A 57,671-nucleotide genomic window follows, 5' to 3' on the forward strand; every position below is an offset into this window, starting at 1 on the left:
TGACATTGTAACATATGGGTAAGCCGTATGCCTTAATAGGGCACGTACGGTTTGATAAGGGGGAAGCCTTGAAAGAGGTTTCCCTACTTTATTGTGGATAACTCTCTGGTCTATGAAGACTGGGTGTATAGGACTAAAAAGGTTAGATTGATGGATTGGCCGTTTATAAGTTGTAGTTTAAGTAAATTAAAAGAATAGCAGGTGGATAGATTGGGGAAGAAGTTAAATCCTATCAGTCTATCAATCTACTCATATAATACATAAGGATGTGACGAATCATGAAGAAGTTTTACCTGTTGTTCCTCGTTACACTCGTTGCTGGTATTCTAACTGCCTGTACGGAAGCAGCATCTGACTTATCAGCTGAAAAGGCAAGTTCCGAACAACAAGACGATAAAAAAGAAGAGAAGAAAGACGATGAAGAAACGAAGAAAGAAGAAAAGGCCAGGGATGATGAAGAAACACTGAAAGAAGAAAAAGCTGAAGAAGAGAAGTCTGAAGAACAGGATACACCGGCCCAGCCTTTCAAAGCTTTAGAACCTTCGAAAGATGCGAAGCCCTTAAACGAAACATTGACGGAAGAAGAGTTGGCTAAAATGCCTGCTGCCCAGGCACAGGGAGGCGACCGGACGAGAAACACGCCTGCAGGGCAAACGTTAATTAAAGGAAACGTTGATAAAACCGACGGCCCTTTGAAAAATAATCGTATCGTTGCCTTTTATGGCCACCCGCAATCAACGAACATGGGGATTCTTGGTGAAATGGAGCCCGATGCGTTAATGGCAAAACTAAAGGAACAAACACAGGAATATTCTAATGTTGACCCTACCCGTCCGGCGATTCCGATGATTGAGCTAATCGCTACTGTCGCCCAGCGCAACCCCGGGGGAAACGGCAAGTACTATCACGTTACGTCTGAAAAAGATATTCAGAAATATGCCGATCTTGCAAAAGAAAACAATGCGCTACTAATGCTTGATGTTCAACTTGGCCAGGACACACCGCTCCATCAGGTGAAGTTACTAGAAAAATGGCTGAAACTGCCGTATGTTCACCTGGCGATCGATCCTGAGTTTCATGTTACAGACGGTCAGACACCAGGGCTAGACCTTGGACAGGTGGATGGAAAAGAAGTTCAAGAAGCAGTAGAATACGTGTCCGATCTTGTTGAGGAGAACAATTTGCCTCCTAAAATCGTTGTTGTCCACCAGTTTATGGATAAGATGATTACCAATAAAAAGGCGATAAAGCCTGCTGATAACGTCCAGGTCGTCCTAAACTTTGATGGACACGGGCCTTCTGCTTCCAAAATGTCACTGTACGGCAAGTTCGTCCGTAACGAATCCGTTCAATATGGAGGCTTCAAAGTATTTTACAAGAAAGAAAAACCAGTTTTGACCCCGGAAGAAATCCTGAAGCTTGATCCGAATCCAGCGATTATCAACTACCAATAAGAAGAGGGGTAAAAGTACAAAGTGATAGATTAAACGGCGTGTAAAGTAACACGCCGTTTTTTTTTGGTGATTTATTTCCAAATAATGCTAAAATAAATTTAAGTCTATTTACATTTTAAAGAAGGGGAGAAAATAGATTGTGTATAACATTGCTCTTTTGTTAGTTTTTATTTTTTTGTTGCTCTATCTATTTCATACAGTGATGAGAAAATGGCTAAAAGTTGATAAGAAAAAATTATTTTCATATAACCATGTTAATGAAAAACACAAAAAAGTCGATTGGACTATTCGGATTACCTTTTTAATCGTTTTACTGTTTGGATTTTTTCTTGCATTGATAAACATCTCTAATGGAAGGGCATGGATTTGGGAACCATCCTTTGTGCTTTTTATTTATATCATTGTATCTGAGACAGCTCGGGCTATCATGGAGTGGAAATATGCCACAAACCGAAAAGCTTATATTCTTACCGTAAGTCAATTAGGTTTCACAGTTATAATAATACTCTCAGTATTTTTCACTAACTTTTTTGGTTTGTTAAGATATTAAAGTTGTTAATCTTGTGTTGGGCGTCATTAGTGGCATTGAAATGTGCTTTTAACTAAAAAATTAAGGGGACAAGAAACTATGAGATCATTCAATTTAGTATACTTATTTATCGTTTCACTGTTCTCTTGTCTTTTTGTCTTGTTTCCTTTTATTCTAGAAAAAGTTTATTCCTTTCAAATTATTAGGTTTATGGTCTCAGTTTATTTAATTACATTAATCGCTAGTTATATTCAAAAATTATTAAAGATAAGAATTTCAAGGTAGTTGCAGTATAATTGGAGTTTTGTTTCTTCTTTTATTTAGCAATTTGGTCCACATCCCATTACGCCATTTTCTTGGCCGTTTCCCATTTTGCACATCTAAAAAAGAACCCTTTGATTTAACAAGAGGTTAACTCATTTGTATCAGTAAGGAATCATTGCAGAAAAAATCAAGATAAAACCCACGCTCTTATAAAGCGTGGGTTTTATCTTTAGGGGGTTGAAGGAGGTTTGTTGTCTGCATTTTCACTTTAACATAGCCAGAGGGCTGCATAGTAAATATGAGAAACTTTAGACAATCTTTTTAATTTGTAATATTAAGAGGTAGATGGAGGTGATTCTAGTAAATTAGTCTCTATTTTAGTTTTGAATTAAAAACATCTTGAGTATTTGGTATAATTGACAGAAAATACAGAATTTATATATAATCTCCGGGAATGAACAAATTCACCTGTTGGAGGTGCACATTAATGTCATCGGTTAGCCATGATTCGAAGTCTATTAAAAATGACGTATCTTTGCGAGAAGTCTGGAAGGCAAGAAAGAGGATCTCAGCATATATCGAAAAAACGCCTCTTTTACATTCCCCGCTTCTCTCTCAAAAAGGTGCTGCGATCCATCTGAAAATGGAGAATCTCCAGCCGATAGGCGCCTTTAAAATTAGAGGAGCCGCAAATAAGATCCTCAGTTTGTCCCAGGAGGAGAAGGAACGGGGCGTGACGACATTTTCTACCGGAAACCATGGAATGGCAGTTGCATATATCGCCAAACAGCTTGGCATCAGAGCGATTGTTTGCATTTCAAACCGCGTACCAAAAGTAAAAGTGGATAAGATTCGTGAGATGGGAGCGGAAGTGAAGATTATCGGCGAGAATCAGGATGACGCCGAGTCCCATTGTTACTTTCTCGAAAATACGGAAGGGATTACTGTCATCAAGCCATTTGATGATCCCTATGTTATTGCGGGCCAGGGGACGATAGGGCTCGAGCTGCTGGAGCAGTTTCCTGATATAGACTCAGTTGTCGTGCCTCTTTCAGGGGGAGGGCTGTTATCAGGGATCGGTGCTGTTTTAAAACAAACAGATCCTTCTATAAAAGTTATCGGAGTGTCGATGGAAAGGTCAGCAGTGATGCATGAGAGCATTAAAGCGGAGAGGCCAGTAGTCATAAAAGAAGAAAGTACACTTGCAGACAGCCTATTGGGCGGAATCGGCCTTGAAAATGAGTACACATTCCAGATGGTAAAACGATACATGGATGAAATCGTCCTTTTAACAGAGGAAGAAATAGCAGATGGAATGGGGTTTATGTTTCAAAACCATCGAATCGGCGTTGAGGGAGCTGCAGCAACAGCGGTCGCAGCCGTGCTGCACGATAAAATCAAGTCGCCTGTAAAGCAAACAGCTGCCATTATTAGCGGGAGTAACGTCGATCCATTAAGCCTGCATGCTGTAATCAATGATTACCTCAACAGAAACTGATAGGAGGAAGAACCATGGGAATGAGCGCAGCGAAAGTTATCAACCTCCCAACGATGCAGGAAGCTAAAATTCTTGCTGGAAAAGAAGAACTTGCAGAAAAAAAGGTGGAATGGGTTTCGGTTATCGAAACACCAGTAGAAAATTTTGTCCGGAAAAATGAGTTTGTCCTGAGTACCGGGATAGGATGCGGCCATAATGAGGAAATACTGCTTGAATTTGTAAAAGAAGTGTATGAATCGGGAGCGTCGATCCTTGCATTAGCAACCGGAAGGCACATCTATGATATTCCTAACAGCGTGGTCCAGTTTGCGGAGAAAAAGAATTTTGTAGTTGTCGAGCTTCCATGGGAGGTCCGTTTTGCTGAAGTGATACAGAACTGTATGGATTGTCTCAACCAGAATCAACAGGAGGAGTTAAAACGATCTGAAGAGTTACAGCAGCAGCTTCTTCAACTGGTTTTGCTGGGCGGAGATTGTTCAGATATTGCAAGGTTTGTCCAAAAAGAAATCGGCCTTCCTGTGCTTGTCGCTGATCAAAAGGGGAAAATCAAAGGGAAAGCGAAATGTTCACAAGAATTGCTGGATAAGTGGGACAAGTATTTTCAAAAGAGTTTCAGTGAACCGAGTAAAAGTGACGATCAACAGCTCCATCCACTTCAAAAAAAGGTCGAAGAAGTCGTGATCGAGAATACCCGGGCATTAAAAGTGAAGATCCAATCCAGCGATACCAACCAGGGGTGGCTTATCGTTTTTCTATCAAAGGAAAAAAAGGAACTGAAAGACTTTGAGATAAATATTCTTGAACATGCTGTAACTGCTGCGGCCCTCGCTTTCTTAAAAGATAATGCGATTGAAGAAACAGAAATGAGATTGAAAGATGACTTCATCTGGAGCATCGCGAACGGTGAGATTCCTTCGAAAGAGCGTATGCTGTCACGAGGAAAAATGCTCGGCTTTAATCTCTCCCTTCCTTACGTTTGTGTTATAGGGCAGCTTGAAAATTTAAAGGAGCTTTTCAAGAAAACCAAAAAAGAATTCTCCTCCTATGTTCACTGGTTTGAAAGCATGATCTACTATGTAGAGGAAGAGATCGTATATGCCGGTGAGATGGTAGAAAGGCGTATTTTAACAACAGTGGAGCAGGACCAGGTCGTAATCTTTTTAGAAGCGGAACATGAGAAAAGTTCGCAAACCGTCAACCAGTTTCTCGATTTGGTGGAAAGAAGGTTGAAAAAGCTTCTGCCTGGTGTGATGCTCTCATGGGGTATCGGCCAGGACCATGACGGTGTTTTTGTGTTTCATAAAAGCTATGAAAAGGCTAAGGTGGCCCTTGATCTTGGGAGAAGGCAAAAGGGAGCAGGGTATCGCGTCAACTATGAAGACACGAAGGTGAATCGGCTGCTGCAGAGATTATCGGAGGACACAGAGGTTCAGGAAGTGACCATGACTACGATCACCCCTCTCCTGGCATACGATGAAAAGCGGCAAATGGACTTGATCGGCACATTCTCCGCATATCATCGCAATAATGGAAACGTAAGCCAGACAGCAAGACAGCTAAACCTGCATCGCCAATCATTGTTATACAGGCTGCGAAAAATAGAGTCACTTACTGATCTTTCACTAGTAGACCCTGATGATGTCTTTTTGTTAGACCTCAGTATTAAAATATGGTCGATGGGAATGCAGCCTGCAGCCTATGAAACTACCTATCATTAATAACAGACAGAAGTAAACTCGAGCAGATTTCACCTCCCGAATAAAAGGCCCGTATCTATCGGGAGGCCTTCCATTCCATACATAACTATACTTCAAGCCTGAAAACCTGCCGATGGGCAGGTTTTTTAGTACAGACTTTTTAGTTAAATTGTCTAATTTAAGAAAATCAACTTCATACAGTTTTGCCATTGTTTCGTTTTTAGGGAATCCACTATGATAAATGTATGAATAAATTGAATATTTAAAATTAATGGAAAATGTAAGAGGGGAGGGATTTCCCAATGGTCTCTTTTGAACTAAGGGAATTCCAGGAAAGAATTCAACGCACGAAGCGGCGGATGATTGAACAGGGGATCGATGTTCTGCTTATCACCGATCCTGCCAACATGAACTATATTTCCGGTTATGATGGTTGGTCCTTTTATGTAGACCAGATGGTTGTGTTGATCATTGATGAAGAACAGCCTCTCTGGATCGGAAGGAAGATGGATGCCAACGGAGCAAAAGCGACGACATGGCTTTACCATGAAAACATCATTCCTTATTCCGATGACTATGTTCATTCTTCCACGAAGCATCCGATGGATTTTGTGGCAGAGATTTTGGTCCAAATCGGGCAAGGAAACCGAACGATCGGGGTTGAGATGGGAGCTTACTATTTCACAGCACTTGCGTATGAGCGCCTCAAACAGGGGCTTCCGAACGCAAAATGGAAAGATGCAACACTGTTAATCAATCATGTGCGAATCATCAAATCTCCTCAAGAGATCGAATATATCAGGAAAGCCGCAAAAATAGTAGAAAAAGCGATGAAAAAAGGCATAGAAGCAATCGCAGAAGGGGTCCGGGAGTGCGATGTAGTTGCTGAAATCTACCAGAAGCTGATCAGCGGAACACCGGAGTTTGGCGGGGATTACCCGGCGATCGTCCCGATGCTTCCGTCAGGGGAAAATACCTCGACTCCACACCTGACCTGGACAGACAAAAAGTACAGAAACAAAGACATGGTTATCATCGAGCTCGCTGGGTGCTACAAACGCTACCACGCTCCGCTTGCAAGGACAGTATCGATCGGTCCGCCATCTGAACAAATGAAAGACCTGTCGAAAGTCGTAGTCGAAGGCCTGAACAATGCCCTCGATTTTGTAAAACCAGGTGTGACATGTGAAGAGGTAGAGGAAGTTTGGAGAAATACGATTTCGAAGTACGGCATCATCAAGGATTCCAGAATCGGCTATTCGATGGGGCTAAATTATCCGCCGGATTGGGGCGAGCATACTGCAAGTATTAGAAACGGCGATAAAACAGTCTTGAAGCCGAACATGACCTTCCACATGATCCCGGGAATCTGGTACGACGATCATGGAGTTGAAATCAGTGAATCCTTCCTTGTTACGGATAAAGGATGCGAAGTGCTGGCAGATTTCCCTAGAGAGCTGATTACGACACAGAATCTGATGGTGGTTGGGAACATGGAAACCGGAACAATCCCACATGGAGAAATTTCATGATCATTTATACAAAGGATGAGATTTACCGGCACATCCAGCTGAACCATGAAACGATCCAGGTCATCGATGATGCGTTTACGAGTCTAGAAACGAAAAATGTCGCGATGCCGCCGATCATGCGGGTGGATGTGCCGGAACATAACGGGGAGGTAGACGTGAAGTCAGCCTACGTGGAAGGCATAGAAATGTTCGCGATCAAGGTTTCCTCCGGATTCTTTAACAACTACAAGCTGGGTCTGCCAAGCGGAAACGGTCTGATGATGCTGATAAACAGTGTGACGGGCCAACCGGAATCCCTGTTGCTCGATAACGGTTACTTGACCGACATTCGCACAGCCGCTGCAGGAGCGGTAGCCGCGAACTACCTTGCCAGCGAGAATGCAAGGACAGCCGGGGTGATCGGAGCAGGTTCCCAGGCCCGCTATCAACTCAAGGCGCTGAAGCTCATGAGAGACATTGAACAGGTAACGGTTTACGGACCAACTGAAAAAAGAGTAAGAGAGTTTGCAGAAGAGATGGAAAAAGACCTGGGGATGAAGGTGACCATTGCTTCTTCCCCTGAACAGGTCGTAACGGAAAGCGATGTTGTCATCACGACAACCCCCTCGAAAAAGCCTGTTATCAAGGCGGAGTGGCTTCATCCGGGGCTTCACATCACGGCGATGGGATCGGACGCAGAAGAGAAACAGGAGCTGGAAGCAGGTATCCTTGAGAAGGCTGACCTTTTCGTTTGCGATGTAAGAGAGCAGAGCAAGCGCCTTGGGGAGCTTCATCATGCTTCAGACAGCGACGCGATGTTTGCGAAAGCGGTCGAGCTCGGTGAGATCACATCGGGAAAACGGCAAGGAAGAACGCATGATGACCAGATCACGGTCTGCGATCTAACAGGGACCGGGGTGCAGGATACGGCCATTGCCGTTCATGCGTATAACATTTTAAAAAATTATAAAGCTGGTTCCAGTATTGGCAAAAGGAACCAACTAACTCAACTAACATAAGGAGCTGTTGATATGAACAACAATACACGTTTAGGAACAAAATCGGTATGGGACGGAGAAAAAGATTATCTAGTACACGGTGCGACTCAGGTGCCCGTCGTTCACAGCGTTTCATTTGGCTATGACGATATGGACGAGTGGTATGAAGTGGCTGTCGGGAACAAGAAAGGACACATTTATGGAAGAAACACAAACCCGACTGTTCAGGCGTTCGAAGACAAAGTGAAATCACTTGAAGGTGCAGAGGCAGCAACCAGTTTTTCAACAGGAATGGCAGCGATCAGCAATACGCTTGCGACATTTCTAGTACCGGGTGATCGAATCGTCTCGATCAAGGACACTTACGGCGGAACAAATAAAATCTTTACAGAGTTTTTGCCAAGGCTGAATATCGATGTCGAGCTCTGTGACACCGGTGACCATGAAGCGATCGAAGCAGAGGTAGCGAAGGGCTGTAAAATCCTTTATCTTGAAAGCCCGACTAACCCGACAGTGAAGATCACAGACATCGAACGGATGGCAAAAGCGGGCCACGCAGCAGGAGCGCTTGTCGTAGTCGATAACACGTTCGCAACACCGATGAACCAGAATCCGATCGCACTCGGAGCAGACCTCGTCATCCACAGCGCAACAAAGTTTCTCGGAGGGCATGCGGACGCACTCGGTGGTGTCGTTTGCGGAAAAGAAGAGATTGTGGAAAAGATCTACCACTATCGGGAAATCAACGGTGCTACACTGGATCCGATGGCAGCTTACTTGTTGCTAAGAGGAATGAAAACATTGCATCTTCGTGTAAGGCAGCAGTGTGAAAACGCGATGAAGGTAGCCCGGTATCTGCAAAAACAGGACCTTGTCGAGGCGGTTTACTACCCGGGGCTTGAAACACATCCAGGTCATGACATCGCAAAGAAACAGATGAAAGACTTCGGCGGCATGCTGAGTTTTGCGGTAAAGGGCGGCGTAGAAACGGTTCGAGATCTTCTTCCCAAGCTAAAATATGCAAACAGAGCAGCAAATCTTGGCGCAGTTGAAACGACTGTTGGGCCATCAAGAACGACGAGCCATGTGGAATGTACACCAGAAGAACGGGCGGCTATGGGCATTCCTGAGGGACTGATCCGTTATTCCGCAGGTATCGAGGACATCGAGGACTTGATCGCTGATCTTGAACAGGCGTTTAAAGCTGTGGAGGCAGGCGCGGTAGTATAGCGTTCAGCCCATATGGGAGTGAAAAGCGTGATTACTGAAAAGCTGGATTTAGCAGTGAGGGCAAAAGGACTGTATGAAAAGCTTGTTACCTGGAGAAGAACGATCCACGCAAACCCTGAACTGAGTTTTAAGGAAGTGGAGACTTCCCGGTTCGTAATCGAAAACCTTAAGGAAATCGGTGTCGATTCTATTCAAACCGGTGTTGGAAAAACTGGTGTTGTAGGAACGATCTCATCAGGAAACGGTCCTACGGTTGCGCTTCGGGCAGATATGGACGCCCTTCCGATAAAGGAAGCACCTTCTCATAGTTTTCGGTCAAACAATGACGGCATCATGCACGCTTGCGGACATGATGCCCATACTGCGATGCTGCTCGGAGCGGCATCCCTTCTTGTTGAAGATAAGCAAAACAACCTTCTTAACGGCACGGTAAAGCTGATCTTTCAACCGGCTGAGGAAGATACTGATGAAGAAGGAAAAACAGGGGCTCCGAGGATGATGGAAGATGGGGTGCTTGATGGAGTAGATGCAGCTGTTGCGCTCCATGTCTGTCCGTGGCAATCCCCTGGCACCATCCAGGTTAATGATCACTACAGCATGGCGAATATCGATGTGTTCGAAGGGAAAGTTTATGGAACCGGCGGGCATGGGGGATACCCACATCTCGGGACAGACCCGATCTGGATGCTCTCCTCCGTACTTCCGGTACTATACGGAATCGTAAACCGGAGACTTTCATCGCTTGAAACGGCTGTGATGAGTATTTGTAAAGTCAATGCCGGAACTGCAAGCAACGTGATTCCTGAGGAAGCTTCTATCACAGGGACGCTCCGGTCTTATACACCGGAAGCAAGGGAACAGCTGGTCTCTGAGGTGGAATCAGCCTTTAGAATGGTGGAGGCTCTTGGAGGAAGATATGAGTTTGTACTCGAAAGAGGCGAACCGGCGTTGAACAACGACCCTGTGATCAACAGGGAGATTGTGGAGGCGGCATCCCAACTCTACAGGGATATAAAAATCGAGCATGGTCCATTTGGTCTTGGCGGAGAGGACTTTGGATTTATCACAAAAGAGATTCCGGGAGCGATGTTTTTTCTTGGATGTGCTTTGCCGGATGGCATCAGCAGAGATCTACACACGCCGATCTTTGATATTGATGAAACATGCTTGCCGATAGGAACAGCAATTTTAACAGAAACAGCTCACAGGCTGTTAAAACAAGATTAACGGAGGTGGAGTAATGAGTCATCGATTAGCCTTCATCGGTTTTGGAGGAGTCGGCCAGGGATTGGCAGACATTTTAATAAAGCAGGAAGACACACTGAGTCAACAATACGGTTTCGAAACAAAAGTCGTCGCGATCACTGACATGATGAAAGGATCGGTCTATCAACCAGATGGACTCGACTTAAAAAAAGCTGTTGAGGTTGTCAGGTCTACAGGTTCACTCGACGATTATCCTGAAGAGCCGGGACTGATAAGGGACCTTGATAGCATGGAAACTATAAAGAAAACGAATGCCGACACGATTATCGAGGTGACGTTCACAGATGTGAAAACAGGACAACCGGCGATCGATCATTGTAAAGCGGCTTTTAAAAGCAAAAAGAATGTAGTGACAACGAATAAAGGGCCTGTGGCACTCGCTTACGAGGAGTTAAACGAACTGGCCGAGCAAAACGGGGTATATTTTGGGTTTGAAGGAACGGTAATGAGCGGCACACCTGCACTTCGAATGCCGTTAACAACACTTGCCGGGAATGAAATCTACGAAATTTGCGGGATTCTTAACGGCACTTCCAATTATATTTTAACGAAAATGGAAGAAGGACTTCCGTTTGAAGATGCCTTAAAGGAAGCACAAGCGAAGGGATATGCTGAAGCTGACCCGACAAATGACATCGAGGGATATGATGTGAGGTATAAAACCGTCATCCTGTCCCAGCATGTATTAAACGTACCGGTTGCCATTGAAGACGTAGCGTGCAAAGGAATCAGCGATATTACGCTTGAAGACATCGAAGAAGCAAAGAACAACGGAAAGCGGTGGAAACTGCTCGCACGATTGAAAAACGACGGTGGAAAAGTTACCGCAACAGTGGGTCCGGAAAAGCTACCTCTGGATGATCCGCTCGCATCGATCACAGGCGCGACAAATGCGGTGACCTATTATTGTAACCTCGCGGGGCCGATTACATTATCTGGAGCGGGAGCAGGCATAACAGAAACCGGATATGCCCTGTTGATCGACCTGATTCATTTTCAAGGAAAAAAGGAAGCGGTTACATCATAAGCAGAAAGGTGGAACAATAATGACAACAAAAACTGCGGTGCAAAAGATGTATCTTGCAGGCAATTGGGTCGAGGCGGAAAAAACGGCCGGGGTGTATGACCCGAAGGATAATTCCATCATCGCCGAGGTGCCTGCTGCAACTGCATCCTATATGATAAAAGCGATTGAGGAAGCAAAAGAAGGCGCTAAAACTGCTGCTGCGATGCCAGTGCATCAGAGGATGAAGATTATAAACAGGGCAGCGGATTATATAGAGGAAAACAGAGAGAAGTACGCTGTTACCATCGCCCGTGAAGGAAGCAAAACGATCACAGAGGCAAGAGGGGAGACCCAGCGATGCATCGAAACGTTGCGGCTTTCGGCTGAGGAAGCAAGAAGGATCAACGGTGAAACGATTCCTTTTGACCAGAGAGAAGGAAGTGAAGATCGCCTCGGTTACTATTATCGTTTTCCTATCGGCATCATCGGTGCGATCACTCCTTTCAATGATCCGTTGAACCTTGTTGCCCATAAAATCGGACCGGCGATCGCATCAGGAAACGCGATCATCGTAAAACCTGCAACCGTTACCCCATTAAGTGCCCTATTACTTGCCGAAGCATTTGATGTTGCGGGCCTGCCAGAAAAAGTTCTAACCGTCATTACTGGAAGCGGCAGAGAGATCGGGGATGTTCTTGTAACTCATCCTGATGTTAGAATGATTTCTTTCACAGGAGGGCTGGAAACCGGTGAGGAAATCACCCACAAGGCCGGCTTAAAGAAGATCAGCATGGAACTTGGCTCAAATTCGCCGGTTCTCGTTTTGAACGATGCGGACATGGAACATGCTGTCGAATCGACTGTATCCGGTGCTTTTTCTGCAGCTGGACAGAATTGTATCGGGGTACAGCGAGTTTATATCGAAGAAGATAGCTATGAGACTTTCACCTCCATGTTTGTGGAACAGACGAAACAGATCAAGATGGGTGACAAGCTCCTTGATTTAACGGACATGGGACCGATGATTACCGAAAAGGAAGCAAAAAGAGTCGAGGAGTGGGTGAACGAAGCGGTTGAAAAAGGCGCAACGCTTTTAGCAGGGGGCCACCGGAACGGAGCCTATTTCGAGCCGACTGTGTTAACAGACGTACCGGATGACTGCACAATCGCGAGGCAAGAGGTGTTCGGTCCAGTCGTTCTATTATACTCTGTTGCGGATCTTGAAGAAGCGATCACAAAAGCAAACGACGCTGACTATGGCCTGCATGCTGGGATATTTACCAGTGATATCGAGGTGGCCTTTGAAGCGATTACCCGTTTGAACGTAGGCGGCCTCATGATCAATGACAGCAGTGATTACCGAATCGATGGCATGCCGTTTGGCGGAGTGAAAGGATCAGGTCTTGGAAGAGAAGGAGTAAAGTTTTCGATTCAAGAAATGACAGAACCAAAGGTAGTCAGCTTTAAACTAAAACATCGGAAAATCGTTTAAGGAGCTGGGGATGACTCAAAGGAAAGTTTCCAGATCCTTCCTAATGAGTATCCCCGCCTTACAATTTGCCGTAGAAAAGGGGAGAGTTTATGAATTCGAACCACCGTAACCCTGTCTTCTGGGTTTCTGCAATCGTGATCACGTTAATTGTTATCTGGGGAGCTGCAGCCCCACAGGGATTTGCCAAAATAGCAGGATCGGTTTATAACTTTACGACAAATGAATTTGGCTGGTTTTATTTACTTTCTGTTATCTTTTTTGTTCTGTTTTGTCTTTACCTTGCCATCGGAAAATACGGAAAAGTTAAATTAGGAAAAGAAGGGGACAAACCGGAGTATTCCTATTTTACCTGGGTCGGGATGCTGTTTAGCGCAGGCTTTGGCGTTGGATTGGTTTTCTGGGGAGTAGCTGAACCGATGACACACTTTGCGAATCCCCCGTTCGGGCTTGGCGTTGAAGGCGGGACGGAAGAAGCTGCCAGGACTGCGATGCGTTATTCCTTCTTCCACTGGGGCATCCACCAGTGGTCAGTCTTTACCGTTGTTGGCCTTGCGATGTCCTACTTCCAGTACAAGAAAGAGCGGAGAAGCCTGATCAGCGAAACAATACTCTCGGAAGGAAAAAGTAAAAGTAAAAAGAAAGCAGGAATAAAGAAAACGATCAATATTCTTGCTGTTATTGCAACCGTGATGGGGGTTGCGACATCTCTCGGAATGGGCATTTTGCAAATCAACGGCGGATTAAACTACATGTATGACATTCCGCAGAATGCCGGGATACAGCTTGCGATTACCGGTGCACTGCTCGTCCTTTATCTGTGGTCCTCTACTTCAGGTCTGAACAAAGGGATTAAAATCCTGAGTAACCTGAACCTTGGTTTAGCTCTTGTTCTTATGCTATTCGTTTTATTCCTTGGACCAACAGTCTTTATCCTGGAGAGCTTTACACTGGCAATCGGAGACTATATCCAGCACTTTATGGAAATGAGCTTTTATATGACGCCATATAAAGGCGGAACCTGGGTAAAAGATTGGACAGTCTTTTACTGGGCGTGGGTTATCGCATGGTCACCGTTCATCGGAGCTTTTGTTGCCAGAATTTCGAGAGGCCGTACGATTCGTGAGATGGTATTCGGCGTTCTGATCGTTCCTCCGCTGATCGCGATGGTCTGGATCGCAATATTCGGAGGGGCAGCGCTTCATCTCGATCTTTTCGAGAATGCTGGAATCGCAGCTGCTGTTGGGAATGATGTTACAAGCGCATTGTTTGTCACTCTTGAAAACTTTCCTTTCACAACTATCTTGTCTGGTTTATCGATCTTCTTGATCTGTGTGTTCCTGGTGACATCTGCTGACTCTGCGACTTTCGTTTTAGGAATGATGACATCGGATGGGAAACTTAATCCATCCATGTTTTCGAAGGTTGTCTGGGGTGTCCTGATCGCTGCAATCTCGGCTGTACTGATCATTAGCAGCGGATTACAGGGCTTGCAAACAGCTTCCTTGATTGCTGCACTGCCGTTTACGATTATCCTGATATTGATGTGCTTCTCACTTTTTAACTCACTAAGAAAAGATCGAAAAGCAGCTGAGCAAGAAACTGAAAAGGCGATTGCTGCTATTATCCAAAAGGAAGCAGCGGCAAGTAAGAGCGAAGAATAAGACTTTAACTGAATGTTAGCTCCTCTCGGAAACAGATGAAAGAAATTTCATCTGTTTTCTTGTGTTTCCTCGAGTGCCAGTACTTACGTTAATTCTCTGTATAACGAGGGTAAGCAATAATGAAGGCAGCAAATTTCTTCAAAGGCTTTTCTCTCTTATGGAAGGACCTTGCTTCTTGTAAACGAAATCCGACCTCGTAAAGGAGTTCTTCAATGGAGAATTGGATCACTGATATCATTGAACAATACGGATATATCGGCATATTTCTCTTGATCGCTGCAGAAAATATCTTCCCTCCGATTCCATCTGAAATCATACTAACGTTCGGCGGTTTCATGACTATCTCCACAAATTTAACAGTCTTTGGGGCTGTGACCTCTTCCACGATCGGCTCAGTGGTTGGAGCCGTTATTCTCTACTTTATAGGCACCCGTCTAGATATGGATAAAATGGAAGAGATAATTGATAAATGGGGAGGGCTCTTAAGGCTTGGACGGAAAGACATCCATCGTGCAAACAAATGGTTTCAAAAGCACGGAGGTTGGACAGTGTTTTTCTGCCGTTTTATTCCTTTAATAAGGAGCTTGATCTCGATTCCGGCAGGCATGTCCCGCATGAACTTTGGACTGTTTCTACTACTGACTTCTCTCGGGACACTGATCTGGAACACGGTGCTTGTAAACCTGGGGGCGAAGGTCGGAGATTCCTGGAAAAGCATCGTCGGCTATATGGGAGTTTATTCGAATGTCGTTTATGCAGTGTTAGGGATTGGGCTCGTCATTTTTATTGTTATTTTTATTAAAAAGAGAAAGGAGTAAAGCTTAATAAAAGCAATGATGAACGCGATGCTGGTACAGTTTTTGATAACCAAATACCGATTAAGTATCTTAACCATAAGTGGCTTTTGAATTAATATAATCCCATCCTCGAGTAAAGGATTGATCGTCCCGGAATTTTATGCATGACTAGGTGTAAAGAACCGTCTTGAAAACTTTTTTTAGGCTTACAGCAAAAATTGAAAGGCATATCCTAAGCTATATGATACGCCTTCCAATTTTTCTACTATATTTCATAATTTTAATTATTTACTAAAATATTCTCTTAATGCCTGTTGTAACGTACCTAACGTTTTGACGTCTTCATCTAACTTGATCCCCAGGTGAGTTATTTTTCTTACAACTTCCTTCCGTAATCCGGTAATTACCGTCTTACATCCCATCAGTGAAGCGCCATCGATGATTTGGATCATTCGGTAAATATGATCACTACTTATTTCTGCAACTCCGGATAAGTCCATAATCAATGTTTGAATACGCTTTTCGCTTATTTCGGTTAACATTTTATCTTCGATGATTTCAGTGCGATCAGCGTCAATTGCCCCGATTAAAGGGAGTATGCATACAGTGGGAGTGATTGGAATAATTGGAACGGAAAGGTTTTCAACTAGCTCCCTCTGTGCCTTTATAAGCGAATCTTTATAAGTCGTATAACTAATAAAGAAGGAGTTCAAAAAATAGTCTACTCGGTTGTTAATTTGCTTTTCCATCTCAAAGAAGTTAAAACTCTTCACATTACTGTGCAATTCGGTATACTTTTGGAAAAAATTCCATAGTGTTCGACGTATAGCCTGTACCCACTCTAATTTAAATGAGATGGCAAGAGAATGTGTGGCCCAAGCGATCCCTTCCTGTTCCGCAAACGCTTGAAGCTCTTTATCCTTCTCGTCAATGATAAAAATAACAAGTGTGTGTGCATTATTAACAAGGTCGATATTGCCGATTCTTAAAATTTCTTCGATCTTGTCTTTAACATTCACAGCTTCTTTTAATAGCATATTTTTAAAAATCTGACTATTTTCTTCGAAGAATTCTTTGAATTGAAACGATTCTTCATATGTAAAATTTCCCAACGGTCACTCCTCCTTATTTATATTTCAGGCATCAATTTTATTATAAAACAATTCTTTTACTTATGCAGGTCATTTATAACGTTTTCCATGTTTTGGGAAAACGTTTGGCGAAACAAGCCTGATACGTTCATGGATACACAAAAGGAGAGGTAATATTGCATCTACTTAAAGTGTTGACGAGCAAGTTGCCAGGATTATTGGCGTATGAAATTAAATCTTACCCGGGTGCATCACCTAATTTATGGTATAATTTTTTCGTGGAAAAAAATGGAGGGTTAATATTGTAACGATTGAGGGGGAAAGCAGTGTCTGAACAAGAGTTGCTGAAACAGATAGAGAAAAATAGACAGAAGGTCATAGCAGTTGCAAGCCAGTATGGGTTAACAAATGAAAAAACAGTTAAATATAGCCAGGAATTAGATCTTTTAATTAACCAGTATCAACGTTTACATAAAGAGGCATATCTAACAGCCAAAAATTGAAAACTGAAATGAAGAGGTTAAAAGGAGGGGGGGTTATATAGATGTTTAGCAATTTTAATTTTGACTTAATTTATCGTGAACAAAATGAACTGACTCCTTTAGTAGTGATGATGTGTGGGGTGGCTGGTTCTGGGAAAACAACATTCTCACAACAATTAGAAAAAGAAGGCTTTGTACGTCTTTCTATTGATGAAGAAATATGGGCAACTAACGGCCGTTATGGAATTGACTTCCCGATTGAAAAAATGGAAGAATACAAGAAGGATGCTGAAAGAAAATTACGGAATCGTTTAATAAAATTGATTCACGATAAACAACATGTAGTAATCGACTTCAGTTTTTGGGATCGTGTAAGAAGGAATCAGTATAAAAAACTTATTGAGGATACTGGTGGTAAATGGAAGCTTATTTATTTAAAAGTTCATCCAGACGATTTGCGTGAACGCCTCAAGATACGTAACAAACGCTTTGATGCAAATGCGTTCCCTATTTCAGAAGAAGTTTTAACTTCTTACCTTGATGGTTTTGAAATACCAAACGGTGAAGGAGAAATTGTAATTGAAAATTAGCCCTTTTCAAAAAAACGTAATTAAGGCTCACTTCTCAAACATACAGGGGCGTTTCTGCAAGATCTCAGGAGCGCTTTTTCAATTGATTATCCCTATCCACAGAAACGCCACTTGCATAATTTCATGAATTAGTTTTTAATTGTTGGTTGTTTTCTCAACGTAATTTTTAAAATTATTTAAAATCGCCTGCCATCCCTGTTCCTGTTGCTCAATCGAATGGGTAGTTTCGGCATCAAAAGTTTCAGTGACCCCGGTTTGGTTGCCTAAATCTTTAAAAGTGATTTTAACTTTTCTTCCATCACTCATACTATAAGCAATAACCTCATGTGTTTTTACTTCATCATAGATTCCGCTAAAATCGAAACCAGCACTGCCATCTTTGGCTTCCATTCTTGTTAAGAATTTCCCGCCTGTTCTTAAATCATTCTCAGCAAACGGGGTGTGCCAGTCATCTGAAGCATTATTCCATTTTGTTATATAATCTGGCTCTGTCCAATACTTCCACACCTTTTCGATAGGCGCTCCAACCATTGTTTCTACAGTGATTTTCTTTAATCCCTGCATTTCATTTACCTCCTATCAAATTTTTGAATGATAAGTTCTTCAGAGGTGTCTTCTTATATTATAAGTGTTTTAAATGCGTTCTTCTATAATAAATAATCTGGAAAATGTTTTAGAGAATATTGTTATTGAACCCATGCTTTTAGAAAAATTTGTAAACCCTTCAACTTACTAATAAATTTAAGCTGAAAAAGAAAGTCTAATTATAGAGGTGTTATAGGTACTGCTCTGGAATGATACATAGCGATTTTGGGGGAAATATAATGAAACGAAGAACGGTTATTCTTGCCACTGTATTAATATGTTTTTTATTAATATCACCATATCAGGTGCTTGGTAATGAAAAAGGGAATTTTAGAATATACGTTGATTTATGGACAAATCAATTATTTGTAATCAAGAAAGAAAAGGTAATCCGAAAATTTAACATTGCCCCTGGGAATGAAAATTCTCCTACACCGATCGGAATCTTTGAAGTCACTGATAAATCAAAATCCTGGGGAGGTGGTTTTGGAACCCGTTGGCTCGGTTTAAACGTTCCCTGGGGGAAATTCGGCATTCACGGTACTAATAGGCCGGAATTAATCGGGCGGAACGTGAGTAGTGGATGTGTTAGAATGCGTAATAAAGATGTTGAACAGTTATATGAAATGGTTCCCGTTGGAACAAAAGTTGAAATAGCAGGTCCTATTCTAGGCGAAGGAAAAGGTGAACTAAAAAGCTTATCAGTGGGATCGAAAGGCAATCTCGTTCAACTGGTTCAACAACGATTAAAAGCGGCCGGATACTATCATGGTAACGCTGATGGTGTTTTTGGAAATGGAACAAAACAAGCTGTTAAGAAGTATCAAAAAGAAAATAATCTTCCCCAAACCGGTTCCATAACATCAGTCGAATACAGAGAGTTGGGTTTATTGGAGTAAAGTTGAACAATCAATAGCAAAGCTTTAGCAAGTAGAAAAGTTCTTAAATCTTTTTATGATTGGGAAAGGTAGACCATCCTTAATCCATATGCATATCCTTCCGCCGTTATAAATATGTACATATTGCATTCATCACAAAAAAGTTAACTATGATGACTACTGTTTGAGCTGATCGATATTATTAAATTTTGATAATTAGAAATCCTGCTGCAAAACGACCTGGTGTGTAAGTATAAAAGAAGCCGAGGTTCCCCCCGGCATGTGATTAGTAAACGTAAGAAGCTCCAATAATAATCAAAAGAATAAACAGCACAACAATCAAAGCGAAACCACCGCCGTAGCCAAAACCACCGCCGTAACCGCCACCGTAGCCCATAAACTCATCTCCTTTCATGTGTTTGTTATAGGTTATGAAATTTTCAACAATAAAGATTGGACGAGAGCTGAGGCCAGGGAAGAAAATGTGCGGACATCCAAAAGAAAACGACCACCAAAAAGGTAGTCGTTGACCAGGAGATAAATCTCATTGGTTTGTTGCTAGGGTTGATACATTCTATGAGCGCCTTCTGTTTATTGGAAAGGCTAATGATGCAGTAAGTTAGCACAAAATGGAGAGGGCTTCTCGGTTAAAGTGTAAAGTAAAGCTTTTATGAGGTGATCTCTTGAAAAGATGTTTCACTGTTTTATTAGTTATAGTTATTTTAACTACTAGTTTGATCAGTTGTTCTAATGAATCATTCGATCATAAAGGAAAGACAGGAAGCGGTGATACGCTTAGTGATCAAATTGCCGAAGAAAAAGGGATTTTATCTAAGGATGATGCTGAAGCTCTTGTCTATAACCAGCTTAATGATGAAGAAAAACAGAATTGTACAATAGATTTTTATAAAGAAGAGGGAACAAAATATTTTATAAGAGTGTATGAAACCGTAAATGGTAATGAAAAGGTTAAAAAGAAATATACAGTTGACTTTCATACAGAAGAAATACAGCAGATACAGTAATCAACAAGAATAGCAAAAAAACGTTTCCGCATCCCCTTTCTTATGGAAGTGAATGGCTGTTTTAGTTAAAAGGATATTAAAATAGTCTGGTTAAAATGGTATACTTACCATCCATTAATAACAAAGGGGATGAAGAGGCATGGAAATAATTCGGCAATGGAAACAAAGCGAGAGCGATTTTATTAGAAAAAAGTTGATTGAATATAATATGGAACAACTCCCTGATGAACTTAAAACGCCAAATGAAAACATTAGTTTCGTTATAAAAGATGATGAAAGAAAAATTGTTGGTGGAATCACAGGGAATATGTTCTGGCACCACTTACATATTGATTTTTTATGGGTCGATCAGAATGCTAGAGGGGAAGGGTATGGTAGTGAACTATTAAAAAAAATGGAGGAATTCGCAATAGAAAAAGAGTGTAGATTAATCTATCTGGATACGTTCAGTTTCCAGGCCCCTGAATTCTACAAGAAAAATGGGTATGAGGTTTTTGGTATTCTTGAGGATCATCCAAAAGGATTTAATCAATACTTTTTACAAAAAAGGCTGAAAAGATAGTTTTTAAAGTAATGGCTGCGATACTTTATAGTTGCCAACCTGCTTGATACATAGGATGGGGTCCTATCACTTGTAATGCTTAATGCTCTGATTTAAATACCTGTGCTAATATCAAAGGAACTTCCGTAAGTAGGAAGTTCCTCATTTTTTATGTCATCATAGATGCTTATTCTTATTCTAACTCCTGAAACAAGCCGACACGATTGCCATCAGGATCGTTGAAGGTACACCAGGCTGCAGGTACGTCTTCTCGAGTGTTGACTTCCTCAATCTCAATATCTAACACATTCATCAATCGTTCACGTTCGGAATGGATATCCTTGACACCAACCCGCAATGGACCATTGCCTTTAGTAGGCTCTCCTTTTGCTACCTGTAACCATGCTCCTTTTACAATCTCCCACTCAGCAAAATCCGCATGTGGAATGAAGTCAGGCCTCCGGTTAAACAGTTGTTCATACCATTTTTTTCCCTGATCATAATCTGCCACCCGAACCTGGAAAGTTACGCCTGTATGTGTTTGCATTTTAATTCCTCCTTATTTAACACTGGACACGTTCAATACTATCGAAGGGTTGAAGGCTTGTATTGTAAAAATCGGACATTTTTATGGAAGAAGGTTTTTTGCCTATCCGTTTCTTAAAATCTTTAATCAGATGTGATTGATCGTAATAATCTTCCATGACAATACATTCAGGTGATTTATACAGCCAATCAGTCAATACAGTTTGAAAGCGAATAACTTGACTGAACTTTTTCGGACTTAAACCAATACGCTCTTCAAACAGGCGGTTCATCCTTCTTTGACCTATGATTTCTAAGTTGCTGAGTTCTCCAACCGTAACAGTACCACGTCTAGATACAATTTGGTGAAGGATACTATTAAGAAGAAAATCTTGATGTGAAAAGTTTGTCCCCTTTAAGGACTGGGATAAAAGTTCATCGCAGGAATCTATCAAATCGCTTATCCCTTTAGCTCGTTGGAATTTTTCATGAAGCTTTTTCATAACGGAGGAGTTTAACTGATTTAAATCAACAGTTTTTCGTGCTGTGTCTTTTGCTCTTTCTCGGACAAAATAGCCAGAACTTCCAGGATAAAAGCGAATACCAAACGTCATTTTTCCCGGGTTGAATCGTTCAGTTGTTTTAAAATAATCCTCAAAAATCCCATAATACTTAATCGTACTGGTCTGGTTTGTTTTGTCGTACTCAAAAACAATATCTGTACATCCGTCTGGAATGATTTCATATGTATATTCTGCAACTTGTCTTTCAAAAGGGGCTGCGCTCCAATAGCAACAAATGTATGGGCGCAAAAACGTAGCAGGTTGATATTCTTTATATTTTGTATATGGACTGGGCATGATGGTTGGACGATATAGGTCGAAACGTAAAATCTGAGACACCCTCTCACTAAGCATTTCTCTAATAATATACTTTCAAGTAATGGCAGCGACTTTCCTTCTTCCCTATAGTGTTAAAGTTAGAAGACGTTAAGAGTTATGTAACTCGTTTTGTTTTCTAAGGTGTTCTTTCACAAACGGGTTGCAGATCATCTCATTGTCATGGAAGAAAGTGGAGGGATTGTTAAATGGGAGGGTATTTGTAAAAATTTAGAAAGTTTGTTATAGTCAAAAAGATTGAGTTGAAACGGGGGTTTTACTGATGATGATAATTGAACAATAATATATAGGAATAATGCCAGACAAATCAATTTGTTCTAGCAAATTCCTATTTCTTAAACAAAACCAGTAACTGAATAATAAATAATTTTCGGAGGAATAGCTATGAACAAAAAGTTGCAAGAGAAGATTTCGGATATTCAAAATAAGGTTAATTTTTCAGGCTCAGTATTCGTTGAAGAAAATGATAAAGTGATAGTCGAAAAAAGCTTTGGTTATGCAAATCGGTCTGATCAGCTGGAAAATAACCTGGGGACTCGCTTTGGGATAGCATCTGGATGCAAACTGTTTACTGCAATTGCTGTTTGCCAGCTCGTTGAAAAGGGGAAAATTTCTTTTGATTCGAAATTGGCTGATTGTCTTGATATTGAATTTAAACATTTCGATGATAAAGTGACTGTCCATCATCTACTGGCACATACTGCGGGAATCCCGGATTACTTTGATGAGGATGTAATGGATGACTTTGAGGAACTATGGGTTGCAAATCCTATGTATCATATAAGAAAGTTAGAAGATTTCTTGCCATTGTTTCAAAATGAACCTATGAAAAACCAGGTAGGCGAAACGTTTCACTACAACAATGCTGGTTACATTTTATTAGGGTTAATCGTTGAACAAACAAGTGGACTTGAATTCTCTGACTATGTCCAGGCCCATATCTTCAATAAGGCTAATATGACGGACTCCGGGTATTTTTCATTTGATATGCTACCGCCAAATACAGCATCAGGCTATATCGATAATCCTGACGGAACCTGGAAAACAAACATCTATTCATTACCTGTAAAAGGCGGTTCAGATGGTGGTGCTTTTGTAACTGCTTATGATATGGCTAAGCTGTGGAGAGCACTTATGAATTATCAGCTTTTAAATGAAACGTACACAAATAAGCTTTTATCCATTCATTCACAAGTCAGTGAGAGTAGCTTTTATGGTTATGGTGTTTGGATAAAGAAAAACACAGAAAACAATATCCTGAAATATCATGTAATGGGTTATGATCCAGGAGTCAGCTTTCATTCTGCTCACTATCCTGACTTATCGATAAATGTTGTTGTTTGTTCTAATAAGTCTGATGGGGCGTTTGATATCATGAGTGCTATTGAAGAAGAAGTGACAAAAATTCAAGCCTTATAATAGAGGGAGTTTAGAAGAACCTTACTTTCTGGGTTCTTCTTTTTTAAAGCAAGTAAAAGGTTATGAATAGATGTACCTAAATTATTGTGTGAGTTTCCGCAACAGTTCTTTTCTTTTAATAATTAATTAATAAAGAATAAAGAATAAAGAAACATTGTAAAAGTATAGACGAAGAATTGAAAAAGAAAGATGAGAAAACTTTATGGGAGGAAAATAAATTATGAGTACGGTTGTTTATATGGTGAGACACGGTGAGTCGCCAAAGGAAGGAAATGAAAGAACAAGAGGATTAACCGAAAAAGGCCATTTAGATGCTGAACGAGTAACAGACATATTGATAAATGAGGAAATTGATGCAGTTGTTTCAAGCCCATACATACGTTCAATTTCAACTGTCAAAAAGTTAGCGAAACAAATAGGGAAAGAAGTTTATGTATATGAAGATTTAAAAGAAAGGATATTTTCTCCTGAAGGCAATCGAGTAGCTGATAAGGAATTGGTTCCACTATTGGAGAAGTCATTTTTGGAATCAAATTTTGCTTTAGAGGGTGGAGAATCAAATGCTGAGTGCCAAAAAAGGGCAATAAAAGTTTTTAAAGAACTATTAGATGTTTTTAGAGATAAAAAAATAGTGATAGGAACTCACGGGGCTATTATGACGTTGATGATGGGATATTTCGATAGGAAGTATGACCTGGATTTTTTATATAGCACATCCAAACCTGATATTTATAGAATGGAATTCAATGGACAGGAATTAGTGAATGTTCGAAGGTTATGGAGTGTAAATAATGGTGTTAGCCGATAAAATTTTTTATTAGAAACTTTTGAAGACGATCTGCCTTGTAGCTCTTCTAAAGTGTTGACTATCTAAATTAATCATGTTAATTTGTATATGCAAATGAAGAAAAGGGATGATTACATGAATGAAGAAGAACAGGTATTAATTCATTGTCTTTACTTTACAGCAAGTCGGTTCGCTCGTAACATTACAAAATTAGCTGAAAAAACATTTGACTTTGGTGATGTTGCTCCTTCCTATCTTTACATGATAATGATTGTAAAGTTCCATCCTGGAATCACACAGAAGGAGTTATGCCACAAATTGTCTATTGCACCTTCCACAAGTACAAGATTTATTGATAAACTTGAAAAATTAAAACTCGTCACTAAAAAAATGGATGGGAAACAGACTCGGATAACTTTAACGGATGATGGAGAAGAAGTTTACCAGCAATTCCGGATTTCTTTAAAAGAATTGTTTTCCAGTTATTCCAAAGTCCTTGGAAAGGAATTCAGTAAAGACCTGAGTAAAACGCTTCACGAAGCTAGCAATATGTTAGAAAGAGACTTGTAATTTTTTTACCCCTTCATTTGCATATACAAATATATTAGGAGGATTAATTATGTCAGATAAGATATTACTAATTGTTGGTGCTGGTCCTGGTATTAGCTTAAAAACAGCAAGGAAATTCGGAAAAGAAGGTTTTAAAGTTGCCTTGATTTCCCGCAGTATGGAATCATTACAGAAATATGAAAACGAACTTGAAAATGATGGGATCGAAGCAAAGGGATTTCCAGGGGATGTCTCTTCAGTAGAATCCTTGAAAACAGCCATTGAAACGGTAATCAAAACTTATGGGAAAATTGATGTCCTTTTATACAATGCTGCTTCAGGAAAACCTGGCAAGCCAACAATATTAAGCGAAGATCAATTAGTAGAAGATTTTAAAGTCAGTGTAATTGGAGCTCTTACTAGCATAAAAGAAGTGGTTCCTTATATGGAAAATGGAACAATTTTGTTAACAGGCGGTGGATTAGCACTTTACCCATATGCTGATTATTCTTCATTAGCGATTGGTAAAGCAGGTCTTCGCAATTTAGCATATAGCTTGCATCAAGAGCTTAGTCCAAAGGGGATTTATGTTGGTACATTAACGATCAAAGGTTTTGTGAAAGAAGGTACATACTTCTCATCGGAGAACATTGCTGAATCCTTCTATCACATGTATGAAAACCGAAAAGATGTAGAAGTTAGTTTTGAAGAAAAGTAAAAAAATTTTACAGCATCATTTGCATATACAAATGTGAAAGGAGCTTAGTGATGAAAAAAACATTAGTTATTGTTGCTCATCCCAATTTAACTGCTTCCGTCATCAACAAGACCTGGAAGGAACGAGTGATCCAGGAAACCGATATTATTGTGCATGATTTATATGCCAAATATCCGGACGGCAATATTGATGTCGCTTATGAACAACAATTACTTCTTGAACATGATCGCATTGTTTTTCAATTCCCATTCTACTGGTACAGCAGTCCTTCTTTATTAAAGGAGTGGCAGGATGTTGTTCTAACTTACGGATGGGCATTTGGATCAGAAGGAACGAAATTGCGGGGGAAGGAGTTTATGTTAGCCATTTCAACTGGAGGACCTGAAACTGCATATCAAGCTGGCGGGTCCAATCTTTTCAGCATGAGTGAGTTAACCAAACCCTTTCAGGCAACAGCTAACTTGACCGGAATGCGGTTCTTACCCACTTTTATGAAGCAGGGAGTTCGTTACTTTACGAATGAGGAAGTTCGTGAAAGTGCAGAAGCGTTTGTACATCATCTGAAAAATAACTATTAAAAAAGTGGAAGCGAAAAAGGGGCTGACATTTTTGAGTCAGTCCCCTTTTTCTTTAGATGGAACAGCGTCATAGTGTATGGGCATTAATGTGATTACCCTAAACCTGATCCAACTTTTCCTGATCAAGCCTTTCCAACTCTTCCTCTGAAGGTCGGCTATTTTTAATAAAGATGGATATGATCAGGCCGATCAGTGATAGTAATCCAACAACTATAAATGCGATTTTTGCACCAAAGATATCTGGATTTGCGATGTCTGTCCCTGTCGCCGCATCTTCGGTTGTTGTCATCACCGTAACGAGAATCGCGGTTCCAACAGAAGCTGCGATTGACCTCATTGTATTATCCATAGCTGCTCCGTGTGGAATAAGCCGTTTTGGCAACTGGTTGAGCCCCGCCGTAGCAATTGGCATCATCACCATCGATAAGCCGAACATCCGGATGCTATACATAATCATCATAAAAGCTAGCGACGTGGATGTATCGATTCTTATAAACGCAAACGTAGACAACATTATGATCGTTAGGCCAACCATCACCAGCTTTTTCGCGCCGAATTTATCAAAAATACGACCTGTGATCGGTGACATGAATCCAGTGATCAATGCACCCGGTAAAAGTGCGATCCCAGCTTCAAAAGCAGTGAAGTCGCGCATGTTTTGCATATAAAGCGGAATTAGAGTTTCCACTCCGATTAAGCCCATGAACGTAATCATGCCAATGATAACCGCAAGCGGGAAAATGGAATAGGTGAACACTCTGAATTCCAGCATCGGGTGTTTTAGCTTTAATTGTCTTAGTATAAAGACCAGGAGGGTTACAAACCCTACTGCTAATGTCACGATAGTCATGCTATCCAACCAGCCGTTGTTTCCCGCTGAAGTGAAACCGTACAACAATCCACCGAAGCCGATCGAAGATAAGAACACCGACGGGATATCCAATTTAGGCTTCCTTAATTCCGTAACATTTTTTAAGGCAAAATGCGCAATAATAATATCGATAATAGCAATTGGTAGAATTATAAAGAATAACACTCTCCAGGAATAATTCTCTGTCACCCAACCGGATAAGGCTGGACCGATCGCCGGAGCAAACGAGATTACAAGTCCGATCAGCCCCATGGCTGACCCGCGTTTATTTACAGGGAAGATTAGTAAAAATACCGTCTGCATCAGCGGCAGCATCACACCCGCACCAGCAGATTGGATAATCCTCCCGACCAATAACATAGGAAAATTAGGAGCGACCCCTGCCACAAGTGTCCCAACAGCGAATACACTCATCGCTGTCATAAACAACTGCCTTGTTGTAAATCGTTCTAATAAAAAGGCGCTGACAGGGATCATTACCCCGTTTACGAGCATAAATACAGTTGTTAGCCACTGGCCAGTGTTTGCCGTGATCCCCATTTCTTCCATAATTGGTGGAATCGCTGTGATCATTAAGGTTTGATTCAAAATTGCAATAAACGATCCTGCAAGCAACAATGCAACGATCGTCCTTTGGTTATAATCCTGTTTCATCGGGTTTCCCTCTCATGTTCATTAAACTTAAAATCACTCATTTAGGATAAACGATTTGATAGTAATAATCTACAAATGTGATTGGTGAAATAAGGGAGTAGAACATGAGTATATAAGATTTGAAAAAAAGTGCTTGAACATGGTATAAGTGTAAAGGAAGTAAAGACATCTTTGCTTTTTATTTTTGGGGCATACCGAGGTTTGTCCTGTTGCCCTGATAATGAGAGGATTGAATTTGAAATGAAAGATAATTTTTGGCGTGAATTACCACGGCCGTTTTTTATATTGGCACCAATGGAAGATGTGACGGATGTTGTTTTTCGCCATGTCGTGAGCGAAGCAGCCAGGCCTGATGTGTTTTTCACAGAGTTTACGAACTCGGAAAGTTATTGTCATCCGGATGGGCGCCAGAGTGTGCGCGGGCGTTTGACTTATACAGAAGATGAACAACCGATCGTGGCTCATATATGGGGAGATAAGCCAGAATATTTCCGCGAGATGAGTATCGGAATGGCAAAAGAAGGTTTCCGCGGTATTGATATCAATATGGGCTGTCCTGTTGCGAATGTGGCAGGGAATGGGAAGGGCTCAGGTCTTATCCGCCGTCCGGAACTTGCAGCCGAGCTGATACAAGCTGCAAAAGCAGGCGGGTTGCCAGTAAGCGTGAAGACAAGACTTGGCTACACAGATGTAGATGAATGGCACGGCTGGCTCAAACACTTGTTGGAACAAGACATCGTTAACCTTTCTATCCATCTGCGGACAAGAAAGGAAATGAGTAAAGTGGATGCGCACTGGGAACTGATTCCGGAGATCAAGAAACTTCGTGATGAGGTGGCACCAGATACCCTGTTGACGATCAATGGGGATATTCCTGACCGTCAAACCGGCCTTGAACTCGTTCGTCAAACCGGTGTGGATGGGGTTATGATCGGACGAGGTATCTTTACAAATCCATTTGCATTCGAAAAGGAGAAGAAAGAGCATAGCGACAAGGAATTGCTCGATCTCTTAAGATTGCATCTTGACCTCTTTGATCAATATACAGAGGAATTTGAATCCCGTCCATTCAAACCACTCCGTCGCTTCTTTAAGATATATGTTCGCGGGTTTCGCGGGGCAAGTGAATTAAGAAATCAATTGATGGAAACAGAGAATACGGATGAAGTTCGTACATTGCTTGAAAAGTTTGAGTCAAAGTATGTTGATAGGCAGCTTTCGTAAACACTGGTGCTATTGGAGGCGGAAGCGGTTGGTTTCGCTCCGGGATGCCGCTTTCCGCAGGTCGGACGGTTAGCCTTTCGCGGCGTAAAGCATAAGGGAGCTGACTGGTGTGTCAGCTTCCTGATTCCATCATTATTAGAGGTCATCAGATCCGTTATTTGTGACAAATGGGCATTTTTAAAAAATTATAGGTCATCTGTTCCGTTATTCACCGCCAAAACGCCTATTTTTATTCGATTTTGAGCAAATAGCGGAACAAATGACCTCATTTTTTCTAAAAGTTGTGTTTTTATACGAATAGCGGATTATATGACCTATAATTCCTAATCCGGATGAAATGCATCACACTTCTGACTGAGTTACCATCGTTGGTTATAGATCTGATGTTCATCCTATTGTGTGTGGACAATCTGGACATGGAAGCGGTTGAGGACTGAGCACTGGTATCTTTAAATTATAAAATGACAAAGCACTCCAGGATGTTGATACAACAATATCCTGGGGTGTTTTTTATCTTTGGAAACAAACAAGCGAGCCAACTTACGAAGTGACGCTTTTATTACATCATAGCCATAAAGTGAAAATAAATGATTAAACTAGAGGGTACAAGAGTTGAAGTTAAGGAGTTGTTGTAGCAGCTCCTTTTTTGTTGAAGTAAAGAGCAGGATTGTCGAATAAAGATGAGGAATAACAATTATAGACGATTCTTCAGGGGGGAATTATGGCTAAAAGTGTTATTGGACAAAGGGTGAATGTAGAGGGAATTGAGCTATATTATGAATATATAACAAGTTCTACTGATGATATAACGATAGTGTTTGAATCTGGTTATGGTTGGGATTTGAATAACTGGAATTCAATTAGGGAGGATGTCTCGAAGTTTGGCAATATGTTTTTGTACGATAGGGACGGTATTGGCAAAAGCGAGAAAAGTAATAAACCGAAACATAGTATACAAATTATCAAGAACCTTAGGATTCTTCTCAAAAAGGCAGAAATAAAACCACCATATCTACTCGTAGGACATTCCTTCGGGGGTGTAAATGTCAGATTATATGCTAGTAAATATCCAGAAGAAGTTGCAGGGATAATTCTTTTAGACTCCGTTCATGAAGATCAAAATAAGAAGATGGTTCCGTTTTTTACTGAGAAAGTTCGAAAAGAGTATTTAGGTCAATTTGCAGTGGAGGCTACGCTAAATGAATTTGAAGAAAGTTTGGAGCAAGTAAGAGGAGTAACGCTTGGAAGCATTCCGCTTCTCGTGATCACTGGTGGGACACAGTCACATCATACTACACAATCTATGGCTCTATGGATGAATTTTCAGACTGAACTTGCCCGTCTATCCTCAAAAGGCAATCATCTTATCATCAAAGAAGCTGGACACGCTATCCATATTGATGAACCTAAAATAGTTATTAATGTTATTAAGGAAATGATAGAGAAGTTATAAATCTTTCTTCTGTTAAAGGGTGCGTTTCTCCGAGAAGGAGACCGTACCTTTCTTATTGAAGTAACAGGGCAGGTTCGTTTGACAATAAATAGATTTTATATGGGAGGAAATCAAGTGAATATCAGACTTGCTGAAGCAAAAGACATAAAACAATTAATCAAAATGAGGTGGGATAATACCATTGAATTTGATGAGAGCAAAAAAGACGAGTCCTATGAAGATTTTGAAAAGGAATGTCAAACATTTCTTGAAAATGCGCTAAGTAGTAGCCAGTGGTATATTTGGGTTGCCGAGGATAAGGAGGAAATTGCTTCACATATCTACGTAGAATTAATACAAAAAGTGCCGCGCCCTGGTAGAATAACTCAACCATTTGCATATATGACCAACGTGTACACCATTCCAGAGTACCGAAATGCAGGCGTTGGCAGTAAATTATTAAGTACAATAAACAAGTGGATCAGGGAAAACAATTATGAATTTGTTATTGTATGGCCCAGTGAAGAATCCATCCATTATTATCAGAAAAATGGTTATGTCCATTGCACGGAACCCATGGAATATTTTCCATCTTAAGTAACGGGGGCAATTGATAAAAAATGACTGTCGCGTTAACAGTTATAACGAGTGTAATTAAAGAAGGAAAGTAGGATGACAAAAATGAACCTGAAACAATTCGAACAATATATCCAAAAGCTTTTTACTGAAGAGTTATTAGAAGAATTTCATGACGATTACGGCTTTACCGATAAATCGAACGATTCAATTTCAAAAATTGGGTATTCAACAAATTTATCTATCGAAACAATTGAAAAAGCTGCCGAGAACAATGTTGACTTGATGGTCACTCACCATGATGCATGGGATTTTATTTATGGATTAAAAGAGGAATGCCTCAATAAATTAGAGGAATACAATATCAGTCACTTTTGGATACATGGTCCACTGGATTTTGTTGACTTTGGAACTAGTACTTCTCTTATGAAGGTTATGGGTATTGACCGTGTGATTAAATACTCAGCCTATGATAATGGGGAGATGCCTGGTGTAGGTGAATTTAGTAAACCTATTGATTTTAATGTTGTAGTTCAAAGGCTGAGAAATAAGTTAGAGGAACCAGTCAGGTTTTGGAAAAATAACGAAAAACAGGTGAAGAAGGTTGGAGTATTAACCGGGGCAGGACATTCTTCTACCAATATTAAAATGGCAGTTGATGAGGGTTGTGATACATATGTAACTGGAGAAGCAACTTTATACACCATTCAATATGCCAAATTCGCGGGGATCAACCTTTTAGTAGGCAGTCACACTTTCACAGAAATTTTCGGCGTGGAAAGTTTAGTAAATAAAATTCAGGGATTAGATACAGGCATTAAAATTATTGAATTAAAGGAAAAACACTTTGAGTTGAATCATTGATTTTAAATGCAAGAGTTGAAGATCCAGGAGTTGTCGGTAGTTGGGTTAACCAGGTTAACAAGTGGGAAGTAGATTGGTTCTCGTTGCTAACCTTAATGAGATGTTTAATTAAAGATGAAATATTAAGGGGTATATGAAAGTGGTTGATTTTCAATTGTTTAAAAAGTTATGTGTCGAGTCCAAACTCGGAGAAATAATTGGGGTTCCAATATCAATATCAGGTGGTCTTTTGCATAAGATGTTTGCGGTTGAAACGAATAAAGGAAAATATGCTATTAAAATCTTAAATCCCCAAATTATGAAAAGACCTGATGCAATGAATAATTATATTAATTCAGAGAGAATCGCTAATTTGGTATCAAAGAAAGTACCTGCTGCCCCAGCAAAAATAATCAATGGTGACTTTATTCTAAAAAAAGATAGTCACTTCTATATGGTCTTCGATTGGGTAGAGGGGCAAACTCTTAAACCAGCTTTCATTAGTTGTAGACATAGTGAAAAGATAGGTTCTTTACTCGCTGCTATACATAGGACAGATTTTTCGGAGATTAATATAGAAGAAGATTTAGAAAACAATGAACAGACCATCGACTGGAATTATTACTTCCATGAAGGACAAAAAAGTAATGCTGAATGGATTGAATTAATGATTGGAAATGTTGATAAACTTTATGAATGGAGTTCGTTAGCAAACAAAGCGAACAAGTTACTTTCATCAAATTTTGTTATTAGCCATAGGGATTTGGATCCAAAAAATGTTCTATGGTATCAAGATAACCCAGTATTAATTGATTGGGAGTCAGCAGGTCATGTGAATCCAATGCACGATTTAGTAGAAACAGCACTATACTGGTCTGAGGATGAGACAGGATACGTGGATAAAGAAAGGTTTTTTGCTTTTATAAATGGTTATAAAAAGATCAACGGAGAAATTAAGGCAGACTGGCCTACTGTGTTAGAAAATGGCTATTTAGGAAAACTAGGTTGGCTTGAATACAATTTAAAGCGTTCTTTGTGGATTGAATGTACGAATAAAGAAGAACAAATGATGGGTACGGCACAAGTAATAGGAACAATAAAGGAAATAAACGATTATGCTGAGAAAAGTTCAAAATTAGTAGACTGGCTTGATTCACTATAGGGTTGCGATTGTTTAAGATCAGGAGTTATTGCAGCAGCTCACATCTTATTGAGCTAAAGGACAGGTACGTGTATTAAGCCTTTTTTATTTATACAAAAAAATTAGAATTATGCACTATCTTGAATGGGGGGAAGTTAAGTATATTGAAAAAAATCATAGAAGGAATAATTTATTTTTTGATTACAGTTTTAATTTTCATCGTCTTATGGAAAGTTACAGGGAAAGTTTGGGAGGAATTTGTTCCTTTGAATTATAAAACAAATTTAATAGGATTTATTTTTGTAACTCCAATAGTTATCATACTTTCATTTAGTCTATCTAGTATGATTTTTCATTTTATAAGGAAATCCGATTAAAGTTTTTATTGTTTAACGGGGACTTTAGTTTGAAACGAAAATAAGTTAAGACCAAAAAAGGGGGCACTAAACTATCTTAGTGCTCCCTTTAATTTAATTATATCACTCTCGGTGTTGAATTTTCAGTCTTTTTTATTTTGAAATAATTGTTAGCATTAAGGTAGCAAAAAGGAGGGATTTTATGATCGGAGGTTATGCAACATCTAAGGATACATCAAGTTTCTTAGAAAAGTACAGGATTGTAAAAAAGGAAACTCCCTGGTTTTGTATCTCCCCAATTGCCATTGGTACACATTTAGGTAATATGGATCAAACGGATTCTGAACTTTATCAAACATCGATTGAGTATGGATTAAAAAACGGCATAAACTTTATAGACACAGCGATTAACTATCGAGGAATGCGTTCCGAGCGGGATATAGGCATTGTTATTTCACGCCTAATAAGTGAAGGGCTTCTATTGCGCAGCGAATTTGTAATTTCCTCCAAGGCTGGAATTATTCCCGGGGATATTGATGCAGGACTTGTACCTAAAGATTATTTACAAAAAGTACTCCTTGATCAAGGAGTTTTACAGGTATCCGATTTAAATATCGTCGAACACCACCGTCACGTTTTGGCTCCTTCTTACTATGAGTTTGCGATTGAGCAGAGCAAGACACATCTTGGTTTAGAGACAATTGATATTCATTACATACATAATCCTGAGATTTCAATGGAGGTTCTGGGAGAAGAAGATTTTTATAAAAAACTTGAACCGTTATTTTTATTTTACGAAGACCAAGTTAGAAAAGGAAATATTCGTTTTTACGGGTTTGCAACTTGGAATAGTCTTATATGTGATCCCAACGAGAAAGGTTACATTTCATTAGGAAAAGTTGTGGATGTGGTAAAGGAACTGATTGGAGAGAATCACCATTTCAAATTTATTCAATGTCCTTTTAACAGCGTTATGGATGAAGCTAAACATAAGAAAACGCAACTGGTAAATCAAAACCCTTCTTCAGTTTTAGAAGCTGCAAACCAACTGGATTTAACAGTAGTGACAAGCGCTCCTTTTAATTCAGGTAAATTAATTAGCACAGATAAAATTCCAGACACTGAAATCCAATCAATTTTAAATGAACCAGAAATCCGGTCGGTAATGGTGGGGATGAAAAATCTTAGAAATGTGATTAACAATCTTAAATTGATAAAGAAATAACCATTTTATCTTCAACTAAAGGTTGCAATAGTTAAAAATCAATCAGCTGGTATCCAACGATGCCAGTTTCTTTTTTACGATCGGTTAATACTGTATTACCAAGATTTTTGGAAGTTTGTAAAATAGGCAGGAATTGATAAATGATTTCCAGAATGTGTAAGAGTTGTAAAAATTCATTTATCGAGAGGAGTAAAAATATGAATGAAACGACATTAGAAACTGGTCTAGAAGGCATAGCTTATTGTTGTATTCCTGTGGCTGATATTTTTCAGACTGCGGAATGGTATGTGAAACATTTTGGGTTTGAGATTAAGTTCCCGCGTGAAGATTTTCGGTTAAGTCTATGGAATAACGGGCGACCTATTCTTGACTTAGTGAAGAAAGATGCTGACACAACAGCAACGTTCACACTTAATGACAAACCCCATTGGATTATTACCTTTAGAACAAAAAATATCAAAGCCTTATACGACAAGCTTAAAGCAGAAGGCGTTTCAGTGAGACCTTCTATTAGTGATGAAGGTGAATGGGGCAAGTTCTTCACGTTTACAGATCCAGACGGGAATTTCTTTGATGTGTGGGAGAATCCTGACTGTCCGATGTAATTAATTGTTACCTTAAAAAGCAGATTTCAAAGCAATCTTTTTATCTTTAAATGAAGGAGAGGTAAGTATGAGTAAATCGTTTATTGACCAAGTTCATTATATTAGAATCCCAGTGAGAGATTTAGAGCAGTCTTCGAAGTGGTATAGAGATGTTTTAGGACTACAGTTGTTAACCATTACGGATGATCCATTTGCGATTATGAAAGTAAACGAGGGATCTTTTTTACTTATCCTGGTTCCGACTGAAGATGAAACATTCGTACATTTTACAGTTGAAAATGAACCAGCCTTTAGCCTCGGCTTTACAAGCCCTGATCTATTAGGTTTTCGTCAACATCTTTTAGATAATGACGTGAAGGTTGAGGATATAAAAGAAGATAATGGACACTCCTATTTCCACTTCTTTGATCTAAATGGTAATAAACTTCAAGTACACTGGTGAAATTACATACATGATTTGATTGCGACAAGAATTAGTGTAATTAAAACACCCAAAATGCAAAGCACTTTCCGTTTTGGGTGTTTTATATTGTTTTGTGGTGGTGCTAGAGTTTCGGTTCAGAAGTTGTCGCGGGAACTCCTTTCTTAATGAACGGGTAGTTTAGTTGAATTATGAGTGAAGTAGAATTAAAATATATACAAACATATATTCGGTTTGGGGGAGTATTAATGGAAACGTCTACTCAAAGTACTTTTAACGTATCTCTGGATTTTTACAGGGAAAAATATAGGCCGGAACTAAATGACTATCATTTATCAGGAGAACAAAGCAAATATGCTTCGGTCCCTTTAACTGCATTACTGAAATGCGAAAAGGATAGTTCCAGGCACCCAGTCGTTATTCTATATAACGGTGAACCAGCAGGCTTTTTTATTTTGCATGGTTGGGAAGGGGTTAAGGCTTATAGTGACAACAAAGATGCAATTCTTTTAAGAGGTTATTCAGTTAATACTAAGTTCCAAGGAAAAGGAATTGCTAAGCAGTCGTTAATAGTTTTAGAGTCTTTTGTAAATCGAAATTTTCCAAGTAAGAATGAAATCATTTTGGCAGTTAATCATGAGAATGTAATTGCTCAACATGTTTATAAAAAGGCCGGATTTGTAGATAAAGGGGTTAGGGTAATGGGCAGGAAAGGTGAATTATTTATTTTACATAAACCCATGTAGTAATTCCTTTCAAACTCATCTTTAAGGAACGTGGCTTAGTTGAATAATAGGTCATTAAATTCATAATAAAAGGAGCTTGAAGTGTTTATTTCTAACCAATAAATGTTCTATTTTTACAGGATTTTTGTGTTTTGTATTCCAAAACCAAACTCGTTAGGTTTAAGGTGGTTTAACAATATGGAGGTTTAAGTTAATGATTATAAAAAGAATCTCTTGCAAGGTAAAAGAAGGTAACAAAGAAAAATTTTACGAACATCAAAAGCAATGGAAACCTCTTAAGCAAGTAAAAGGTTTTTTAGGTCAAATTGGGGGTTGGAGTATAAAATACCCATTAACAGCTTGTGTTTATTCTTTTTGGAAGACCCAAAAGGATTATGGTCAATTTATGGAAGAGAAACATGACCAAATCTTTGTTAATTCAGGGCAAGAAAGCACCTATGAATCAATTGATGTGAGTTTGTTCCAAGAAAAGCTAAGGGTTCCTGGGGCGGAAGATAACATTGTAAATGTTGTTAAAATAGCTAATTATATACGAGTTGCAATGTCACAAGTTAAAGAAGATAAAATTATCCACTTTGTGGATATGCAGGAAGAAGTTTGGAATACAGGAATGAAGAAATCTAAAGGGATGCTTGGAGGAACTTTCTCATTCTCTCAAAAGCAAAGCAATGACTTTCTCATATTTACAGGATGGGAGAGTGAAGACTATCATCAACATTATATGGAAGCAAACTTTCCTGAATTATTAAAAACAGCAAAACCTCTGAATGATGTATTGAAACTTAGAGGAGAACAATTCACAGTCGAAGAAGCGTGGCGAGTCTATCCAAAAGACTGCTAAACTATGGGGTAAGATTGTTAAAGATCAGTAGTTGTCGTAACTGCTCCTTTCTTCTTGAGGTTAACGGGTTAAATTGGTTAAAAAAGAACAGCTGGTACCAAACGATACCAGCTGTTCTTTTTTCGGTCAATTACATCCTGATTTTCTCAAATATTTGGAAATTATATGGTAAAATAAAAATAGAATGATTATGTTCGATCACTAAAGGAGCGGTTTATTTTAATAACTATCCATACATATTTGGGGGCACATAATGAAGGAAAATATAATGAACCACCTTAACACGTTATCAACTGAGATTGGATGCCGACCTGTGGGGACCAGGGCGAATCAGGAAGCATCCAATTATATCGAAAATGTTTTCAAAAACTCCGGATTAGAAGTAGAAATACAAGAATTTAAAGTCCCAGATTGGCAACTGATCGAGGCTTTAATCGAATTAAATGATGTACGACTTGAGGCAAAAGGGAATAACTTTTCTAAACCATGTGATGTTTCAGGAGAAATCGTTCCTTTTTGCACGATAGAAGAACTTGCCTCATCATCTGATTTAGAAGGGAAAATAGCTTTTTTATATGGGGAGTTATCAAAAGAGAATTATGTTCCAAAAGGGTTTACCATTTATAATCCAGAACACCATCAACAAACAATTCGTTTACTTGAAGGAAAAAAACCTTCAGCCATCATATTTGTAAGAATGGAAAAAGGAAGAAATTTACCTGTCATAAATGATTGGGACTTTTCCATCCCTTCACTTACTGTTTCCCCAGAGGTAGGTTTAATAATAAAAAATAGTCTTCCAATCTCCTCAGCGAAATGTGTGATCGAGAGTAAGAGAACACAGGGAAAAACAAGAAACATTATAGGAAGAGTAAAAGGTACAGGGACAGAAAAGATTATCCTTACAGCTCATTATGATACAGTGTTTGAGACTAACGGAGCGTTCGATAATGCCTCAGGAGTTGCTCTTGTCCTTTCGCTAGCCGAGGAGATTGCAAAGCGGAAAGATTGGCAAACTGGATTTGAGTTTATAGCATTCAGCTCCGAAGAGTACCTTGGTCTTGGAGACGAGCTTTATTTAAATGAACATAAAAAAAGTCTCAAGGATGCAATAGTAGCTATGAATTTTGATGGTATTGGGCAAGCACTGGGAACAAATAACATCACTCTTATGTCTGGGTCGGACGAATTAGAAGCTGATTTAAAAGCAATCAAGAGGGAGTTTCCATCGGTTCAATGGACAGCTCCGTGGTATGAAAGCAATCACTACACTTTTTTCTCAAACGGAGTTCCGAGCATCCCTTTCAGTTGCAGTGGAGTTTCTGATTTATTGCATACTAGTGATGATACCACTCAGTGGATATGTAATGACAAGTTGAACGAGGCATACTTGCTTGTTCTTGAAATAATAAAGAATTTGCAAGGAAAAACAAGTGAATGGACAAGGAGATGAAGTTTTGTATTGGATTATAGGGTTATTTGATGACGAGACAGAAGAAACCATCAAAAAAATATGGGAAGAATTAAGTGTAAATTCGATTTCTTTTTATTCGGATGAAGTTAAAGATGCAAGACCTCATATTACTTTCGGAAGTTATTATAATTTAAATAAGCATGAATACATTAAGATGATGGATGATTATTATGATGACAAACAAAGTATCAAAATAACATTTAACACATTAGGCTCTTTTTTAAACTACCAAACGTTATTCTTGGCACCTACTATAACTAATGAACTTATCACTTTTCACTCTAACCACCATAAATATTTTGAGAAGTTTAACAGTAATGCAAACGAATATTATTTACCTGACCAATGGATCCCTCATTGTACTTTAGCTAATAAAATCTCCCCTGAAAAATTGTCCGAGGCATTCAACTATTGTCTAAAAAGAAACCATACTATTCATGGCAGCATAAATGAAATTGCATTATTAGAGTCAGTTGAAAACACCACTCCAAATCTTGAAGCCCCAATAATTTTTTCTAAACCATTAAAATTGCTTTAGGACCTCCTCTTACTGGAGTAAAGGAGGAGGTTAGTGAAAGAATGTTATTTGTTTCATAAATGATATAATTATTTATATATTAAAAAAACAGAAATTTCAGATTTTACCCAACTGTTACAAAGGAGTATTTAAATGAGTGATTATAAACTGCTTATTACTTTCAAAAGTGATCTTTACAATTATTCACTGGAACAACTAAGATATATTTCTGAAGAAGGAGTTTGGTCTATTGGACAGATGTATGACCATTTAATTGTTGTTGCTCATGAGTATCTTGATAATATTGAAACATGTGCTTCCCTTAATGAGGAACAACCCCTTGGGAAAACCCAATTTGGTGAGCAATTATATAGGAACGGAGGGTTTCCACCAATTAAAATAAGATTACCAGATGAACTAAATTCTCCACCAAATAATTCAGACAGCAAGGAAGACCTAATTAGCAGGATGGTTCAGTTAATTCAAAGGTTGAGTCATTGGGAATCAAAAGTGGATTATATTAACCCAAATAATAAAGTTGAACATGGAGGGTTCGGCTGGTTGAATGCAAAGGAATGGTATGATTTGGTTGGAATGCATTTTCGTCATCATTTGCGTCAAAAAAATGAGTTAGAAAGTTACATATTATAAGTGGAAATTATATCATAAATCGTGTGCCCACCTTTAACTAACAAAGCAGATTAATTCAAGAAGGAAAGAGATAGTAGGATGATGTTTCAACATAAAGAAAATAACACCAAGTAAGCTTTGTTTATGTTTAATTTTGACAAAGTAGAAGAGAATATTAATCTGCAATTTTCAAAATAGATGTTGAAAGATTCTTAGCAATCTATGTACATTTTTTTCGATACTATCACACATTTGGGTATAATCAGACAAAATCCCACAAAGGACTTATAACCATCCTTATAGAAAATATACTTGAAACGGGAAGGTCCTTGATTAGATATAATTTAGTTAATATGGTTTTTTACCAGCTTAATCTGTACAAACGACGTCCGCACTCCCTTTGAAGTAAACGACAAGGAGAGAAGTTATGAAATTTCTGCTCACATCTGCAGGTATAAATAACAAAAGCATGCACGACACGCTGGTTGACATGCTGGACAAGCCGATCGCCGACTCCAACGCCCTGTGTATCCCCACCGCGATGTACGGACACCCCTGGGTTGGCCCTGGCGTCAAGGCCTGGCAGTTCATCAGCGGGAATTCCGAGAATCCCATGGTTGACCTGGGTTGGAAGTCCGTCGGCGTGCTGGAGCTCACAGCGCTGCCAAGCATCGACGAAGAACGCTGGGTGCAACTGGTCCAGGAGACAGACGTCTTACTGGTGTCGGGCGGCGATGCCCTCTACCTTTGCTATTGGATGCGGCAATCCGGGCTTGCAGACCTTTTGCCGTCGCTCCAAGCGGTCTATGTGGGAATGAGTGCTGGGAGCATGGTAATGGCACCTAACATCGGGGAATACTTCGTTGGCTGGACTCCACCCGGCGGTGGCGATGAAACACTGAGACTGGTCAATTTTTCAATCTTTCCGCACCTGGATCACGAGATGCTGCCAGGAAACACCATGTCTGCAGCAGAGAGATGGGCAGCGGGAATGCAGGGTCCGGCGTATGCGATTGACGATCAAACCGCCATCAAAGTAATCGACGGAGCGGTAGAAGTTATCTCCGAAGGGCATTGGAAACTGTTTTCGCCCTGAACTTTACAGCTAAACACATAAAAAACGTAGCGAGATTCTTATAATTAAAATATAATTTCACTTGAATGGTTCTTCGCTTCAACCGCATCATAAATAATCGTAAATGAGTAAACATAACACAAATTAATACACTCTAAGTAAAGAAATATTTAGACATCCGTATTCCATATAAGGGTTCGATTGTTTAAGATCTATCAGCTGGTATCAAACGATGCCAGCGTTTCTTGTTTCCCGATGAATACTTCCTGGTTGTTTTAAAGGATTTAGAAATATTATGGTAATTGAAGAATGGAATGAATATTTCGCTCTTTCGCTAAAGGTGCAGTTTAGTTCTCTCATGCCAATATTTTTATAGAGATAAATCGAAAAAAATCTTTAAAGATATTTATTTTGTCGATTTTGATTTTTCTTGTTCGTTGTATTTATACAGAGGCCGAGTATGAATGGTCTACTAAAAGGAATTTGACTTGAAAATAAGGAGGGAAACTTATGCTATTTATGCTGATTGTCAAAGCCTCACAGAATTCAGAAGGTGGAAATCTCCCAAGTCCAGAGCTCAATGAAGCCATGAGTAAGTACAATGAGGAATTAGTTAAGGCCGGTGTGCGGGTTGCAGCTAAAGGGCTTTATCCAAGTTCAAATGGGATTCGCATTTCGTTTCCGAAACCAGGGGAAAAGCCGGTGGTTACGGATGGTCCATTTACGGAAACGAAAGAGTTGATTGCCGGGTTCATTCTGATTGATGTGAAGTCAAGGGAAGAAGCCATCGAATGGGCAATGCGGATGCCGGACCCACAGGGCTTGGGGGAAGGTCAGATTGAATTGCGTCAAGTAATAGAGGATCCAATAATGTTTGCAAGAGAAGCAGCTAAATTACGCAAGAAATCAGAGAAAGAAAAACTATAGTGACAACCTGTGAAACCCATCGTACCATTGAAGGGATCTGGACAGTAGAATCGGCCAAAATCATAGCCGGTGTTGCCCGAATTGTTCAAGATGTCAGTATCGCAGAGGATTTGTCGCAAGAGGCATTAGTCATTGCACTTGAAAAATGGCCTGAGTCGGGTATACCGGAAAAACCGGGAGCCTGGCTCATGACTGTTGCCAAACGACGGGCGATAGATCTTCTGCGTCGAAACAAATTACGTGATCAAAAATATGTGGAAATAAGTCGCAACATAGAATCCAAAATGAAGTACGACTATGATTCTATTGACGAGGAGATTAATGACGATCTCCTGCGTCTTATTTTCACAACTTGTCATTCGGTGCTTTCCAGGGAATCTCGAGTCGCTCTAACTCTAAAACTGCTATGCGGATTAAAGACAGTTGAAATTGCACAAGCTTTTCTTGTGTCGGAATCAACCATTGCACAACGAATTGTCAGAGCAAAACGTACACTTTCTGCTTCAAAGGTAACTATTGAAGTTCCCGATGGACCTGAGCTTTTACGTCGGTTGTCATCCGTTCTGGAAGTGATCTATCTCATGTTTAATGAAGGATATGTTGCAACCGGTGGTGAGAACTGGATTCGTCCAACGCTATGCTATGAAGCCATTCGTCTTGGTCGGATTCTGGCGGAGGTTCTTCCTGGGGAACCGGAAGTGCATGGACTGCTTGCACTCATGGAAATCCAGGCGTCACGTTTCAAAGCGCGAATTGGTACTTCAGGAGAGCCGATATTGCTTATGGATCAGAATCGGGCGCTTTGGGATTCTCTTTTGATTCACCGCGGCTTTTCGGCGCTTAAGCGGATTGAGCAAATCGGTGGTTCCTATGGTCCTTACTCACTTCAAGCATCAATAGCTGCTTGTCATGCCAGGGCACGTACTGCATCGGAAACGGATTGGCAAGGAATATCTGCACTTTACGATGCCCTTGTCCAGGTGGCACCATCTCCTATTGTGGAGTTGAACCGTGCTGTTGCTATTTCCATGGCTTATGGACCGGCCTCTGGGCTGGTGATTGTGGACGCATTAGAAGACGATCCATTCCTAAAAAATTATCACTTGTTGCCAGTAGTTCGTGGCGACTTACTTGTTAAGTTGGGGAGAAATGAGGAAGCATGCGCTGAATTCAAGCGTGCAGCATCGTTTACACAGAATAAACAAGAGCGTACCTTTCTTCTAAAGCGGGCAACCGACTGCGTTAAAATCTAAAAGTTTCACTGCGTTAAGATCTGACGAAAAATCAAGCATAAATCAACAATATAACCATGTCGATTTATCAATTGTGATTAAGGAGAGATTTTAATGAAATATCTTTGTTTAGGTTATTTAGATCCACAGAAAATGGATGCCCGCTCCAAAGAAGAAATTGATGTCGTTATGAATCAATGTCAACCCCATCTTGATAATTTATATGATAGTGGGAAAGTGATAATTGATGCTGGTCTTGATATTCAGACTAAAACCTTAAAAAGAGTGAATGGAAAAGTGACAGTTATAGATGGTCCTTATATTGAAACAAAGGAAATGTTAGGAAGTGTGTTTATCATAGAAGCAAGGGACATGAAAGAAGCAGTGCAGTTAGCATCCTTACATCCAACTACACAATTAGATGCAGGTGAACAGTTCGGTTGGCGCCTTGAAATCCGTCCAATTCACTACTTCGAAAAAAAAGAATAGCCTTTGAAAGGTCGATGAGTTAAATTGTTATTCCGATGAAATTTACGTATTTTGCAAAGAAATCCCGTGGTAATCTATTTGGAGGATGATAGAATCATTTTGAAAAAATAAAGTTCTAGAAACGTTTAAAGCCCTACTCATTTGAGGGGGCTTTAAGTACTTTCAACTCAACACTGTTTTTTTCTTCAAGGTCTTGTCTGTTTTTAAAATCTTCATGATGGTTAAGCCCGCTGCAACTGAATTCGTATAAACGGCGATGACCTTTCCTCTTTAGCCAAGCTAAGTTTTCTCAAAACAGCAATTAATAGTATAGATAAAATTGAAACAACTAGAAAAGCAATTAAAGCTGGGATTATTTGATTACTCAAAAAAGGATACTAAGAAAGGTAATGAACTTTACAATATAGCAAATGGGGAGGAAATATGGACAAGTTAATAAAAGAGGTAGCCAATTTAATTAGTGGTAAGGATAAAAAAATAACCATAGGAATTTCGGGTCATGGTGCATCTGGAAAAACAACGTTTGCCCATAATCTTTTAAAACTTTTAGGAGATTATGATGTTAATTATATAAACACGGACCCCTACATTGTTGGCTCTCATCTTAGAAAGTATACTTCTATCGACTACGAGTATAAGAATGTAGCTCATCATGATAAAATGACAGCTTGCCATCCTGCTGCCCATAATACATCAGCTTTAGAGAGAGACATACATATGATAAGAGATGGTTTAGATTTTTATACAATAGGTACGAATTATACAAGAAGTAAGTTGATTTCTTCCAAAAACAAAATAAATATTATAGAAGGTATGACTGTTGCTTTTACTGATTCTAATTTGTATGACCTTAAAATTTATTTATATACCGATGGAGAAACTGAGTTGATGAGAAGGAGTATACGTGATATTACCGAAAGAGGAACAGATATAAACTATTTAAGAAAATCTCACCAAGAGCGTAGGATTCAATATAAGTTATTTATGCATCCTTATCATCGAAACTTTGACATAGTTTTAAAAAATTCGAATGAAGATTTTATTATCGAAAAAGGTTGTTTAGATAAAATTTTGAAATAATACGCTTTAAAATAACGGAAGCTTAGTTTAAAAACAGGGTAAAATCGATGCCAATCAGTAAACTTAAAACCAAGGCGTGCCAAAACTACTGTTAGTTGGCACGCCTTGGTTTATTTCGAATTTCTGAAAAAGGAAGCCTTTAATCTAAGTGATTCCTTTTTTATTGTTTTACCCAGTAAGCTGCTTTGTTTGTTGATGGAGTCGGAGGGAAGCGTTCTCCTTTGCCTAAATCAACTGTACCTTCATCATCATCAGGCTTTTCGGCATCACTGTTGTTCACATAGCTTTCGAAGACATAAGTTCCGCTTTCTGGTGCTTCTTCACCAGTCTTGAATTTTTCTTCATTTGCCATTATAAACACCTCCATTGCTTTGTTACAAAACTTGTTCCCAGAAGAGAAGCATCTAAACGTTTATAAGCAATTTTGCTGCTTCTTTACTACTTGTAGGTTAAAACTTTTTTCTTGATTTATTGGTATTAAATTGAAAAGCTGTAGCTTGATAAAACGAAAATATTTTCCGTTCCTTATGGTTAGAACACTGTCCTACATATTTATTGGGGAGTATTAAAATTTCAATTGTGTTTGTACTAGAAAGAGTGTTTTTTCTTGCTTTCTTTAAGGTATACCTATACTGAGAGGTGATGGTATGGAAGGGCAAAATATGGTTTCTCATGCAAAGTGGAAGTTCGTCTTTCTCGTTTTCCTTATTGCAGTTTTAAGCGGATGCCAGAGCGAGCAAAATTCTGAAACTGATTCAGATGATACTAAAAAGGCAACAGAAACCGAAACGATCCAGGATGCTTCTTATGAAGACAGGGGAGAAAATATCTTTTTCATTCCGCACAGTGAACTGGATGTTATCATAGAATCGGTTAAGATGCTTAGAAGGGAACATCCGAATATAGAGATTAAAAACATGACTGAAGTAAGAAGTGCAAAAGGTGGCAATTTAAATAGATTGCTGGGATATATTGTGATAGGAGAAGAGACGGAAGAGAATAATTAAACGGTCAAAAAGCATCGGAATGGTTTCCCGATGCTTTTTGACTCCAGTTATTTAATCGCATCAATAGGCAGAAAGGCATGCACTCCTTTTGAAAAGTTAACAATCTGAGTGATTCGCAGATCAACGACCATGGTTGCGTATGCATGTGCTTCCGAACGAGAGAGGTTATAATGCTGTGCTATGAAATCTATCATATTTTTTAACGCAATCCACATCGCTTCTTCTAAATTTTCGTGCACTCCAAGCGTTATCCAGCCTTTCTCGGTCTTTGCCATGGGCATTGAGAGGGGAAGGTCATCTCTTAACGTAAACGTTATATCGACATGATCCATCGGGCACTCCAGAGCAGGCCCCCCAACTTCACCGTCACCCTGGGCAGCGTGTCCCTCTCCAAGCGAAAATAGGGCCCCTTCAACTGGGATTGGCAAATATAACGTACTGCCGGCCTGAAGTTCCTTGCAATCGATGTTGCCGCCACAGAAGCGAGGGACAACAGTGGAATGATGTCCGGACTCATCCGGCGGCATTCCCATAATCCCCATAAAAGGATGGAGTTTTACCTCGAAATCAAAATTTCCGAAAAAACTTCTTCCAATCATATTTTTGTGATCAAGATTGAAATCCAGCGTCACCTCGGGCTCGTTATCCATTCCCAGCTTTTTGTTCCAGTAACTTGGAAAACCTCCAGCGGATGTCCATCCCCATTCCCCCGGTACGATTTTATTGATCTTAACCTCCAGCGTCTGGCCAGGTTTTGCTTCTTTTATGTATACGGGTCCAACCAGTGCATGGCCGAATTGATCTGTTTTCCGGTCTTCTCTTAGGTTAGTAAACTTCTTTCTGGGTTGGCCTGGACCAGGACGTTTTTCTATTCCCCAGGCAGCGTCCAGGGTTTGGAAGATAACAGAATCTCCCGAAGCAATTTCTATCGCTGGTGTTAGATCTTTGCTGAAAAAACCATGCAATGAATTAGAGTCTGGCTTTAAATAATGTACCTCTGACATGAAAACTCCCCCTCTGCTATTTGTTACTTTATATAGTAACATTTATTACTCTTTGTTGTTGATGAGTTTGAGAATAAACTAATACAATTTACTAAAGTAACTAACCTGAACTAACTAAAAAGTTTATAATCTTTTCGTTTGTGTTTGAAACAAAATCCATTCTTACTCGTCTATTAAGTAACAAAACTTATAAAGATGAGGTGGTTGACATCGAACCGATGGTAAGTTTATTAATCTGGTATCCTGCTGCTTTTCTGTTCTTAGGATTATTGCTTGGAGTTTTTTTGAAAAGTTCAAAAATAAATGCCTTGATTGTTGTGTTAACTTCCTATCTTTTCAGTAATTTAGCCTGGTTTTTATTGACTAGCGGAGCTTTCCCTGGTATCGAAACAGGGGCTTATGGAAAAGGTTTTTCCGTTTTTTCTAACGTTACTTTTGTTGAAACAATCTCTCTTTTGTTTACGCCTACTGTTTTTTCCCTGGCATATGTCGTTTTAGCTTTAGTAGGGTTTGTTATAGTTTCAAAATTGTTAGGTAAAGTAAAAAGAAGCAGTACAACTTTATAAGCTGTTAAAAGTAAGGCAGGGACAATTCATCGATCAACATTTAAAATTTAAAAGGAGGATAACAGGATGGGATGGTTCTGGATTATGATTACAGGGATTTTGAGTTTTGCCTGGTTAATTGATCATAGACGTAAAAAGAGAAGGAATGATAAACATACTCGCGGTATCCATCCTGCAACTAAAGAAGGAGAAAGCAGTAACTATGTTGCTGGAGATTACCATGGAGGAGGAGGGGGTAGAAACAGTTAACTTTTAAGGATTTAGGATGTATGGGTTCTGAATAAATGTAATACAAAAACAATGCATAATAAACAATAAAACTAGCCTTATTTGTTGCAAAACGGAATCGTCTATACAAACGATAAAAAATTAATTGGGTGTAAGCTTATCCACGGGTAAAAAGTTAAAGTTTGGTTAACTGGAAGAATTAAAGGAAGTAGGAAGAATTGTGGTTTATAACTTATTTAGTGAAGGAATTTTAAACCAAAACAAAAAGTAAGAAGGCAGCCACCCGCTTACTTTATCTTACTTTATATATACGTTATTTCTGGCCCGTTTTCGTGACAATCCAGTGCATGACGGGCATTGTATTGGTGTTGAGTTTCTTTGCTAGCAAATCTGCGGCAGAGAAATCAGTAAAGGTTTTAATCAAATGGCTGTTTGAATCCTTTAAGGTTTCTGTTGCCCCATTAACGTCTCGTGTAATTACGAACATATGGGTCAACTCCTTAATTCTATTCAGCCAATCTCTAATGCTGTAACTCCATTGTCACACAGATTTACGTTTATGTATACCCTATTCTTTCCATTTTTTTACCTTAAATGATGAAAATCCCTTTAGTAGAGGCTTGCATCACTCATAAAAAATTAGAAAAAATCCCACCACTTTTCCGAAGTGATGGAATAATAAAGATACTTTAACCAAGTCCGATGATGCCGACAACCAATATAGCGATATAAACGAGTGTAGGAATAATATAACCTGTTTGATCTAAGAAATTGTTCTTCTTTTCCATTTCGTACCATCCTTTCTAAAGCTGATTATATGAAAAATCCTTCTTACTATAAAAGTGATGTTATAATACCAATTCCCTGTTTTACGCCGGTTGTAAACAAAAACCTCAAAGGGATAAGGCCTTTTAAAAGAAGTTTCCTTATATTAAATAAGAAAAGAGGAACGCAATTACGCTCCTCTTTTTATTGCAATATGGAATATAAAATATTTTCTTGTGTAGCATTTGTGTCTTCGTCTCCATGAAAAATTTGAATACTTCCTAATTTTATGATCAACAACAAAAATAGGATAAAGACGACAACAAACAAAATTGTTAGGCGAAAAGGGATCGATTCAGCCTTCTTTCCTTTTTTACTCGCCATTTCTTTTACCTCCGTGCAGTAGTTGGCTTATTAACCATTTTTTCATACTCTATCACTTCTGCTTCACTATTTTTAACAGTATCAGTGAAATCTCTATTAATTGTTTTATTATTATCCGGGTCCATGTTTGTAACAGGAATCAAACTAAGAACAGTATCACCTGATTCGCCCTGAGGTTCATTATCAATCGTGAAAAATAAAAGATTACCTGACTTCTTTAAAATTAATAATGGAATCGATTCCTCGTTTAAATCTATTTTAAATTCTTCAAAATCATATTCATCTGTCAATTGAACAGATTGAAAACCGTAGCCTTCCTCTATTTTTTTATTTAGAGTTTCCCAGGTTATTCCTTCTTTAAAGAGAATTAGTCCACGGCTGGTGTGAACGTAATCGTTATGGTCATCATTTTCACTTGTATGCAGGGCTAGTTGGTAGACATTGTTTCTTCCCATTTCTGGAATATAATTCGTACAAACAAGTGCATTGTAGGAATCAAGCTCTGTGGCGGCGATTAAGTATTCGTATGGCGTAAGATCAAGGCGGTGCTCCGTCTTTTCAGCAAGCAGCTCTCCATAGTAAGTTTTTTTGAAACCGCGTTGCTTGGCGAATTGGAGCTTCAACCAGGAGGAATCCGTAACAATAACAGGGATGTCCAACTTTGTGATTTTTTTTGCAAGTTCCACTGTAAAAGGGTTGCTACCAACGATCAGAACACCAGGTTTACCCTCTGCAGCAAGCCCTAACTTTTTAGCGAGCCATCGAAGCGAAAAACCATGGATGACGACAGTTGAAAAAACTAATGCAAATGTTAATGGTACAAGTATACTGGCATCAAGAAACCCTTCTGAAAAAAGAATGCTCGAAAAGTAACCAGAAACAGTCAGCGCGACGATTCCCCTTGGTGCAATCCAGCTGACTAATAACTTTTCTTTTGTCGTCAGGTCAGTCCGAATAGTGGAAAGCCAGATTGATAAGGGACGAACAACAAATAGCATCAATCCAACAAACGCCAGGATCCTAAGGTTGAACATAGTATAGATGGTTTCAAGGCTTAAAGACGCTGTCAGCATAATAAAGATAGCAGAGACTAGCATAACAGATATATTTTCTTTGAAATGACGTATATCATTGATCGACGAAACACGAAGGTTTGCCAGGGTTATCCCCATAGCAGTGACTGACAGCAATCCAGTTTCGTGCATGATTTCGTTTGGGATTGTAAAACAAAAAACAACAACTCCAAACACGATTGGAGATTTTAAAAATTCGGGAATCTGCCCTTTATCAAACATCAAGGCAATTAGTTTTCCAAGCAGCCAACCAAGCAATACTGCAAAGAGCGAGACAAGGAAAAATAGTACCAACTGATTTACTGTTACTTTTTCCAAAACGAAGAACCGAATGATTTCGTAGGAAAAGACAGCGAGCAAGGCACCCAGCGGATCGACGATAATCCCTTCCCATTTTAAAACCGCTGCAGGACGGGGTTTTAATTTAGATTGTCTCAACAATGGCAGGATGACAGTAGGGCCTGTGACGATCAATAAGCCGCCTATTACAAACGATACGGCCCATGATAGGCCGGCGACAAAATGCGCCGCAAAGGAACCGAGTACCCAGGCAAGCAATGCACCGATCGTGACGATCCGAAAGATGGAATGTCCCACATCTTTAATCTCGCGAAAAACGAGTTTGAGGCTTCCTTCAAATAGAATGATGGCTACTGCGATCGATATGAGGGGCTTATAAAGATCCCCAAACTGAACTTCGGGATTCATAACTCTAAAAATTGGTCCTGCCAGCAAACCTGTAACAGACATAACGACAATCGCCGGCAAGTTAAAGCGCCATGCGACCCACTGGGATCCTATACCAAGAATCCCGATCAACATGAGCAAAAACAAAGAAGGTTCTAACATTGTCTATCTCCTCGGCATTTGATATTTTTCCATACATGTTTTTAAAGCGTTCATGGAAATCTTTATGAATAGGATGGTAGGTTGCAAGATGTTTTTTACAGCCAGTTGCCTATACTTTTCATTAATAATGTTGTAAGCCAGATTTTTACTGTTGAAAAATTACATACCTTCCAAATTCCCATAATTCTTCTTTTGTACTCCTATTTTTTCCTTCTGCTGCTAAGGAGTGTGTGCAGTATATAAACCCATCCATCTCCTTTAGCTTCCATGTTAAATATTTTATCCAACATAGGTGAAAACAATTAAAGTAGGACAAAGTAGAAATGATATTTGATTGAACATGCGCTGATCAAACTGAATGTTTTAAAAGAAAATGTTTTATCCTAATTATAATCAATTCACCAGAAGAGGAGTTTAATGGATGGTTTTGGACTTGATATTGGATTCGTTACTAGTTGTTGCAGTGGGAACGTTTTTGTTGAGAATAGGTGGAAGGCGAACTATATCTCAAATGACCATTTCTCAGACTGTCATCATGATTTCAATCGGTTCCCTTCTCATCCAGCCTGTTAGCGGTAAGGGGATCTGGTTTACTTTTTTAGTTGCAGCAATGCTTGTTCTTTCACTACTTATACTGGAGTACCTGCAATTGAAATTCGATCTGATAGAGACGATAGTTACCGGTAAGTCTGTTGTTGTCATTGAGAACGGCACATTCAGTATTGAAAATTTAAAGAAGCTGAGGCTGACTGTGGATAATCTCGAGTTGCGTTTAAGGCAGAATGGAATCGAAAATATCTCGGATGTCCAGTGGGCAACTATCGAACCGAGCGGCCAACTGGGGTATGAACTGATCGAAAGGAAAAAACCAGCAACGAAAGAAGATATCCAGAAACTCTTCGATGTGATTCATCGAATCTCACCCGGAATAGATGAATCGGTGTTATCGAGGGACAAAAACCAGGACCTTAATCTAGATACTAGCCTGTTTTCTGAGATTAAAACAGGGAAAAACGAACCGACGCCTCCAAAAGAATTGCAGTAAAGATTTTACACACTCTTCTTTAAACCGTTTTTTGTATTCTCTAAGCTTGAGATGTAAACAATAACCCTATCACAAAACAGGAGGAGGCCCCTGGATGTTCAGAAAAAAAGCAGGCGATGTATTAATGGAATTGTTAATGGAGTGGAAAGTAGATCACATATACGGAATGCCTGGTGATTCGATTAATTCCATGATCGAGTCATTGCGAAAAGTGGAGGACCGAATAAAATTTATACAGGTCCGGCATGAGGAGAACGGGGCGCTGGCAGCGGCGGCATATGCAAAGTTAACCGGCAAGCTTGGTGTCTGTACTGCGATTGCGGGTCCTGGATCGATTCATTTATTGAACGGTTTGTATGATGCTAAGTTGGACAGGGCTCCTGTACTTGCCATTTGCGGCCAGGTAGAATCAGATCTAATGGGAATCGATTATTTCCAGGAGGTTAATCTTTCACGGCTGTTCGATGATGTGGCTGTTTATAACCAACGGATAACATCGGCAGAACAGCTTCCGGCAGTTGTGAACCAGGCGATACGGACCGCTTATGCCAAAAACGGTGTTGCTGTTATTACGATACCTGATGATGTTCAAAAGGCGGAGGTCGAAAGGGAAGCGAGATTTACCAGCCCTGTGGTGGTTAAATCCAGGCATCTCCCTGAGCAAGAGGATTTGTCCAAAGCCGAAGTACTGCTCCACCAGGCTGAAAGGCCGGTTATTTTGGCGGGAAAAGGTGCGAGGAATGCCGGTGTGGAACTCGTGAAATTTGCTGAAAAATTGGCAGCGCCGATCGTATTGTCACTGCCGGGAAAAGGGGTAATCCCTGATGAACATCCGTATAGTCTTGGCGGACTCGGTTTAATTGGCACGAAACCTGCTTATGAAGCGATGAAAGAAGCAGATACCTTAATTCTCGTCGGGACTTCTTTTCCTTTCACTGGATTCTTGCCTGATCAAGCGAAAACCATCCAGATCGACACTAACCCGGTACAAATCGGTAAGCGCTATCCGATCGAAGTAGGGCTTGCCGGCGATGCAAAAGAAACACTGAAGGAACTGTTAAATCGGATGCAGGAAAAACAAGACAGAACGTTCTTAACTCGCTGCCAGGAAAGAATGGCCGTTTGGTGGGCGAAGATGGAGAAGGAAGAAAACGTAGAGGCACTGCCGATCAAACCTCAAAATGTGGTCAAAGGATTACAACAGGTTATCTCTACAGATGCGATCATTTCCTGCGACGTTGGTAACGTTACGGTCTGGATGGCGAGACACTTCCGGATGACAAATCAAAAGTTTGTCATTTCAAGCTGGCTGGCAACCCTTGGTTGTGGACTTCCAGGCGCAATCGCCGGTAAGATCGCCTATCCGGAAAGACAAGTGGTTGCAGTTTGCGGAGATGGCGGGTTCGCTATGACGATGAACGATTTTGTAACTGCAGTAAAATATGAACTGCCGATGATGGTCATCGTTTTGAACAACCATAAGATTGCAATGATTAAATTTGAGCAAGAAGTGATGGGGAATGCAGAATTTGGAACAAACCTTCATAATCCTAACTTTGCAAAATATGCTGAAAGCTGTGGCGGAGTAGGAATTAGAGTGGAAAAGCCAGAGGAGTTAATTCCAGCTCTAAAAAAAGCAGCGATGCAATCCAAACCGTGTATCGTCGATGTCCTGGTAGATGCAAATGAAGCACCGCTCCCAAGCAACATAACGTTTAGCCAGGCAGCAGGCTATGCCCAGCATATGATCAAAGAATTGTTTTCTGAGGGGAAGCTGGATTTGCCTCCGCTCTAAAAAACTGAAACAGGAAAACTTGTTGTAAATTAAAAATTTCTCGGATTAATTTGCTTTAAAGTGTTAAAGTGTGATAATATTGAATTGTCTTACTACTTGTATGACCAACCCTCTCAAAGGCCCCTCCCACAAGGGGCCGCTATTTATTTTGCGCAATCTTCTTGTGCAAGATAGGCCGGAATGTCGAAAATATCGATATGTTGTGATTTTTTGAATATGAAAATTAACCAAGATATATTTTGTTTTCGAAGATAAAACAAAGAAGGGCTTGTTTTCTCCCCCTGAAATTTAACTCACATACCCAGTCTCACACCCTGATAAGTTTTACAAATTAAAGTTAGAAGGATAAAATAGCAGCTTTAAAATAACATTCTGGTAATTTTGAAAGATATCTTGTAACCTGTCTATTTTTGCTGTAAAATAACAGAAAATTATAAATTTAAAAACAACTTAGGGGGATTTTGAATGAGGAAGTCGTATAAAGGTCTTTTGTCTATTTTTGCTATTATGGCGCTTCTACTTGCGAGTGCCTGCAGTGGAGGGAACGAAACATCTGGGGACCAATCAGGCGATGCGGCAAAAGATGGTGCTGTAAGCGCGAAAGTAGGAGTTATCTCCTGGTTAACCGGAGCGGGGGCAGGTTATGGTGAAGCGATAACAAATGGACTAAAGCTAGCGAATAAAGAAATTAAAGAACAAGGGAAGGTAGATATCGAACTTATTACCGAAGATTCAGCAGGGAAACAGGAACAGGCCCTGTCGTCTGCCCAAAAGCTGATGAACTCTGAAAACGTTTCCGCGATTATCGGACCAACGTTAAGTACTGAGATGAAGGTAGTTGGACCGGAGGCAGATCTGAACGGTGTTCCGATCATGGGAACATCCACCACAGCTGCCGGCATTCCTCAGATAGGAGATTATGTATTCCGGGACTCCATTCCTGAATCACTAGCAATTCCGGCCTCTATAGAGAAAGCCATCGAAAAGTATGATGTTAAAAAAGTTGCTATTCTATACGGAAATGACGATGTGTTTACAAAATCAGGATACGATACGATGAAGAAAGTAGCTGAAGACAAAGGACTGGAAATTCTAACAACGGAAACGTTCCAAAAAGGACAGGCTGACTATAATGCACAGCTTACGAAAATTAAAAACACACAACCTGATTTAATCTTATGTTCCGCTCTTTATAATGAAGGCGCAGTAATCATGGACCAGGCGAGAAAAATGGGAATCGATGTACCTTTCGTAGGCGGAAATGGTTTTAACTCTCCGGAAGTGATTAAGATTGCAGGCGATGCTGCAGACGGATTGATCGTAGCAACACCATGGTTTGCGGGGAAAGATGACCAAAAGGTTCAAGACTTCGTTGCGAAGTACAAAGAAGAGTACGGAAAAGAGCCTGACCAATTTGCTGCCCAGGCATACGATGGAATGTATCTTCTAGCAAACGCAATCGAAAAAGCAGGAAGCGATGATCGTGATGCGATTCGCGATGCTTTAGCTGAAACTGAAGGCTTCGAAGGAATCCTTGGGGAAATGTCTTTTGATGAAGAAGGCGACATCGTGATGGAGCCTACCGTCTTAACAATCAAAGAGGGGAAATTCCAGCTGTTCGAATGATCGATAGAAATTGGGAGAGGAAGTAGTCTCTCTCAATTTTTTATGGAGACGTTGATGTTAGTTGGATCACCATAAATTAAAGTGCTTTCCATAACCTACAACAAAAGAGGTGTATCACTTGATCTTAGAACAATTAATCAACGGACTGACTTTAGGAAGTATATACGCAATCGTTGCATTAGGTTACACCTTAGTCTTCGGTGTACTTGGCATTATCAATATGGCGCACGGTGAGATTTTTATGTTCGGTGCCTTTATGGGTGTAGTTATAACTCACACCCTGCAACTGCCGCTCGCCTTAGCATTTGTGGTCGCGATAGCGGTTACAGCATTATTAGGGCTTTTCCTTGAACTGCTGGCGCTTCGTCCTTTGAGAGGTAAGAAAGGGGTATCCCATCTTGCACCGTTAATAAGTACGATCGGTGTTTCGATCTTTCTTGAAAACCTTGCCCATCATTTCTTTGGCGCAGGCAACCGTCCCTTTAATACTTCTTTCTCAGAAATAAGCGTTCAAATAGGCTCTGTCACCATTTATGCGGTACAGCTTGTCATATTTGCTATCGCAGTGCTTTTGATGGTGGGGCTCTCCTTCTGGCTTTCTAAGACAAAAGCTGGTAAAGCACTGCGCGCATGTGCTGAAAACCTGGAAGCTGCCAGCCTGCTTGGCGTGAACACGAAGAAAATGATCATGATGACCGTAGTTATTGCTTCTGCCATGGGAGGAATCGCTGGAATCTTAGTAGGGATGGCCTTTAACTCCGTCACTCCGCAGATGGGATTAACGATGGGGCTGAAAGGCTTAGCGATCATTATCCTCGGTGGCATGGGCAGTGTCAGGGGAGCGATGGCCGGCGGTTTGATCCTCGGACTGTCGGAAACGATGATCGTCGTGTTCGGCGAATCTGGTTACCGGGATGCCATCGCATTTATCGCCATTATCGTCATCTTATTGGTAAGACCTCAAGGACTCTTTGGCCAGGCAGCGCCAGAGGCAAGGCGGTGAGAATAGATGTTAGCTGAAATCATTAACCCATACTATTTACAGGTTCTATCCTTTATCCTTATTAATATTATTCTTGGTGTGAGTATCTATATCACGTTATCAACCGGCCAGCTTTCATTAGGGCATGCCGGATTCATGAGTATCGGTGCGTACACTTCGGCGATTTTAACCCTTAATTACGACTTCCCTCTAGTGGTCGGGGTCATATTGGGAGCATTGCTTGCGGGCATCGTGGGAATTTTGATCGGCATTCCAACATTACGATTACAGGGCGTTTATTTAGCCATTGCAACACTTGGCTTCGGTGAGGTGGTCAGGGTCCTGTTCATCAACTGGGAAAGCCTGACACAGGGTGCTATCGGGATTTCATCCATTCCCCATTTTGGACGTGAATTGGTTACCGGATTAAGAGATACCGGATTCACGGCGGATATGATCGGGATCCGGAACAATCAGCTTATCAGTTTACTGGTGTTCATTATCTTGCTGGTGATCACTGTACTTTTAATAACATTTTTCGTTAGGCAAAACCATTCAAGAGTGGGAAGAGCTTTTGCGGCTATCAAAATGGATGAAAATGCTGCAGAAGCAATGGGGATCAACATTACGTATTATAAAGTCCTCGCGTTTGCTCAGGGAGCTATGGTAGCGGGATTTGCAGGTGCACTGTATGCTCATGTGACAGCTTATATCAGTCCGTCAGACTTTGCGTATCACCGTGCTGTTGAGATTTTGATCTTTGCGGTCTTCGGTGGAAGTGAAGTGATCTGGGGGCCGATTTTCGGAGCGACCTTCCTTACAGCGATGCCCGAACTTCTTCGAGAAGTCAGCGAGTACCGGTATATGATATACGGCATTATCCTCGTAGCAATGATGGCTTTTCGGCCACAGGGGCTTATCGACCATGAGATGATTTATAAAATAAAATCACGCAAAAAAAAGAAAAAGAAAGTGGAAGACGATAAAAAGGAGAGAAACCGTCATGGCGTTGGAAGTTAAGAACATAACGAAAAGATTCGGCGGTATTCATGCCCTGACTGACGTGACATTTCGTGTCGAGGAAGGAGAAGTATTTGGTTTGATCGGGCCGAACGGCGCTGGAAAGACAACGATGTTTAATATCATCACCTCCATGTTTCCGCCAACTGATGGAGAGGTAGTTTTTTCGAACAAGCGACTAACCGGTAAAAAGCCGTATGAGATCACAAAAGAAGGGGTTTGCCGTACCTTCCAAAACATCCGTCTGTTTCCAGATATGACAGTCCTTGAAAATGTAACCGTAGGGGAGCACTGCCGCACCAAATCCGGTGTGTTTGCCAGCGTGTTTCGGCTGAAATCCCAAAAGGTGGAAGAGGAGAAGATCAAAACAAAAGCACGTGAGTTACTGCAGCTGGTCGGACTGGGGAAATATGAGGATACCTTCGCTGATAACCTTGCTTATGGGCAGCAGCGCCGTTTGGAAATCGCCCGTGCGCTTGCCAGTGATCCTGCTTTACTGTTACTAGATGAACCTGCTGCTGGAATGAACGAAAAAGAAACGAACGATTTGTTTGATCTTATCCAAAAGATCAAGAAGCTTGGGATTACGATTTTGCTTATCGAGCATGACATGCCGCTTGTAATGAGAATATGCGACCGGATTGCAGTACTTAATTTCGGTGAGAAAATTGCCCAGGGAACACCCGATGAGATTAAAAATGACCCGCACGTTATTGAAGCGTACCTCGGCCAAGAGGAGGAAGATGAACTTGCTTAGTGTAAACAACATTCAGACCTACTATGGAAATATTCAAGCGTTAAAAAATGTAAGCATCGAGGTTCCACAGGGGAGTATTGTGACAATTCTGGGAGCAAACGGAGCGGGAAAGACAACCACGATGAAATCCATTGCGGGGGT

The 57,671-nt window shown here is 40.1% G+C and carries 61 protein-coding genes (1 of these 61 running past the window's edge); 50 read left to right on the forward strand and 11 right to left on the reverse strand.

Features of this window, described 5'->3' with window-relative positions; translation table 11 throughout:
* Positions 1 to 278: 278 nt before the first annotated feature.
* The 12 genes from FCL54_RS16070 (at position 279) to FCL54_RS16125 (ending at position 15,424) form a co-directional block, all read left to right on the forward strand.
* Entirely contained in the window at positions 279 to 1,454 is a 1,176-nt protein-coding gene (locus FCL54_RS16070; RefSeq protein WP_138127757.1) for a hypothetical protein, read from the forward strand.
* Positions 1,455 to 1,593: 139 nt separating this feature from the next.
* Positions 1,594 to 2,004 carry a DUF4181 domain-containing protein gene (locus tag FCL54_RS16075; protein WP_246055305.1) on the forward strand — a complete coding sequence of 137 codons (411 nt, stop codon included), beginning with the start codon at positions 1,594 to 1,596 and terminating at the stop codon, positions 2,002 to 2,004.
* 730 nt (positions 2,005 to 2,734) lie between these two features.
* Positions 2,735 to 3,745 (forward strand): hydroxyectoine utilization dehydratase EutB, encoded by a 1,011-nt coding sequence (gene eutB, locus FCL54_RS16080; protein WP_138127758.1) that lies wholly within the window; start codon positions 2,735 to 2,737, stop codon positions 3,743 to 3,745.
* 14 nt (positions 3,746 to 3,759) lie between these two features.
* On the forward strand, positions 3,760 to 5,463 hold the full coding sequence (locus FCL54_RS16085; RefSeq protein WP_138127759.1) for a PucR family transcriptional regulator: 1,704 nt from the start codon (positions 3,760 to 3,762) through the stop codon (positions 5,461 to 5,463).
* Positions 5,464 to 5,744: 281 nt separating this feature from the next.
* Positions 5,745 to 6,974, forward strand: coding sequence for a M24 family metallopeptidase (locus tag FCL54_RS16090; RefSeq protein ID WP_138127760.1), 1,230 nt, complete (start codon positions 5,745 to 5,747; stop codon positions 6,972 to 6,974).
* Entirely contained in the window at positions 6,971 to 7,972 is a 1,002-nt protein-coding gene (locus FCL54_RS16095; RefSeq protein WP_138127761.1) for a cyclodeaminase, read from the forward strand. The genes FCL54_RS16090 and FCL54_RS16095 overlap by 4 nt, the downstream gene beginning before the upstream one ends.
* Before the next feature lie 12 nt (positions 7,973 to 7,984).
* Positions 7,985 to 9,181, forward strand: coding sequence for a cystathionine gamma-synthase family protein (locus FCL54_RS16100; RefSeq protein WP_138127762.1), 1,197 nt, complete (start codon positions 7,985 to 7,987; stop codon positions 9,179 to 9,181).
* Between the two features lie 27 nt (positions 9,182 to 9,208).
* Entirely contained in the window at positions 9,209 to 10,408 is a 1,200-nt protein-coding gene (locus FCL54_RS16105; RefSeq protein ID WP_342773898.1) for a M20 metallopeptidase family protein, read from the forward strand.
* A 13-nt stretch (positions 10,409 to 10,421) separates the two neighbouring features.
* Positions 10,422 to 11,474: a homoserine dehydrogenase gene (locus FCL54_RS16110; protein ID WP_138127764.1), complete on the forward strand. Its 1,053-nt coding sequence runs from the start codon at positions 10,422 to 10,424 to the stop codon at positions 11,472 to 11,474.
* 19 nt (positions 11,475 to 11,493) lie between these two features.
* On the forward strand, positions 11,494 to 12,945 hold the full coding sequence (locus FCL54_RS16115; protein ID WP_138127765.1) for an aldehyde dehydrogenase family protein: 1,452 nt from the start codon (positions 11,494 to 11,496) through the stop codon (positions 12,943 to 12,945).
* 89 nt (positions 12,946 to 13,034) lie between these two features.
* Positions 13,035 to 14,606, forward strand: coding sequence for a BCCT family transporter (locus FCL54_RS16120; protein ID WP_138127766.1), 1,572 nt, complete (start codon positions 13,035 to 13,037; stop codon positions 14,604 to 14,606).
* A gap of 212 nt (positions 14,607 to 14,818) precedes the next feature.
* Positions 14,819 to 15,424: a DedA family protein gene (locus FCL54_RS16125; protein ID WP_138127767.1), complete on the forward strand. Its 606-nt coding sequence runs from the start codon at positions 14,819 to 14,821 to the stop codon at positions 15,422 to 15,424.
* Between the two features lie 263 nt (positions 15,425 to 15,687).
* Here FCL54_RS16125 and FCL54_RS16130 read toward each other — a convergent pair whose 3' ends face one another.
* Positions 15,688 to 16,515 (reverse strand): STAS domain-containing protein, encoded by an 828-nt coding sequence (locus tag FCL54_RS16130; RefSeq protein WP_425467136.1) that lies wholly within the window; start codon positions 16,513 to 16,515, stop codon positions 15,688 to 15,690.
* A gap of 305 nt (positions 16,516 to 16,820) precedes the next feature.
* On the opposite strand from FCL54_RS16130, the gene FCL54_RS16135 reads away from it, so the two are divergent.
* Both FCL54_RS16135 and FCL54_RS16140 read left to right on the forward strand, forming a co-directional pair.
* Positions 16,821 to 16,997 carry an aspartyl-phosphate phosphatase Spo0E family protein gene (locus FCL54_RS16135; RefSeq protein WP_138127768.1) on the forward strand — a complete coding sequence of 59 codons (177 nt, stop codon included), beginning with the start codon at positions 16,821 to 16,823 and terminating at the stop codon, positions 16,995 to 16,997.
* A gap of 41 nt (positions 16,998 to 17,038) precedes the next feature.
* A complete protein-coding gene (locus FCL54_RS16140; RefSeq protein WP_138127769.1) occupies positions 17,039 to 17,566 on the forward strand; it encodes a P-loop nucleotide/nucleoside kinase family protein in 528 nt (175 codons plus the stop codon).
* A gap of 135 nt (positions 17,567 to 17,701) precedes the next feature.
* Here FCL54_RS16140 and FCL54_RS16145 read toward each other — a convergent pair whose 3' ends face one another.
* On the reverse strand, positions 17,702 to 18,130 hold the full coding sequence (locus tag FCL54_RS16145) for an SRPBCC family protein (protein ID WP_138127770.1): 429 nt from the start codon (positions 18,128 to 18,130) through the stop codon (positions 17,702 to 17,704).
* A 260-nt stretch (positions 18,131 to 18,390) separates the two neighbouring features.
* Here FCL54_RS16145 and FCL54_RS16150 point away from each other — a divergent pair, with 260 nt between their 5' ends.
* Complete coding sequence (locus tag FCL54_RS16150) at positions 18,391 to 19,050, forward strand: L,D-transpeptidase family protein (RefSeq protein WP_138127771.1); 660 nt, start codon at positions 18,391 to 18,393, stop codon at positions 19,048 to 19,050.
* Positions 19,051 to 19,315: 265 nt separating this feature from the next.
* Here the strand turns inward: FCL54_RS16150 and FCL54_RS16155 are convergent, their stop codons facing one another.
* Positions 19,316 to 19,426, reverse strand: coding sequence for a YjcZ family sporulation protein (locus FCL54_RS16155; protein WP_138127772.1), 111 nt, complete (start codon positions 19,424 to 19,426; stop codon positions 19,316 to 19,318).
* A gap of 286 nt (positions 19,427 to 19,712) precedes the next feature.
* On the opposite strand from FCL54_RS16155, the gene FCL54_RS16160 reads away from it, so the two are divergent.
* Both FCL54_RS16160 and FCL54_RS16165 read left to right on the forward strand, forming a co-directional pair.
* Positions 19,713 to 20,054 carry a hypothetical protein gene (locus FCL54_RS16160; RefSeq protein ID WP_138127773.1) on the forward strand — a complete coding sequence of 114 codons (342 nt, stop codon included), beginning with the start codon at positions 19,713 to 19,715 and terminating at the stop codon, positions 20,052 to 20,054.
* Positions 20,055 to 20,193: 139 nt separating this feature from the next.
* Positions 20,194 to 20,616: a GNAT family N-acetyltransferase gene (locus tag FCL54_RS16165; protein ID WP_138127774.1), complete on the forward strand. Its 423-nt coding sequence runs from the start codon at positions 20,194 to 20,196 to the stop codon at positions 20,614 to 20,616.
* A gap of 172 nt (positions 20,617 to 20,788) precedes the next feature.
* Here FCL54_RS16165 and FCL54_RS16170 read toward each other — a convergent pair whose 3' ends face one another.
* Positions 20,789 to 21,142: a VOC family protein gene (locus FCL54_RS16170; RefSeq protein WP_138127775.1), complete on the reverse strand. Its 354-nt coding sequence runs from the start codon at positions 21,140 to 21,142 to the stop codon at positions 20,789 to 20,791.
* A gap of 16 nt (positions 21,143 to 21,158) precedes the next feature.
* On the reverse strand, positions 21,159 to 22,022 hold the full coding sequence (locus FCL54_RS16175) for an AraC family transcriptional regulator (RefSeq protein ID WP_138127776.1): 864 nt from the start codon (positions 22,020 to 22,022) through the stop codon (positions 21,159 to 21,161).
* Positions 22,023 to 22,403: 381 nt separating this feature from the next.
* Between FCL54_RS16175 and FCL54_RS16180 the strand changes: the two genes are divergently transcribed.
* From FCL54_RS16180 to FCL54_RS16200, 5 genes are all read left to right on the forward strand, one after another.
* Positions 22,404 to 23,438 (forward strand): serine hydrolase domain-containing protein, encoded by a 1,035-nt coding sequence (locus tag FCL54_RS16180; protein WP_138127777.1) that lies wholly within the window; start codon positions 22,404 to 22,406, stop codon positions 23,436 to 23,438.
* A gap of 220 nt (positions 23,439 to 23,658) precedes the next feature.
* Positions 23,659 to 24,246 (forward strand): histidine phosphatase family protein, encoded by a 588-nt coding sequence (locus FCL54_RS16185; RefSeq protein WP_138127778.1) that lies wholly within the window; start codon positions 23,659 to 23,661, stop codon positions 24,244 to 24,246.
* 114 nt (positions 24,247 to 24,360) lie between these two features.
* Positions 24,361 to 24,795: a MarR family winged helix-turn-helix transcriptional regulator gene (locus FCL54_RS16190; protein ID WP_138127779.1), complete on the forward strand. Its 435-nt coding sequence runs from the start codon at positions 24,361 to 24,363 to the stop codon at positions 24,793 to 24,795.
* Between the two features lie 49 nt (positions 24,796 to 24,844).
* On the forward strand, positions 24,845 to 25,492 hold the full coding sequence (locus FCL54_RS16195) for an SDR family oxidoreductase (protein WP_138127780.1): 648 nt from the start codon (positions 24,845 to 24,847) through the stop codon (positions 25,490 to 25,492).
* A gap of 50 nt (positions 25,493 to 25,542) precedes the next feature.
* Positions 25,543 to 26,070, forward strand: coding sequence for an NAD(P)H-dependent oxidoreductase (locus FCL54_RS16200; protein WP_138127781.1), 528 nt, complete (start codon positions 25,543 to 25,545; stop codon positions 26,068 to 26,070).
* A gap of 97 nt (positions 26,071 to 26,167) precedes the next feature.
* On the opposite strand, the gene FCL54_RS16205 is transcribed toward FCL54_RS16200, so the two are convergent.
* On the reverse strand, positions 26,168 to 27,595 hold the full coding sequence (locus FCL54_RS16205; protein WP_138127782.1) for a DHA2 family efflux MFS transporter permease subunit: 1,428 nt from the start codon (positions 27,593 to 27,595) through the stop codon (positions 26,168 to 26,170).
* A 240-nt stretch (positions 27,596 to 27,835) separates the two neighbouring features.
* Between FCL54_RS16205 and FCL54_RS16210 the strand changes: the two genes are divergently transcribed.
* From FCL54_RS16210 to FCL54_RS16300, 18 genes are all read left to right on the forward strand, one after another.
* Positions 27,836 to 28,819, forward strand: a complete 984-nt coding sequence (locus FCL54_RS16210) for a tRNA dihydrouridine synthase (protein WP_171016881.1) — start codon at positions 27,836 to 27,838, stop codon at positions 28,817 to 28,819.
* 721 nt (positions 28,820 to 29,540) lie between these two features.
* Positions 29,541 to 30,272: an alpha/beta fold hydrolase gene (locus tag FCL54_RS16215; protein ID WP_138127783.1), complete on the forward strand. Its 732-nt coding sequence runs from the start codon at positions 29,541 to 29,543 to the stop codon at positions 30,270 to 30,272.
* A 114-nt stretch (positions 30,273 to 30,386) separates the two neighbouring features.
* Positions 30,387 to 30,848, forward strand: a complete 462-nt coding sequence (locus tag FCL54_RS16220; protein ID WP_138127784.1) for a GNAT family N-acetyltransferase — start codon at positions 30,387 to 30,389, stop codon at positions 30,846 to 30,848.
* Between the two features lie 84 nt (positions 30,849 to 30,932).
* The gene (locus FCL54_RS16225; protein WP_138127785.1) at positions 30,933 to 31,691 is read left to right on the forward strand and encodes a Nif3-like dinuclear metal center hexameric protein; all 759 of its coding nucleotides are present in this window, start codon (positions 30,933 to 30,935) and stop codon (positions 31,689 to 31,691) included.
* A 133-nt stretch (positions 31,692 to 31,824) separates the two neighbouring features.
* Positions 31,825 to 32,832, forward strand: a complete 1,008-nt coding sequence (locus tag FCL54_RS16230; RefSeq protein WP_138127786.1) for a phosphotransferase — start codon at positions 31,825 to 31,827, stop codon at positions 32,830 to 32,832.
* Between the two features lie 537 nt (positions 32,833 to 33,369).
* The gene (locus tag FCL54_RS16240) at positions 33,370 to 34,392 is read left to right on the forward strand and encodes an aldo/keto reductase (RefSeq protein WP_138127787.1); all 1,023 of its coding nucleotides are present in this window, start codon (positions 33,370 to 33,372) and stop codon (positions 34,390 to 34,392) included.
* Between the two features lie 197 nt (positions 34,393 to 34,589).
* Positions 34,590 to 34,997 (forward strand): VOC family protein, encoded by a 408-nt coding sequence (locus FCL54_RS16245; protein ID WP_138127788.1) that lies wholly within the window; start codon positions 34,590 to 34,592, stop codon positions 34,995 to 34,997.
* Positions 34,998 to 35,064: 67 nt separating this feature from the next.
* Complete coding sequence (locus tag FCL54_RS16250; RefSeq protein WP_138127789.1) at positions 35,065 to 35,439, forward strand: VOC family protein; 375 nt, start codon at positions 35,065 to 35,067, stop codon at positions 35,437 to 35,439.
* A 227-nt stretch (positions 35,440 to 35,666) separates the two neighbouring features.
* On the forward strand, positions 35,667 to 36,164 hold the full coding sequence (locus tag FCL54_RS16255; protein ID WP_138127893.1) for a GNAT family N-acetyltransferase: 498 nt from the start codon (positions 35,667 to 35,669) through the stop codon (positions 36,162 to 36,164).
* A 193-nt stretch (positions 36,165 to 36,357) separates the two neighbouring features.
* Positions 36,358 to 37,005: a YdbC family protein gene (locus FCL54_RS16260; RefSeq protein WP_138127790.1), complete on the forward strand. Its 648-nt coding sequence runs from the start codon at positions 36,358 to 36,360 to the stop codon at positions 37,003 to 37,005.
* Positions 37,006 to 37,258: 253 nt separating this feature from the next.
* A complete protein-coding gene (locus tag FCL54_RS16265; RefSeq protein ID WP_138127791.1) occupies positions 37,259 to 38,458 on the forward strand; it encodes a DUF4910 domain-containing protein in 1,200 nt (399 codons plus the stop codon).
* A 4-nt stretch (positions 38,459 to 38,462) separates the two neighbouring features.
* Positions 38,463 to 39,017 (forward strand): 2'-5' RNA ligase family protein, encoded by a 555-nt coding sequence (locus tag FCL54_RS16270; RefSeq protein WP_138127792.1) that lies wholly within the window; start codon positions 38,463 to 38,465, stop codon positions 39,015 to 39,017.
* A 132-nt stretch (positions 39,018 to 39,149) separates the two neighbouring features.
* Positions 39,150 to 39,647: a DinB family protein gene (locus FCL54_RS16275; protein ID WP_138127793.1), complete on the forward strand. Its 498-nt coding sequence runs from the start codon at positions 39,150 to 39,152 to the stop codon at positions 39,645 to 39,647.
* Between the two features lie 406 nt (positions 39,648 to 40,053).
* Positions 40,054 to 40,722: a Type 1 glutamine amidotransferase-like domain-containing protein gene (locus FCL54_RS16280; protein ID WP_138127794.1), complete on the forward strand. Its 669-nt coding sequence runs from the start codon at positions 40,054 to 40,056 to the stop codon at positions 40,720 to 40,722.
* A gap of 489 nt (positions 40,723 to 41,211) precedes the next feature.
* Entirely contained in the window at positions 41,212 to 41,628 is a 417-nt protein-coding gene (locus FCL54_RS16285; protein WP_138127795.1) for a YciI family protein, read from the forward strand.
* Positions 41,628 to 42,881, forward strand: coding sequence for an RNA polymerase sigma factor (locus FCL54_RS16290; RefSeq protein ID WP_138127796.1), 1,254 nt, complete (start codon positions 41,628 to 41,630; stop codon positions 42,879 to 42,881). Before FCL54_RS16285 ends, FCL54_RS16290 begins: the two co-directional genes overlap by 1 nt.
* A gap of 93 nt (positions 42,882 to 42,974) precedes the next feature.
* Positions 42,975 to 43,349: a YciI family protein gene (locus FCL54_RS16295; RefSeq protein ID WP_138127797.1), complete on the forward strand. Its 375-nt coding sequence runs from the start codon at positions 42,975 to 42,977 to the stop codon at positions 43,347 to 43,349.
* 423 nt (positions 43,350 to 43,772) lie between these two features.
* The gene (locus FCL54_RS16300; RefSeq protein WP_138127798.1) at positions 43,773 to 44,429 is read left to right on the forward strand and encodes a uridine kinase family protein; all 657 of its coding nucleotides are present in this window, start codon (positions 43,773 to 43,775) and stop codon (positions 44,427 to 44,429) included.
* A gap of 160 nt (positions 44,430 to 44,589) precedes the next feature.
* Here FCL54_RS16300 and FCL54_RS16305 read toward each other — a convergent pair whose 3' ends face one another.
* Positions 44,590 to 44,781 carry a YjzC family protein gene (locus tag FCL54_RS16305; RefSeq protein ID WP_138127799.1) on the reverse strand — a complete coding sequence of 64 codons (192 nt, stop codon included), beginning with the start codon at positions 44,779 to 44,781 and terminating at the stop codon, positions 44,590 to 44,592.
* A 295-nt stretch (positions 44,782 to 45,076) separates the two neighbouring features.
* On the opposite strand from FCL54_RS16305, the gene FCL54_RS16310 reads away from it, so the two are divergent.
* Positions 45,077 to 45,436: a hypothetical protein gene (locus FCL54_RS16310; RefSeq protein WP_138127800.1), complete on the forward strand. Its 360-nt coding sequence runs from the start codon at positions 45,077 to 45,079 to the stop codon at positions 45,434 to 45,436.
* A gap of 47 nt (positions 45,437 to 45,483) precedes the next feature.
* On the opposite strand, the gene FCL54_RS16315 is transcribed toward FCL54_RS16310, so the two are convergent.
* Positions 45,484 to 46,440 (reverse strand): acetamidase/formamidase family protein, encoded by a 957-nt coding sequence (locus FCL54_RS16315; RefSeq protein ID WP_138127801.1) that lies wholly within the window; start codon positions 46,438 to 46,440, stop codon positions 45,484 to 45,486.
* 284 nt (positions 46,441 to 46,724) lie between these two features.
* Here FCL54_RS16315 and FCL54_RS16320 point away from each other — a divergent pair, with 284 nt between their 5' ends.
* Together FCL54_RS16320 and FCL54_RS16325 are read left to right on the forward strand one after the other, a co-directional pair.
* Positions 46,725 to 47,006, forward strand: a complete 282-nt coding sequence (locus FCL54_RS16320) for a hypothetical protein (RefSeq protein ID WP_171016882.1) — start codon at positions 46,725 to 46,727, stop codon at positions 47,004 to 47,006.
* 66 nt (positions 47,007 to 47,072) lie between these two features.
* Positions 47,073 to 47,255 (forward strand): hypothetical protein, encoded by a 183-nt coding sequence (locus FCL54_RS16325; RefSeq protein ID WP_138127803.1) that lies wholly within the window; start codon positions 47,073 to 47,075, stop codon positions 47,253 to 47,255.
* A gap of 292 nt (positions 47,256 to 47,547) precedes the next feature.
* Here FCL54_RS16325 and FCL54_RS24080 read toward each other — a convergent pair whose 3' ends face one another.
* From FCL54_RS24080 to FCL54_RS16335, 3 genes are all read right to left on the reverse strand, one after another.
* A complete protein-coding gene (locus FCL54_RS24080; RefSeq protein ID WP_171016883.1) occupies positions 47,548 to 47,721 on the reverse strand; it encodes a hypothetical protein in 174 nt (57 codons plus the stop codon).
* 482 nt (positions 47,722 to 48,203) lie between these two features.
* A complete protein-coding gene (locus tag FCL54_RS16330) occupies positions 48,204 to 48,383 on the reverse strand; it encodes a hypothetical protein (protein WP_138127804.1) in 180 nt (59 codons plus the stop codon).
* A gap of 5 nt (positions 48,384 to 48,388) precedes the next feature.
* Positions 48,389 to 50,305, reverse strand: a complete 1,917-nt coding sequence (locus tag FCL54_RS16335; RefSeq protein ID WP_138127805.1) for a cation:proton antiporter — start codon at positions 50,303 to 50,305, stop codon at positions 48,389 to 48,391.
* Between the two features lie 421 nt (positions 50,306 to 50,726).
* Between FCL54_RS16335 and FCL54_RS16340 the strand changes: the two genes are divergently transcribed.
* The 7 genes from FCL54_RS16340 to FCL54_RS16370 all read left to right on the forward strand — a co-directional run.
* Positions 50,727 to 51,350, forward strand: a complete 624-nt coding sequence (locus FCL54_RS16340; RefSeq protein ID WP_138127806.1) for a DUF421 domain-containing protein — start codon at positions 50,727 to 50,729, stop codon at positions 51,348 to 51,350.
* A gap of 94 nt (positions 51,351 to 51,444) precedes the next feature.
* Positions 51,445 to 53,145 (forward strand): pyruvate oxidase, encoded by a 1,701-nt coding sequence (locus FCL54_RS16345; protein ID WP_138127807.1) that lies wholly within the window; start codon positions 51,445 to 51,447, stop codon positions 53,143 to 53,145.
* A gap of 465 nt (positions 53,146 to 53,610) precedes the next feature.
* Positions 53,611 to 54,771: an ABC transporter substrate-binding protein gene (locus FCL54_RS16350; protein ID WP_138127808.1), complete on the forward strand. Its 1,161-nt coding sequence runs from the start codon at positions 53,611 to 53,613 to the stop codon at positions 54,769 to 54,771.
* 118 nt (positions 54,772 to 54,889) lie between these two features.
* On the forward strand, positions 54,890 to 55,774 hold the full coding sequence (locus FCL54_RS16355; protein WP_138127809.1) for a branched-chain amino acid ABC transporter permease: 885 nt from the start codon (positions 54,890 to 54,892) through the stop codon (positions 55,772 to 55,774).
* Positions 55,775 to 55,780: 6 nt separating this feature from the next.
* Positions 55,781 to 56,773: a branched-chain amino acid ABC transporter permease gene (locus FCL54_RS16360; protein ID WP_138127810.1), complete on the forward strand. Its 993-nt coding sequence runs from the start codon at positions 55,781 to 55,783 to the stop codon at positions 56,771 to 56,773.
* Positions 56,757 to 57,530 (forward strand): ABC transporter ATP-binding protein, encoded by a 774-nt coding sequence (locus FCL54_RS16365; protein WP_138127811.1) that lies wholly within the window; start codon positions 56,757 to 56,759, stop codon positions 57,528 to 57,530. The genes FCL54_RS16360 and FCL54_RS16365 overlap by 17 nt, the downstream gene beginning before the upstream one ends.
* Positions 57,523 to 57,671, forward strand: the start of a protein-coding gene (locus FCL54_RS16370) for an ABC transporter ATP-binding protein (protein ID WP_138127812.1). 550 nt of this gene lie beyond the right edge of the window; only the first 149 of its 699 coding nucleotides appear in the window; its start codon is at positions 57,523 to 57,525; its stop codon lies off the right edge, out of view. The genes FCL54_RS16365 and FCL54_RS16370 overlap by 8 nt, the downstream gene beginning before the upstream one ends.

The sequence above is a fragment of the Exobacillus caeni genome, from assembly GCF_005747095.1.
In the GTDB taxonomy this organism is placed as follows: domain Bacteria; phylum Bacillota; class Bacilli; order Bacillales; family Guptibacillaceae; genus Exobacillus; species Exobacillus caeni.

Bases quoted from the DNA above. Each gene is read 5' to 3' on its own strand.
- FCL54_RS16215 (WP_138127783.1), top strand. From the start codon at position 29,541: ATGGCTAAAAGTGTTATTGGACAAAGGGTGAATGTAGAGGGAATTGAG.
- FCL54_RS16295 (WP_138127797.1), top strand. From the start codon at position 42,975: ATGAAATATCTTTGTTTAGGTTATTTAGATCCACAGAAAATGGATGCC.
- FCL54_RS16170 (WP_138127775.1), bottom strand. From the start codon at position 21,142: ATGCAAACACATACAGGCGTAACTTTCCAGGTTCGGGTGGCAGATTAT.
- FCL54_RS16115 (WP_138127765.1), top strand. From the start codon at position 11,494: ATGACAACAAAAACTGCGGTGCAAAAGATGTATCTTGCAGGCAATTGG.
- FCL54_RS16195 (WP_138127780.1), top strand. From the start codon at position 24,845: ATGTCAGATAAGATATTACTAATTGTTGGTGCTGGTCCTGGTATTAGC.
- FCL54_RS16185 (WP_138127778.1), top strand. From the start codon at position 23,659: ATGAGTACGGTTGTTTATATGGTGAGACACGGTGAGTCGCCAAAGGAA.
- FCL54_RS16305 (WP_138127799.1), bottom strand. From the start codon at position 44,781: ATGGCAAATGAAGAAAAATTCAAGACTGGTGAAGAAGCACCAGAAAGC.
- FCL54_RS16285 (WP_138127795.1), top strand. From the start codon at position 41,212: ATGCTATTTATGCTGATTGTCAAAGCCTCACAGAATTCAGAAGGTGGA.
- FCL54_RS16365 (WP_138127811.1), top strand. From the start codon at position 56,757: ATGGCGTTGGAAGTTAAGAACATAACGAAAAGATTCGGCGGTATTCAT.
- FCL54_RS16360 (WP_138127810.1), top strand. From the start codon at position 55,781: ATGTTAGCTGAAATCATTAACCCATACTATTTACAGGTTCTATCCTTT.
- FCL54_RS16110 (WP_138127764.1), top strand. From the start codon at position 10,422: ATGAGTCATCGATTAGCCTTCATCGGTTTTGGAGGAGTCGGCCAGGGA.
- FCL54_RS16070 (WP_138127757.1), top strand. From the start codon at position 279: ATGAAGAAGTTTTACCTGTTGTTCCTCGTTACACTCGTTGCTGGTATT.
- FCL54_RS16300 (WP_138127798.1), top strand. From the start codon at position 43,773: ATGGACAAGTTAATAAAAGAGGTAGCCAATTTAATTAGTGGTAAGGAT.
- FCL54_RS16090 (WP_138127760.1), top strand. From the start codon at position 5,745: ATGGTCTCTTTTGAACTAAGGGAATTCCAGGAAAGAATTCAACGCACG.
- FCL54_RS16200 (WP_138127781.1), top strand. From the start codon at position 25,543: ATGAAAAAAACATTAGTTATTGTTGCTCATCCCAATTTAACTGCTTCC.
- FCL54_RS24080 (WP_171016883.1), bottom strand. From the start codon at position 47,721: ATGTTCGTAATTACACGAGACGTTAATGGGGCAACAGAAACCTTAAAG.
- FCL54_RS16245 (WP_138127788.1), top strand. From the start codon at position 34,590: ATGAATGAAACGACATTAGAAACTGGTCTAGAAGGCATAGCTTATTGT.
- FCL54_RS16260 (WP_138127790.1), top strand. From the start codon at position 36,358: ATGATTATAAAAAGAATCTCTTGCAAGGTAAAAGAAGGTAACAAAGAA.
- FCL54_RS16210 (WP_171016881.1), top strand. From the start codon at position 27,836: ATGAAAGATAATTTTTGGCGTGAATTACCACGGCCGTTTTTTATATTG.
- FCL54_RS16165 (WP_138127774.1), top strand. From the start codon at position 20,194: ATGGAAATAATTCGGCAATGGAAACAAAGCGAGAGCGATTTTATTAGA.
- FCL54_RS16205 (WP_138127782.1), bottom strand. From the start codon at position 27,595: ATGAAACAGGATTATAACCAAAGGACGATCGTTGCATTGTTGCTTGCA.
- eutB (WP_138127758.1), top strand. From the start codon at position 2,735: ATGTCATCGGTTAGCCATGATTCGAAGTCTATTAAAAATGACGTATCT.
- FCL54_RS16120 (WP_138127766.1), top strand. From the start codon at position 13,035: ATGAATTCGAACCACCGTAACCCTGTCTTCTGGGTTTCTGCAATCGTG.
- FCL54_RS16125 (WP_138127767.1), top strand. From the start codon at position 14,819: ATGGAGAATTGGATCACTGATATCATTGAACAATACGGATATATCGGC.
- FCL54_RS16310 (WP_138127800.1), top strand. From the start codon at position 45,077: ATGGAAGGGCAAAATATGGTTTCTCATGCAAAGTGGAAGTTCGTCTTT.
- FCL54_RS16095 (WP_138127761.1), top strand. From the start codon at position 6,971: ATGATCATTTATACAAAGGATGAGATTTACCGGCACATCCAGCTGAAC.
- FCL54_RS16335 (WP_138127805.1), bottom strand. From the start codon at position 50,305: ATGTTAGAACCTTCTTTGTTTTTGCTCATGTTGATCGGGATTCTTGGT.
- FCL54_RS16240 (WP_138127787.1), top strand. From the start codon at position 33,370: ATGATCGGAGGTTATGCAACATCTAAGGATACATCAAGTTTCTTAGAA.
- FCL54_RS16280 (WP_138127794.1), top strand. From the start codon at position 40,054: ATGAAATTTCTGCTCACATCTGCAGGTATAAATAACAAAAGCATGCAC.
- FCL54_RS16140 (WP_138127769.1), top strand. From the start codon at position 17,039: ATGTTTAGCAATTTTAATTTTGACTTAATTTATCGTGAACAAAATGAA.
- FCL54_RS16225 (WP_138127785.1), top strand. From the start codon at position 30,933: ATGAACCTGAAACAATTCGAACAATATATCCAAAAGCTTTTTACTGAA.
- FCL54_RS16275 (WP_138127793.1), top strand. From the start codon at position 39,150: ATGAGTGATTATAAACTGCTTATTACTTTCAAAAGTGATCTTTACAAT.
- FCL54_RS16250 (WP_138127789.1), top strand. From the start codon at position 35,065: ATGAGTAAATCGTTTATTGACCAAGTTCATTATATTAGAATCCCAGTG.
- FCL54_RS16325 (WP_138127803.1), top strand. From the start codon at position 47,073: ATGGGATGGTTCTGGATTATGATTACAGGGATTTTGAGTTTTGCCTGG.
- FCL54_RS16230 (WP_138127786.1), top strand. From the start codon at position 31,825: ATGAAAGTGGTTGATTTTCAATTGTTTAAAAAGTTATGTGTCGAGTCC.
- FCL54_RS16100 (WP_138127762.1), top strand. From the start codon at position 7,985: ATGAACAACAATACACGTTTAGGAACAAAATCGGTATGGGACGGAGAA.
- FCL54_RS16350 (WP_138127808.1), top strand. From the start codon at position 53,611: ATGAGGAAGTCGTATAAAGGTCTTTTGTCTATTTTTGCTATTATGGCG.
- FCL54_RS16180 (WP_138127777.1), top strand. From the start codon at position 22,404: ATGAACAAAAAGTTGCAAGAGAAGATTTCGGATATTCAAAATAAGGTT.
- FCL54_RS16255 (WP_138127893.1), top strand. From the start codon at position 35,667: ATGGAAACGTCTACTCAAAGTACTTTTAACGTATCTCTGGATTTTTAC.
- FCL54_RS16145 (WP_138127770.1), bottom strand. From the start codon at position 18,130: ATGCAGGGATTAAAGAAAATCACTGTAGAAACAATGGTTGGAGCGCCT.
- FCL54_RS16155 (WP_138127772.1), bottom strand. From the start codon at position 19,426: ATGGGCTACGGTGGCGGTTACGGCGGTGGTTTTGGCTACGGCGGTGGT.
- FCL54_RS16330 (WP_138127804.1), bottom strand. From the start codon at position 48,383: ATGGCGAGTAAAAAAGGAAAGAAGGCTGAATCGATCCCTTTTCGCCTA.
- FCL54_RS16085 (WP_138127759.1), top strand. From the start codon at position 3,760: ATGGGAATGAGCGCAGCGAAAGTTATCAACCTCCCAACGATGCAGGAA.
- FCL54_RS16150 (WP_138127771.1), top strand. From the start codon at position 18,391: ATGAAACGAAGAACGGTTATTCTTGCCACTGTATTAATATGTTTTTTA.
- FCL54_RS16190 (WP_138127779.1), top strand. From the start codon at position 24,361: ATGAATGAAGAAGAACAGGTATTAATTCATTGTCTTTACTTTACAGCA.
- FCL54_RS16345 (WP_138127807.1), top strand. From the start codon at position 51,445: ATGTTCAGAAAAAAAGCAGGCGATGTATTAATGGAATTGTTAATGGAG.
- FCL54_RS16315 (WP_138127801.1), bottom strand. From the start codon at position 46,440: ATGTCAGAGGTACATTATTTAAAGCCAGACTCTAATTCATTGCATGGT.
- FCL54_RS16340 (WP_138127806.1), top strand. From the start codon at position 50,727: ATGGTTTTGGACTTGATATTGGATTCGTTACTAGTTGTTGCAGTGGGA.
- FCL54_RS16265 (WP_138127791.1), top strand. From the start codon at position 37,259: ATGAAGGAAAATATAATGAACCACCTTAACACGTTATCAACTGAGATT.